Origin of the sequence: Actinoplanes awajinensis subsp. mycoplanecinus (assembly GCF_001509495.1) — a bacterium.
In the GTDB taxonomy this organism is placed as follows: Bacteria; Actinomycetota; Actinomycetes; order Mycobacteriales; family Micromonosporaceae; genus Actinoplanes; species Actinoplanes palleronii.
The window spans coordinates 1-49556 of record NZ_LLZH01000320.1 but is presented as its reverse complement, the minus strand read 5'-3'; the positions used below and the strand labels follow the sequence as shown (position 1 = coordinate 49556).

The 49556-nt window shown below is 69.6% G+C and carries 38 protein-coding genes and 2 tRNA genes; 18 read left to right on the top strand and 22 right to left on the bottom strand.

Annotation, left to right across the window (positions count from 1 at the left end; all coding sequences use genetic code 11):
- Positions 1 to 730: 730 nt before the first annotated feature.
- Genes ADL15_RS43470 through ADL15_RS43460 form a run of 3 tightly spaced genes read right to left on the bottom strand, consistent with a single transcriptional unit; the run spans position 731 to position 4277 of the window.
- Complete coding sequence (locus ADL15_RS43470) at positions 731 to 1675, bottom strand: carbohydrate ABC transporter permease (RefSeq protein ID WP_067705167.1); 945 nt, start codon at positions 1673 to 1675, stop codon at positions 731 to 733.
- On the bottom strand, positions 1672 to 2673 hold the full coding sequence (locus ADL15_RS43465) for an ABC transporter permease (protein ID WP_067705165.1): 1002 nt from the start codon (positions 2671 to 2673) through the stop codon (positions 1672 to 1674). Before ADL15_RS43465 ends, ADL15_RS43470 begins: the two co-directional genes overlap by 4 nt.
- A complete protein-coding gene (locus ADL15_RS43460; RefSeq protein WP_083972476.1) occupies positions 2670 to 4277 on the bottom strand; it encodes an extracellular solute-binding protein in 1608 nt (535 codons plus the stop codon). Before ADL15_RS43460 ends, ADL15_RS43465 begins: the two co-directional genes overlap by 4 nt.
- Before the next feature lie 222 nt (positions 4278 to 4499).
- Between ADL15_RS43460 and ADL15_RS43455 the strand changes: the two genes are divergently transcribed.
- The 3 genes from ADL15_RS43455 (at position 4500) to ADL15_RS43445 (ending at position 9053) form a co-directional block, all read left to right on the top strand.
- Entirely contained in the window at positions 4500 to 5591 is a 1092-nt protein-coding gene (locus ADL15_RS43455) for an ROK family transcriptional regulator (RefSeq protein WP_198171266.1), read from the top strand.
- A gap of 202 nt (positions 5592 to 5793) precedes the next feature.
- On the top strand, positions 5794 to 8574 hold the full coding sequence (locus ADL15_RS43450) for a glycoside hydrolase family 3 protein (protein ID WP_067705160.1): 2781 nt from the start codon (positions 5794 to 5796) through the stop codon (positions 8572 to 8574).
- An 83-nt stretch (positions 8575 to 8657) separates the two neighbouring features.
- The gene (locus ADL15_RS43445; RefSeq protein ID WP_067705158.1) at positions 8658 to 9053 is read left to right on the top strand and encodes a hypothetical protein; all 396 of its coding nucleotides are present in this window, start codon (positions 8658 to 8660) and stop codon (positions 9051 to 9053) included.
- A gap of 174 nt (positions 9054 to 9227) precedes the next feature.
- Here ADL15_RS43445 and ADL15_RS43440 read toward each other — a convergent pair whose 3' ends face one another.
- Positions 9228 to 10892, bottom strand: a complete 1665-nt coding sequence (locus tag ADL15_RS43440; protein WP_067705157.1) for a cellulase family glycosylhydrolase — start codon at positions 10890 to 10892, stop codon at positions 9228 to 9230.
- 497 nt (positions 10893 to 11389) lie between these two features.
- On the opposite strand from ADL15_RS43440, the gene ADL15_RS43435 reads away from it, so the two are divergent.
- Positions 11390 to 11947 carry a hypothetical protein gene (locus ADL15_RS43435; protein ID WP_067705155.1) on the top strand — a complete coding sequence of 186 codons (558 nt, stop codon included), beginning with the start codon at positions 11390 to 11392 and terminating at the stop codon, positions 11945 to 11947.
- Positions 11948 to 11951: 4 nt separating this feature from the next.
- Here the strand turns inward: ADL15_RS43435 and ADL15_RS43430 are convergent, their stop codons facing one another.
- The 3 genes from ADL15_RS43430 to ADL15_RS43420 are packed head-to-tail and all read right to left on the bottom strand — an operon-like array spanning position 11952 to position 14834.
- Positions 11952 to 12566, bottom strand: a complete 615-nt coding sequence (locus ADL15_RS43430) for a GNAT family N-acetyltransferase (RefSeq protein ID WP_067705154.1) — start codon at positions 12564 to 12566, stop codon at positions 11952 to 11954.
- 4 nt (positions 12567 to 12570) lie between these two features.
- Positions 12571 to 14196, bottom strand: a complete 1626-nt coding sequence (locus ADL15_RS43425; protein ID WP_307871961.1) for an APC family permease — start codon at positions 14194 to 14196, stop codon at positions 12571 to 12573.
- The gene (locus ADL15_RS43420; protein WP_067705180.1) at positions 14193 to 14834 is read right to left on the bottom strand and encodes a GOLPH3/VPS74 family protein; all 642 of its coding nucleotides are present in this window, start codon (positions 14832 to 14834) and stop codon (positions 14193 to 14195) included. The genes ADL15_RS43425 and ADL15_RS43420 overlap by 4 nt, the downstream gene beginning before the upstream one ends.
- A 250-nt stretch (positions 14835 to 15084) precedes the next feature.
- Between ADL15_RS43420 and ADL15_RS43415 the strand changes: the two genes are divergently transcribed.
- From ADL15_RS43415 to ADL15_RS43405, 3 genes are all read left to right on the top strand, one after another.
- On the top strand, positions 15085 to 15933 hold the full coding sequence (locus ADL15_RS43415; protein WP_067705178.1) for a helix-turn-helix domain-containing protein: 849 nt from the start codon (positions 15085 to 15087) through the stop codon (positions 15931 to 15933).
- Positions 15934 to 15975: 42 nt separating this feature from the next.
- A complete protein-coding gene (locus ADL15_RS43410; protein WP_067705176.1) occupies positions 15976 to 16191 on the top strand; it encodes a DUF397 domain-containing protein in 216 nt (71 codons plus the stop codon).
- Between the two features lie 254 nt (positions 16192 to 16445).
- Positions 16446 to 17264 carry a trypsin-like peptidase domain-containing protein gene (locus ADL15_RS43405; RefSeq protein ID WP_067705152.1) on the top strand — a complete coding sequence of 273 codons (819 nt, stop codon included), beginning with the start codon at positions 16446 to 16448 and terminating at the stop codon, positions 17262 to 17264.
- A gap of 809 nt (positions 17265 to 18073) precedes the next feature.
- On the opposite strand, the gene ADL15_RS43400 is transcribed toward ADL15_RS43405, so the two are convergent.
- Together ADL15_RS43400 and ADL15_RS43395 are read right to left on the bottom strand one after the other, a co-directional pair.
- The gene (locus tag ADL15_RS43400; protein ID WP_067705150.1) at positions 18074 to 19342 is read right to left on the bottom strand and encodes a hypothetical protein; all 1269 of its coding nucleotides are present in this window, start codon (positions 19340 to 19342) and stop codon (positions 18074 to 18076) included.
- 93 nt (positions 19343 to 19435) lie between these two features.
- A complete protein-coding gene (locus tag ADL15_RS43395) occupies positions 19436 to 19762 on the bottom strand; it encodes a hypothetical protein (RefSeq protein WP_067705148.1) in 327 nt (108 codons plus the stop codon).
- 401 nt (positions 19763 to 20163) lie between these two features.
- Between ADL15_RS43395 and ADL15_RS43390 the strand changes: the two genes are divergently transcribed.
- The gene (locus ADL15_RS43390) at positions 20164 to 21996 is read left to right on the top strand and encodes a sensor domain-containing diguanylate cyclase (RefSeq protein ID WP_083972472.1); all 1833 of its coding nucleotides are present in this window, start codon (positions 20164 to 20166) and stop codon (positions 21994 to 21996) included.
- 72 nt (positions 21997 to 22068) lie between these two features.
- Entirely contained in the window at positions 22069 to 23220 is a 1152-nt protein-coding gene (locus tag ADL15_RS43385; RefSeq protein WP_067705144.1) for a helix-turn-helix domain-containing protein, read from the top strand.
- Positions 23221 to 23250: 30 nt separating this feature from the next.
- Here the strand turns inward: ADL15_RS43385 and ADL15_RS43380 are convergent, their stop codons facing one another.
- Positions 23251 to 24660: an LVIVD repeat-containing protein gene (locus ADL15_RS43380; RefSeq protein WP_083972471.1), complete on the bottom strand. Its 1410-nt coding sequence runs from the start codon at positions 24658 to 24660 to the stop codon at positions 23251 to 23253.
- A gap of 106 nt (positions 24661 to 24766) precedes the next feature.
- Here ADL15_RS43380 and ADL15_RS43375 point away from each other — a divergent pair, with 106 nt between their 5' ends.
- Complete coding sequence (locus ADL15_RS43375) at positions 24767 to 25417, top strand: DUF305 domain-containing protein (protein WP_067705142.1); 651 nt, start codon at positions 24767 to 24769, stop codon at positions 25415 to 25417.
- Positions 25418 to 25420: 3 nt separating this feature from the next.
- On the opposite strand, the gene ADL15_RS43370 is transcribed toward ADL15_RS43375, so the two are convergent.
- Both ADL15_RS43370 and ADL15_RS43365 read right to left on the bottom strand, forming a co-directional pair.
- Positions 25421 to 26143, bottom strand: a complete 723-nt coding sequence (locus ADL15_RS43370; protein ID WP_067705140.1) for an SDR family NAD(P)-dependent oxidoreductase — start codon at positions 26141 to 26143, stop codon at positions 25421 to 25423.
- Between the two features lie 34 nt (positions 26144 to 26177).
- The gene (locus ADL15_RS43365) at positions 26178 to 26996 is read right to left on the bottom strand and encodes a helix-turn-helix transcriptional regulator (RefSeq protein WP_067705139.1); all 819 of its coding nucleotides are present in this window, start codon (positions 26994 to 26996) and stop codon (positions 26178 to 26180) included.
- 130 nt (positions 26997 to 27126) lie between these two features.
- Here ADL15_RS43365 and ADL15_RS43360 point away from each other — a divergent pair, with 130 nt between their 5' ends.
- The 3 genes from ADL15_RS43360 to ADL15_RS56715 are packed head-to-tail and all read left to right on the top strand — an operon-like array spanning position 27127 to position 34423.
- Complete coding sequence (locus tag ADL15_RS43360) at positions 27127 to 27690, top strand: OB-fold-containig protein (protein ID WP_067705137.1); 564 nt, start codon at positions 27127 to 27129, stop codon at positions 27688 to 27690.
- A complete protein-coding gene (locus ADL15_RS43355; RefSeq protein WP_067705135.1) occupies positions 27690 to 29612 on the top strand; it encodes an SPFH domain-containing protein in 1923 nt (640 codons plus the stop codon). The genes ADL15_RS43360 and ADL15_RS43355 overlap by 1 nt, the downstream gene beginning before the upstream one ends.
- Positions 29609 to 34423, top strand: coding sequence for a DNA repair ATPase (locus ADL15_RS56715; protein WP_067705134.1), 4815 nt, complete (start codon positions 29609 to 29611; stop codon positions 34421 to 34423). Before ADL15_RS43355 ends, ADL15_RS56715 begins: the two co-directional genes overlap by 4 nt.
- Here the strand turns inward: ADL15_RS56715 and ADL15_RS43345 are convergent.
- The 6 genes from ADL15_RS43345 to ADL15_RS43320 all read right to left on the bottom strand — a co-directional run bounded on the left by ADL15_RS43345 (position 34401) and on the right by ADL15_RS43320 (position 40208).
- A complete protein-coding gene (locus tag ADL15_RS43345) occupies positions 34401 to 35003 on the bottom strand; it encodes an FIMAH domain-containing protein (protein WP_394326990.1) in 603 nt (200 codons plus the stop codon). The two genes, ADL15_RS56715 and ADL15_RS43345, sit on opposite strands and share 23 nt — an antisense overlap.
- 47 nt (positions 35004 to 35050) lie before the next feature.
- Positions 35051 to 36280, bottom strand: a complete 1230-nt coding sequence (locus ADL15_RS43340) for a cytochrome P450 family protein (RefSeq protein WP_067705128.1) — start codon at positions 36278 to 36280, stop codon at positions 35051 to 35053.
- A 424-nt stretch (positions 36281 to 36704) separates the two neighbouring features.
- Positions 36705 to 37565 carry an ABC transporter permease gene (locus ADL15_RS43335; protein ID WP_083972477.1) on the bottom strand — a complete coding sequence of 287 codons (861 nt, stop codon included), beginning with the start codon at positions 37563 to 37565 and terminating at the stop codon, positions 36705 to 36707.
- Positions 37562 to 38320 carry an ABC transporter permease gene (locus tag ADL15_RS43330; RefSeq protein WP_067705125.1) on the bottom strand — a complete coding sequence of 253 codons (759 nt, stop codon included), beginning with the start codon at positions 38318 to 38320 and terminating at the stop codon, positions 37562 to 37564. Before ADL15_RS43330 ends, ADL15_RS43335 begins: the two co-directional genes overlap by 4 nt.
- Positions 38317 to 39111, bottom strand: a complete 795-nt coding sequence (locus ADL15_RS43325) for an ABC transporter ATP-binding protein (RefSeq protein WP_157441964.1) — start codon at positions 39109 to 39111, stop codon at positions 38317 to 38319. Before ADL15_RS43325 ends, ADL15_RS43330 begins: the two co-directional genes overlap by 4 nt.
- A 23-nt stretch (positions 39112 to 39134) precedes the next feature.
- Positions 39135 to 40208 (bottom strand): ABC transporter substrate-binding protein, encoded by a 1074-nt coding sequence (locus ADL15_RS43320; protein WP_232344912.1) that lies wholly within the window; start codon positions 40206 to 40208, stop codon positions 39135 to 39137.
- A 466-nt stretch (positions 40209 to 40674) separates the two neighbouring features.
- Here ADL15_RS43320 and ADL15_RS43315 point away from each other — a divergent pair, with 466 nt between their 5' ends.
- Positions 40675 to 42192 carry a sulfatase family protein gene (locus tag ADL15_RS43315; RefSeq protein ID WP_067705117.1) on the top strand — a complete coding sequence of 506 codons (1518 nt, stop codon included), beginning with the start codon at positions 40675 to 40677 and terminating at the stop codon, positions 42190 to 42192.
- Here ADL15_RS43315 and ADL15_RS43310 read toward each other — a convergent pair.
- Positions 42189 to 42818, bottom strand: coding sequence for an NADPH-dependent FMN reductase (locus tag ADL15_RS43310; protein WP_067705114.1), 630 nt, complete (start codon positions 42816 to 42818; stop codon positions 42189 to 42191). The genes ADL15_RS43315 and ADL15_RS43310 overlap by 4 nt on opposite strands.
- Positions 42819 to 42930: 112 nt before the next feature.
- Here ADL15_RS43310 and ADL15_RS43305 point away from each other — a divergent pair, with 112 nt between their 5' ends.
- Entirely contained in the window at positions 42931 to 44727 is a 1797-nt protein-coding gene (locus ADL15_RS43305; RefSeq protein WP_067705111.1) for a glycoside hydrolase family 9 protein, read from the top strand.
- Positions 44728 to 44983: 256 nt separating this feature from the next.
- The gene (locus ADL15_RS43300) at positions 44984 to 45193 is read left to right on the top strand and encodes a hypothetical protein (protein WP_067705109.1); all 210 of its coding nucleotides are present in this window, start codon (positions 44984 to 44986) and stop codon (positions 45191 to 45193) included.
- Positions 45194 to 45257: 64 nt separating this feature from the next.
- Here ADL15_RS43300 and ADL15_RS43295 read toward each other — a convergent pair.
- The 3 genes from ADL15_RS43295 to ADL15_RS43285 all read right to left on the bottom strand — a co-directional run bounded on the left by ADL15_RS43295 (position 45258) and on the right by ADL15_RS43285 (position 46486).
- Positions 45258 to 45333: transfer RNA gene (locus ADL15_RS43295), tRNA-Lys, on the bottom strand.
- A 36-nt stretch (positions 45334 to 45369) separates the two neighbouring features.
- Positions 45370 to 46341, bottom strand: coding sequence for an SEC-C metal-binding domain-containing protein (locus tag ADL15_RS43290; protein WP_083972469.1), 972 nt, complete (start codon positions 46339 to 46341; stop codon positions 45370 to 45372).
- 72 nt (positions 46342 to 46413) lie between these two features.
- Positions 46414 to 46486, bottom strand: a tRNA-Lys gene (locus ADL15_RS43285).
- A 132-nt stretch (positions 46487 to 46618) separates the two neighbouring features.
- Between ADL15_RS43285 and ADL15_RS43280 the strand changes: the two genes are divergently transcribed.
- Both ADL15_RS43280 and ADL15_RS43275 read left to right on the top strand, forming a co-directional pair.
- A complete protein-coding gene (locus ADL15_RS43280; protein WP_067705104.1) occupies positions 46619 to 47854 on the top strand; it encodes a L,D-transpeptidase in 1236 nt (411 codons plus the stop codon).
- A 153-nt stretch (positions 47855 to 48007) separates the two neighbouring features.
- Positions 48008 to 49276, top strand: coding sequence for a L,D-transpeptidase (locus ADL15_RS43275; protein ID WP_083972468.1), 1269 nt, complete (start codon positions 48008 to 48010; stop codon positions 49274 to 49276).
- Positions 49277 to 49556 lie beyond the last annotated feature (280 nt).

The window sequence follows — 49556 nt, the reverse complement described above, 5'->3', positions numbered from 1 at the left end:
GCCCCACACTGCCCACCGCCGCACCGCACCGCCGCCGCACCGCGGTCCGTTGCGCCACCCGTTGCCTGCGACTGGGCGCGGCCGTCCCGAGAGGTGGGCGGCCGCTCCCGGCAGGTGGTCCGATGCCGGTTGCCGGGGGCGGTGCGGGTGCGCGATGCGCCGTTGCGCATGCGAATTTCCGCGTTCCGGGGCGGTGGCAGCACGCGTTGCGGGTCCGGCTGGTGCTGACGGCTGCCTCAAGCCCGTTTTGACGACCGTCAGCGCCAGCCGAGCGGTACCGGCTGGTCCTGAGGGGTGCCTCAACCGCGTCGAGGGACCCCTGGACACCAGCTGACCGGGCCGGGCTGGCTGTCAGGGGTGCCTCGATGGCCTTGAGGCACCCCTGAGCACCAGCCGAGGTCGGGACGCGCCCCGGCGATCGTGGCGGGGTGGGCGGGCACGGCGCGAGACAGGAACGGGCGGGCACAGCGCGAGACACGGACGGCGGGGCGGGCGGGCACGGCGCGAGACACGGACGGCGGCGCGAGACGGGGACGACGCGAGACGGGGACGGCGGGTGGGCGCCGCGTCGCACGGGGGCGGGGGCGGTGTGGGCTCACGTCGTACCGGAAAGGTTTGCTGGATCTGGGCGGTCGGGAGCGGGCCGGGGCCGTGACCGGGGCGCGGACGTGAAACCGCCGGGTAGGACGGAGCTGGGATCCGGCCCACCCGGCGGTGGTCTGTGCGGGCGTCAGCCCTTGACCGCGCCGACGATCACGCCCTTGGTGAAGTGGCGCTGCACGAACGGGTAGACGATCAGCGCCGGGATCAGGGTGATCACCACGACCGCCATTTTGATCGCGAGGTTGGGCGGGGCGACGTAGCCGAGGCCCGGGATGTGCACGACAGCGCCGGAGCCGACGTTCGTCGGTGCCTGGCCGGCCAGGATGAACTGCTGGAGGATCCGCTGCACCGGCTGCAGGTCGTTGCGGTCGAGGTAGAGCACGGCGTTGAAGAACGAGTTCCAGTAGCCGACCGCGTAGAACAACCCGACGACGGCGGTCACCGCGCGGGACAGCGGCAGCACGATCCGGAACAGGATGCGCCACTCGCCGGCGCCGTCAATCCGGGCGCTGTCCAGCAGCTCGGACGGGATCGACATGAAGAACGCCCGCAGCACCACCAGGTTGAACGCGCTCACCGCGGTCGGCACGATCAGCGACAGCAGGTTGTCCTTCAGCCCCAGTCCGGTGACCACCAGGTACGTCGGGATCATGCCGGGATAGATCAGGAAGGTGAGCAGGAAGTAGAACAGGATCGGGCGGTGCAGCAGCGTCCCGGTACGGGACAGCCCGTACGCCGCGAGCACCGTCACGCTCAGGCTCAGTGCCGTGCCGACCACCGTCACGAACGTACTGACCAGGATCGCGTCGGTGACCTGGCCACCGGAGAAGATCGCCACGTACGCGGAGGGGTTGAACTCGCGCGGCAGGAAGACGTAACCACCCGCGTTGTTGATGGTGTCCGCGGAGGACAGGCTGGTGACCACCACGACCCAGAGCGGCACCACCACGACCAGGACGACGAGGGTGAGGATCGCGCCCTTGCCGATCTGACCGGCGAGGGTGGGCTTCTCCTCCCAGACCGGGCGCAGACTCGGGCGCCGGGGCTTGAGGGTTTCCGCAGCGGTAGTCATGACTTCGAGTAGATCCCTTGCTCGCCGAGCTTGTGGGCCACCTTGTTGGCGCCGAGGATGAGCAGCAGCCCGATCAATGCCTTGAACAGGCCCGCCGCGGCGCCGACACCCCATTGCTGGACACCGATGCCCTGGTAGTAGACGTACGTGTCGAGCACTTCGGCGGCGTCCCGCCCGACCGCCTCGCGTTGCAGGTAGAACTGCTCGAAGCCGACGTTGAGCGCGTCACCGAGGCGCAGGATCAGCAGCAGTACGATCACCGGCCGCAGCCCGGGCAGGGTGATGTGCCACATCCGCCGCCATCGTCCGGCGCCGTCGGCGGCGGCCGCCTCGTAGAGGCTCGGGTCGACAGCGGCCAGCGCGGCCAGGAAGACGATCATGCCCCAGCCGGCGTCCTTCCAGATCGCCTGGGACGTGATCAGCAGCATGAAGGTGTCCGGGTTGGTCATCACGTCCGGTGCGGTCATCCCGGCCTCGCGCAGGGTCTGCGCGATCAGGCCGGAGCCGCCGAGCATCATCTGGAACAGCGAGACGACGAGCACCCAGCTGAAGAAGTGCGGCAGGTAGACGACGCTCTGCACGAACGACCGGAGCCGCGGCGACAGGATGCTGTTCAGCAGCATGGCCAGCAGGATCGGGATCGGGAAGTAGAAGACCAGCTGGAACGCGGTGATCGCCAGGGTGTTGCGGACCGAGTCCCAGAACGCCGTGGTCTCGAACAGGTACTGGAAGTTGCCGAAGCCGATCCACTCGCTGGACAGGAACGCCTGCAGCGGCGAGTCACCGGCGAACGGGTTGTAGTCCTGGAACGCGATGACGTTGCCGAGCGCCGGCAGGTAGTGGAACACCGCCAGCAGCAGCATCGCCGGGACGCACATGAGCATCAGCGGCCAGTCCCGGCGCAGGCGCGCGCCGAAGGACATGGTTTTCACGGTGTGCACGGCGGGGGCCGGCGCCGTGACGGCGCCGGCCTCCTCCACGATCGGCGAGGAACTCATCGGCCGTTGTCAGCCAGAACCTTGGCGTAGAACTCGCGGGCCGCGTCGCCGCCGCCCTTGCGCCACTCGTCGACCACCTTGGGCAGGTCGCTGACCGGGCGCCGGCCGCGCTGGATGTCGGTGATCTTGTCGTCGGTGGGCTGCTGGATCGCCGCCTGCTGGGTCGGCACCTCGACCTTGATGCCTTCCCAGGGGTTCTTCTCCAGATACTGGGTGGCGTCGTTGCCCCAGGTCACCAGGTCCTTGGCGTAGTTCGGGATGTCCGGCCCGCCGAGCACGACGGGCGGCCGGCCGCCGAGGAAGATGAACTGGTTGGCGAACTCCTTGGAGTACAGGTCGTTGGTGACCGGCGCCCCGTTGGCGTCCCGCTTGAAGTGCACGCCCTCCTGGCCGAAGTTCTGCAGCTCGTACTCCTTGGTGCCGATCGGCGCCGCGGTGTAGTTGAGCACGCGCAGCAGCTCCTCGACCCGGGCCTGGCCGACGCCCTTCTTGATGAAGGTCCACATGATCGACGGGGTGCCGCCCCAGCGCACCGGCGGCTTGCCCGCGTCCGCGCCGAAGACCTTCACGGCCTGCATGTTGAAGGCCGGCACGGTCTTGACGATGTCCCGCTGGACCTCTTTCCAGCCGCCGACACCGTCCGCGAACATGAAGATCTTGCCGCCCTTGAACAGCGTCTTCACGTCACCGCCCTTGGTGCTGGCCAGCTCGGGGTGGATCAGCTTCTCCTTGTAGATCCGCGCCATGAACTCGACGGCCCGCGCGTACTCCGGGGTCTCGTACCGGTGGAAGACCTTGCCGTCGGCGCCCTTGGCCCAGCCGTTCTGCGATCCGGTGTTGCCGCAGATCTGCAGCACCTCCTGGAAGATGTCGCCGAAGGCCCACTCGCCCTTGGCCTCGTTCGTCATCTTCTTGCCGAACTCGTAGATCGCGTCGAGGCTGGTCGGTGCGGCGACGCCACGCTGGTCGAGGACGTCCTGACGGGCGAAGAGCGCTGTCGGGTACGGCGAGTCGGTCGGGAACGGGACGCCCATCAGCTTGCCGCCCCAGACCGAGTCCTTCCAGGCCGCGGTGTCCAGCCCGGCCAGCAGCGGGTACGCGTTCACCTTGTCACCGGCCAGGTACGGCGTCAGGTCCTCGAACAGCACGTGCACGCCGTCGTTGAACCGCGCCAGCTTGTTGATCTCCCAGCCCGGGATGCAGAGCAGCTCCGGCACGTCCCGGGCGCCCAGCATCGCGTTCAGCTTGTCGCCGTACGTCACGCCGTCCTGGATGCTGAACGTGATCGTCCCGCCCAGGTCGGCGGAGACCGCCTCGACGAACTTGTTCGAACTCGGCGGCACCGGGCCCCACCACGGCGTGGTCGCGGTGACCGGCTTGCCGCTGGTGATCGCCTTCTCAGTGATCCCGTCGACCAGGTTGGTCGGGTACTTCGTGTAGCCGTCGGCCATCGGGCGGATGCCCTTGATGTCCGGCTGCACGAGGGTGGATTCCTTGAACGTCGGCACGACGCCGGCGGCCTGCTCGGCGTTGGTGGCGGAGCCGGTCGAACCGGGCTTCTTGCTGCAGCCGAAAGCCAGGGACGTTGCGCCGAGGCCGGCCAAGCCCAGGAAATTACGCCTGCTCGTAGACGCGCCCACGGCGCACCTGCCTTCCTATCTGACTGGATTCCCTCTTGGGATTAGTTTGTCTAGGCTCTAAACTAAGTGCATCGAAGACAAGCTAACTGACGCGGCGCTACCCGACAAGACACAGTTGGGAGCGCACCCACGATGTGGTGCGGCAAGATGACCACCAGAGATGGCCGGGCGAGAGCGGAGCTTGACGTGACCACCACACGGGCCGAACCTCAGCCTGCCGACTTCGCCGACGTGCGCACCACGAACCTCGCGGTGGTGCTGCGACACCTTCGGACACACGGCCCCAGTTCCCGGGCCGCGATCGCGGCGACCACCGGGCTGACCAAGGCCACCGTCTCCAGCCTGGCCGGCGACCTGATCGGGCACCGGCTGCTGCGCGAGACCGGCCTGAGCGGCAACCGGATCGGCCGGCCGGCCACCGTGCTGGCACTGGACGGCACGGCGTACGCGTCGATCGGCATCCAGGTCGCCGACGGCCAGCTCAGCGCGCTGGCCCTGGACTACTCGGGCGAGCGCCTGCTGCTCTGGCACCGGGCTCTGGACGGCCGCCGGGAGACCAGCGAGATCGTCGCGCTGGCCCAGCGCGCCGCGTCCCGGGTGCGTCAGCAGGGCCGGCACCTGCTGGGCCTGACCATCGCCGCTTCGCCTCCCAGCGAGGAGTTGCGGTCCGCGGTGGCCGGGTCCTTGCGGCAGAAGGACCTGGTCATCACGGTCGCTCAGCACGCGGCCCTGGCTGCGGTCGCCGAGCACCGGCACGGCGGGCACCTGGCCGCCGACCTGGCTTACGTGTCAGGTGCGACCAGCTTGGAAGCCGGGCTGATCCTGGAGGGGCGGCTGCTGCGCGGCGGCCCGCTCGGCCGGTTCACCCTCGGCCCGCCCGGCACGCCCACCCTCCAGGACCACGCCGGGATCGAGCCGCTGATCCGGCGCGCTCTGCCCGATTTTGATCCCGAGGCGCTTGCCGATCCCGGTCCGGCCGTCGAGCAGGTGGCGATCCGGGCGCGGGCCGGCGACGCCGTCGCGACGAAGGCCCTCGAGCACACCGCCGGCTACCTGGGTCAGGGCCTGGCCGTGCTGACAAACCTGGTCAGCCCGGAAGTGATCGTGCTCGGCGACCACTACGCGACGCTGGCCGAGTGGCTGATCCCCGGCGCCGAGCGGTTCACCACCGCGCGCCTGACAGCGTCCACATTGGGCCTGCATGCGGCCGCTCTGGGCGGCGCGGTGTCCCATCTTGATCATGTCGACACCGGACGGATCCCCCGACCCGTCGACTAGTTCATCGATGTAACGATCGATGACCAAACATGCCTGCTGCACCTTGACCTAGCCGTGACAAGGGTGCAAGCCTCATGGAACTCCGTCCGAAACATTCGCGAAACCACTCGCGTGGATTTCTTCGCCCGACTGTCGAAGCGCTTCGACGAGTCCCCGCCAAGCGCTCCGGCAGCCGGGCACGGCCCCGAAGGAACACGTTGTGATGACCGAATCCCCCTCTCGCGTCGTCTTTCGCGACCCGCGGCAGAAACTCGCCACGCGCGTCTCCGACCTGCTCGACCGGCTCAGCCTGCCGGAGAAGATCGCCCTGCTGCACCAGCACCAGGCGCCCGTGCCGGCCCTCGACATGGCCGGCTTCCGGACCGGCACCGAGGCCCTGCACGGCGTCGCCTGGCTGGGCACCGCCACCACCTTCCCCCAGGTGGTCGGCCTGGCCAGCAGCTGGGACCCGGACCTGATCCGCCGGGTCGGCGCGGCGGTCGGCGACGAGGTCCGCGCCATGCACCACGCCGACCCGGCGAAGGTCGGGCTCAACGTGTGGGCGCCGGTGGTGAACCTGCTGCGCGACCCGCGCTGGGGGCGCAACGAGGAGGGCTGGTCCGAGGACCCGTCGCTGACCGGGGAGCTGAGCACGGCGTACGCGAACGGCCTGCGCGGCGACCACCCGCAGTGGCTGCGCACCGCGCCCACGCTGAAGCACTTCCTGGCCTACAACAACGAGACCGACCGCTGCCTGACCTCCAGCACCCTGCCGCCGCGGGTGCTGCACGAGTACGAGCTGCCGGCGTTCCGCCTGGCCATCGCGTCCGGCGCCGCGGTCGCCGTGATGGCCTCGTACAACCTGATCAACGGGCGGCCCACGCACGTCAGCCCGCTGATCAACGAGGTGCTGCGCGGCTGGGCGCCGGCCTCGTCGGGTGAGCTGATGGTCGTCGGCGACGCCATGGCCGTGCACAACATCGCCGGTGACCAGGGCTGGGAGGACGACCACGTGGCCGGGTTCGCGGCCGCGCTGCGGGCCGGCGTCGACTGCGTGACCGAGGACGGCGACGACCCCGCGCCGACCATCGCCCGGTTCACCTCGGCACTGGACCGCGGGCTGATCACCGAGTCCGACGTGGACGCCGCGGTGCGCCACATCCTGTCGGTGCGGATCCGGCTCGGCGAGTTCAACCCCGACGAGGACCCGTGGCGGGCGACCGGGCCCGAGGTGATCGACTGCGCGGCGCACCGGGACCTCGCCCGGGAGGCCGCCCGCTCCTCGATCGTGCTGCTCGGCAACGACGGCATCCTGCCCCTGGACCCGGCCACGACGAGCCGGATCGCGGTGATCGGGCCACTCGGCGACGCGGTCTTCGAGGACTGGTACAGCGGCACCCCGCCGTACCGGAAATCCCTGCGCACCGCCCTCGGGACCACCCTGTTCCACGAGGGGGTGGACCGGGTGCTGTTGCGCGGCGCCGGCGGCACGCTCACGACCGAGGGCGGCTTCCTGCAGATCAAAACCGTTTCCGGTACGCCCACGGCGGCGCTTTTCGACGTCCTCGACTGGGGACAGGAAACGATCTCGCTGCGTGCCGTGGACAACGGGCTGTGCGTCGGCTTCGACGGCGACCGGTTGCCGAACGACCAGCCCGGCCCGAACGGCTGGGAGGTCAAGGAGACGTTCACGTTCGTACCGGCCGGTGACGGGACCGCCCTGCGCCACGTGCAGACCGCGCGATTCCTGCTGGCCGGCCCGGACGGGGTGGTCCGCCCCACCGCCGAGCGGCTCGAGGACGCCACCGTGTTCACCGTCGACGTGCTGATCGACGGGGTGGCGGCGGCGGCCGAGCTGGCCGCGTCGGCCGATCTCGTGGTGCTGGCACTGGGCAACCACCCGATGGTCTGCGGGCGCGAGACGATCGACCGCCGGGATCTGGACCTGCCGGGCACCCAGGACGCGCTGCTGCGGGCCGTGCGGGCCGCCAATCCGCGCACGGTGCTCGTGTTGACCAGCAGTTATCCGTACGCCATCGGTTGGGCCAAGGACCACCTGCCGGCCGTGCTGTGGTCCGCGCACCTGGGCCAGGAACACGGCGCGGCCTTGGCCGACGTGCTCCTCGGCGCCGAGCCGGCGGGCCGGCTCACCCAGACCTGGTACACCGACGACAGCGAGCTGCCGGACCTGCTCGACTACGACATCATCGCCACCGACGCGACCTACCTCTACTACCGCGGCACCCCGCTCTTCCCGTTCGGCCACGGGCTGAGCTACACCCGGTTCCGCTACGACGACCTGCGGCTCAGCGCGGACACGGTCGACGCCGACGGCCTCGTCACGGTCAGCGTCGACGTGGTCAACACCGGCGACCGCTCCGGCGACGAGGTGGTCCAGCTCTACACCCGCCAGCAGCGCTCCCGGGTCAAGCAGCCCCTGCGCCGGCTGCGCGCCCACCAGCGGGTCCGGCTCGCCCCCGGCGAACGCACCCGCGTCTCGTTCTCGGTGAACGTGGCCGACCTGGCGTTCTGGGACGTCACCCGGTCCCGCTGGGTGATCGAGAAGGCCGCGCACACCATCGCCGTGGGCGGCTCCAGCACCGACCTGCGCCAGACCGCGACGCTCCGCGTCCGCGGCGAGGAGATCCCGCCCCGCACGGCCCGCTCCGGCTTGCGATCGATCGACAATGACGCGTACGCCGGAACGACCCACGTCGCGGTCGCCGACGAGCCGGGCGAGGCGCTGCGCAGCGTGGTCGCCGACGCCTGGGCCGCCTTCCACGACGTGGACCTGAACGGCGGCCTGCAGCAGGTGTCCGTGCTGGGCAGCGGCGGTGGCCCGCTCACCCTGCGCCTGTCCGACCCGCTCTCCGGGCCGGTCCTGGCCACTCTGCCCGCCACCGCCGGAGCCACCGCCACGATCGGCCCGGTCAGCGGTGTCCACGACCTCTTCCTCGTCTTCGAGGACCCGGACACCACCGTCACCACCCTCAGCTTCACCTGACCGCCCGCCACTGAAATCACCGGCTGGCGCTCGCGGGCCTCGAGGCAGCCCTCAGCGCCGGCCGCAGCCTCTATATTGCGGCCATGAACAGCTCCACCGGGAAGGCCCGCGCCCTGATCGGCACCGTCGTCGTCGCGGTGCTCTCCGCGGGCGCCTGGTTCGCCTGGCTGGGATGGGACACTGAGTACCAGACGGACCCGGCGACCGGGGTGGCCAGTGGTCCGTATGAGGCGTGGCAGGTGGCCGGCTGCGCGCTGACGTTGCTGGTGGTCTTCGTCGGCGCGCTGCTGGCCCGGGTGCCCGCCCTGCTCGCCTCGCTCGCTCTGACCTTGGCGTTCACCGCGGTCTGGACCGCGCAGGCCGCCGCCGAGGACAGCACCGGCATGTACGGCGTCGGCACCATCATGCTGCTTCTCGGCCTCGGCACCGCAACCCTCGTCGTCACCGCCCTGGCCAAAGCCATCCGCCACCGCCACTAACCCGCTGCGTGGGGAGTTGGGGCGCGCTCCGCACCGAAAGTCCCCACACAAGATGGGGTCAGGCGCTGCGTGGGGAGTTGGGGTGCGCTTCGCACCGGAAGTCCCCACGCGAGGCTGTGCGTGGGCCCAGCCGTGGCGTTCCGCCGGCCCCGGCGAAACGTCACGGCTGGGGGCTCAGGCGGTGCCGGTGACCGTGCTCCCGGCGCGGGTCACCTGGTAGGTCACGGTGGCGCCGCTCCAGAAGATGAACGTCAGGGTGACCGGGGCGGCGTCGGTGACCTCGGCGAAGAAGTCCGCGGTCAGGGCGATCGTGCCGGCGGTGTAGTCCGGCGCGAAGGTGCGGTCGTACTCCTTGTAGGCGGTCCAGTTCTGCGGGCCGGCGTACGACCCGTCCGCGTACGTGGCGGTCATCGTGGCCAGCCGGTCACCGTTGAAAGCGGTCGGCACGGTGAACCCGGTCGTCGTCCCGGTGCTGTCAGAAACGGTCGGGGTGTCGTAGCTGAGCACGTGGAGGCGCCACGGCACACCCCGGTCGAAACGGAGCGAAAGGGTGCTCTTCACCCCGTACGATCGATCTTTGAGCAGTCGCTTCAGCAACCCGGAGCGGAGCGTGAGTTGATCGCCGGACCTGGTGTAGTCGCTGCCGCGCCGCAGCGCGGTGCGGCCCTGGTAGAGGCCGGTGAAGCCGGTGCCGTTGAGGTTCAGCGTGATCGTCTTGTCGGCGATCGGCGCGGAGCGGGCGGTGAACAGCAGGTCGCTCTCGGCGGTGCCGGACCGCGTGCGCCAACTCGACCGAATCTGGTCATACAGTGCGGGGTCGCGCCAGGTCAGCGCGGAGCGGTCGAGGTGCTGGCCGTTGTCCCAGAGCATCGTGGTGACCTGGTTGACCCGGGCCTGCTGCCCGAACAGCTCGAAGAACTTGAGTTTCTCGCCCTGCTCGATGGTGCCGGTGCTGCGGTCGAAGCCGAGCAGGCCGTACTCTCCGATGATCACCGGGATGCCCCGGGCGACGAACGTGTCGCGCACCCGCTGGAACGTCCCGAGCATCTCCTGCTGCGCGGTGGCGTCGAAGCGGTAGCCGCCGGCGATGTTCACGCTGAACGGCCAGTAGCCGTAGTAGTGCACGGTGGCGATCAGAAACGGGTCGTGCAGCGCGGTGACGGTGCCGGCGAGCTGGTCCAGGTACACCTGGTCGGCCGAGGTGTGCAGGGTGGGCAGCACCAGCAGACGGGTGGCGTTGCGGCCGCCGGAATCGCGGACGATCCGATGGAAGGCCGTGGTGAGCTCGGCCAGCAGGGCCGCGTCGTCACCGCCGGCGGCGAACTGCGGCTCGTTGACGCTCTCCAGGATCAGCCGGGGTGAGGCGTCCCGGAAGGCGGCCGCGACCTGCGTCCAGATCGCGGTGTACTCGGCCAGCACGGCGTCGTGCGCGACCGGCATGGTGTTGATCCACTGCCACGAGTCGTGATGCACGTTGATCATCACGTAGAGACCCTCGTCCAGCGCCCAGCCCACCACCTCCTGGAGCCGGGCGAGCGCCGCCGGGTCGATGGTGAAGTCCGGTGCGGCGCCGAGGTGCTGGCTCCAGGTGACCGGGATCCGGATGCTGCGGAAGCCCTGGTCACGGACGCCGGCCAGCAGTTCCCGGGTGACCCGCGGGTTGCCCCAGGAGGTCTCGTCGGCGCCGGTGGCATCAAACGTGTTGCCCAGGTTCCAGCCGGGCTGCATCGCGGCCACCGCGGCCGTCGCGGTCTTCGGCGCGGCCTGCGCGCCGCTGGGCTGCAGCAGACCCAAACCCATGATGAGTACGGCGAGCAGGCTGCGAAATCTACCGGGCATGACGCTCCTCAAACGACGTGGCCTCGGCAGATTATGTTTTGGGCCTGAACTATGTCAATCGGCGGACATGGATGCGGACCATCCGGCGGGCGGGGGGACATACGCCGCACGGGATGGCCCGCGGTGTCCGGCCGCGTCGCTCCCGCCCCGTCCTCGAAGCGGTCCCGCCATATCGCAGATAGGCGAATCCTCCGCGTTCAGCGCACGGAGTCCAGTACTCGGTGCATTCCGCAAAAAGGCCGACTCGCGGAATACTGAACCTTTCCCGGAACCAATTCCTCGGGGCTCGAGCGGGTTCGATACGGCTTGTCACCTGCCACTTTGCAACTTGCACGCGATTTCCCTAAGGCACCCTCCTTTCTGGAAAGTGGCACACCAATTTCCTCGGCACGCATTGTCCCGAGACGATTGCTGTACGTACTCTGTTGGTCAACCATCATCGATCAACTTAAGTACGATGAAACGGGCGGCTACACGGGGCCCGTGGGGGAGCAGCCATGCTTGTCAAGATCGTCGACCAGATCCCTGATGAGATGCAGAAGGCCGCGTGGGATCTCTACCAAGGCGCCTTCGAGGACCTGCGGGCACTGGCCGTACAACGACACCTGATGTACCGGTCCGAGTTCGACGAGGTCATGAACGACTCGAGGATCGACAAGTACCTGTGTCTCGACGACGGTGGCCGGCTCTGCGGGCTGTCCACCTTCACCAATGATCTTCCTGCTGTGCCGCTGATCGCCCCGGAGTACTTCGAGCGCCGATGGCCGGATCTCTATCTCCAGAACAAGATCTGGTATGTCGGCTTCACCGCGGTCGGCACGGACGCCCGGGACACCCGGGCATTCGCGGAACTGGTCGAGGCCATGCACCGCACGGCCTACGACCGGAACGGGATGATCGCTATCGACTACTGCCGCTTCAACGACGACGAGCGCAATTTCGGCAAGGTCGTCAGGTTGATGCTGCGCCGGTTGTCCGGTGGCCCCATCCGTTCCGAGTGCATGGACCAGCAGTCGTTCTGGATCTACGAATTCCCGACGGCGGCCGCCGCTTAGGATTTCAGGCCATAGGCGCCCGCCACATCGCCCACAGCGGCGGGCCGTCGGGAAGCTGGATGACGGACCGGACCTGGTATCCGTGCCGGAGGTAGAGATCGCGATTACGCGGATCGTTCGCCTCCAGATAGGACGGGAGCCCGGCCCGGTCCAGCCGGGCGTGATGACGGCCGAGCAGTGCGCTGCCGATCCCCTCGTTCTGCCGGGTCGGCCGGACCGCCAGGAAGGCCAGATAGTGGTGTGGCTCCAGCGGATGCTCCGCCTCGAGCGCCGCGTCGAGCTGCTGCACCCGGTCGAACGCCGTGTCGGTGATCTCCTTGACCCGGCGCTCGTAGTCGATCGGCGGCGGGATCATCGCGGTCAGCGGGAACCACAGCGCCACTCCGCACATCCGGCCGTCGTCGGCGTCCGCCGTGCTGTACACCTCCCCGTACTGGAGGGCGTACTCCACGAAGATCTCGAAGTAGCGGGGCGACGTGCGCCGGCGCATCACCGGGTCCGGGTTCAGCCAGCGGGCGACCGGCCCGTCCCACATCGCCTCGGCCACGAGTTCAGTGATCTCCTCGGTGTCGAACGGCGACACGTGCCGGATCACGAGTTCCTGGATGGCGTACGTCATCGGGTCAGTCCCTACTACTTGTCGGCGCCGGATAGTGGCTCTGGAACGCCATCGCGTGCGAGTGCGGCAGGGGCGGCTCGAGATACTCCGGAACCGCCCGGTTGTCCACACCCCGCCCGATGGCCGCGTACACGTCCGGCCGGGAGTAGCGCACGATCGCCGCCCAGAGGATGCCGAGCAGGGCGAGCACGCCGTATCCCGCCGAGAACGCCCAGTTGAAGATGGAGTCGTCCGCCAGCCCGAGGATGTCCCCGAGACCCACCACCGTGGCGAACAGAATCACGCTGAGCAGGAAGAACGCGGTGATCGGGGCAACCTTGCTGCGCCACATGTTCTCCCGGTGCGGGTGCCGCAGGAAGAACGCGATCACCGCGGCCGAGGTGGCCCACATCAGGATGAGCACGCCCAGGCCACCGACCGAGGTGAGGTAGCCGAACAGCTGGACCAGCGGGTCCGCCCCGGCCGCCCAATAGCCCAGGATCACCGCGAGCGACAGCACGCTCTGGGTGATCGAGCCGACCACCGGAGCGCCGGTCCGCGGGTGGGTGTAACCCCAGCGGCTGGGCAGGATCCGTTCCCGGCCGAGCGCGAACTGGTAGCGGGAGACCGCCGCGTGGAAGGCCAGCAGGGCGGCGAAAATACTGGTCATGAAGAGCAGATAGCCCATCGTGATCATGATGTCCGGTACGTGCGGGCCGACCAGGCTGAAGACCAGGTTCGTCTCCTGGGTCCGGGCGTCGGCCACGATCCGTCCGGCACCCGCGCCGACCGACATGGCCCAGGCGGACAGCGCGCACATCAGGCCGGCCAGCAGCACCGCGAGGTGGGTGGCCCGGGTGATGGTCTTCTTCGGGTCCTTCGCCTCCTCGGAGAGCACCACCGTCGCCTCGAACCCGGTGAACCCGCCGATCGCCAGCACCATCATCGCGACGACTTCGGGGGTCAGCAGCTGGTTCGGGTTGAGCGTGGCGACGCTGATCGAGCCGTCGCCCGGGTTGGCCACCATCACCAGGTCGTAGACCAGGACCACGGCGATCTCGGCGACCAGCAGGACGCCGAGCACCTTGCCGCTCAGGTCCACCCAGAGCATGCCCATGATCGCGACGAACACCCAGGCCACCAGGGCACACGCCACCCAGGAGGCGTTCAGCCCGACCGCGCCGAGCACGTCCGAGGACACCACGCCGAACAGTCCGAAGAGCCCGGCCTGCATCGTCGAGTACGCGCCGAGAGCCACCAGCGCCCCGGCGATGCCCAGCTCCCGGCCCAGCCCATGACTGATGTAGGAGTAGAACGCGCCGGAGTTCACGATATGCCGGCTCATCGCCACGAACCCGACCGTGAAGATCGACAGGATCGCGGCGACCACTATGTACACCAGCGGCAGCGCGGTGTTGCCGACCACCGCGTAGATGGTCGAGATGGCACCGATGATCACGGTCAGCGGCGCCGCACCCGCCACCCCGAAGAACACCACCGACGAGACGCCGAGCCGGTTGCTGGCCAGGGTCTGGCTGATGATGTCGCCAGGTCCCCCGGACGACGACGGCCGGCTGTGCAGCTCGGTCAGCATCGTCCCGGCCCAGCGGTCGACGTTGTCGCGGCGGCGCTGATGGCGCCCGCGGCTCACCGGCGGCCGACCGTCAGCGCCGACCCGACCAGGGACTCGGTGGCCTCGACGAGCTCGCGGAGATCATTGGGGAGAGAGCTGATCATGCTCGGCAGCGCGTGGTAGATGTGCGGGTACATCTCGAAGCCGTACATGACGTGCCGGGTGAGCCCGGTGGCGACCACGACGCCGATCAGCATCCGGTCGGCGGCACTGAGGTCCATCCCGCGGACCAGCATGTTGGCGATCCGGGTGGAGGCCCAGGCCGCGGCGTTGCGCTGGCGGGCGGTGTTCGGCATGTAGAGCGTCTGCGCGCCGCCGAGCATCCGGCGCCGGGTGACCGCCTCGACGGCACCGACACGGATCAACCGCTCGGCGACCCGGAGGGCCGAGTCCTGCGCCAGGAATGACAGCCAGGTGCGGACGTCCCGGTGCTGCGACTGCGCACAAAGAAGATCAAGAATGTCGTGGGCGAGGGCGTCTCGTGGCGGGCGCTGATCGATGATGAATAGGTCGCCCTCGGCGATGCCGATGCGCCCTTCCAGCACTAACTCCGAGAGTAATGCGGCGGCCAACCCGAGGCCGGTCGCACGGGGATGTAGCCTGGACCGCCCGGTGCGGTCCTCGTGTGCGATCAGGTAGTACTGGTCAGCCAACACTTGCGCCACGCCCCTTAGACGCCAGTTCCAATGATCAATTCGCCTATGTAGCAAAGAAGACAGAACTCGATGTCCTCGGCATCATGTCCCCTACAGCAAGGTCAATGCAAGAAGTACTAGACTTCTTATTCAGGCCCCGCTGCCCACCACCGCCTCATTGATCATCAATTGTCGATCATGAATGGTGGGTACCCGGATCGTGAGGAACGCTCGTAATATCAACTTCCTAGGGACCGTTAGGGAGTCACAGGTGTCCGATATTGAGGGTCCGACACTGCGCCGCCGGCGACTCGGGGCGGAGCTCAAGCGGTGCCGTGAGACGGCACGTTTGACCCAGCAAGAGGTGTCCAAGCATTTCGAGTGGCACTCCGCGAAGGTCACTCGGATCGAGACCGCACGGGTCGCCGTCACTCCACGCGATGTCCGAGATCTACTAACCCTCTACCGGGTCGAGGACACCGAGTACCGGGACGCCCTCGTCGAGCTCGCCCGGATGTCCCGGGAGCGGACCTGGTGGACCGACTACCGCGACATCATGCGGCCGGGGAACTTCGTCGGGCTGGAGGCGGCCGCCACGTCGATGCGGTCCTGGGAGCCGATCATCATTCCCGGCCTGCTGCAGACCGAGGCGTACATGCGGGCACTGATCAGTACCGGTCGATCGAACGATCCGCCACAGCACATCGATCGGCGGATCTCACTGCGCCTCACCCGGCAGAGCCGGCTGAGCAGCGAGCGCCCGCTGGAGCTGGTCGCGGTCGTCGACGAGGCGACGGTCCGGCGCATGGTCGGCGGCACGGACGTGATGAAAGCCCAGCTCGAGCATTTGATTGAAATAGCTAAATTGCCAAATGTATCGCTGCAGATCATGCCGTTCGACGCCGGTGAACATCCGTTTCTCGGCGGCTCCGCTACCCTTTTGGAGTTTCGGGATACCACTCTTTTGGATGTTGTCTACCTCGAAGGACTTGCGGGAGACTACTACGAGGAGCAGCCACCTGAGGTTGCTCGCTACAAGCAGGAGTTCGAGCGATTGAGCACGAGGGCGCTCGACCATCGCACCACCATCAAGATGATCGAGGGTCTGCTCACCGCTTAGCGGCTCCCGAAGTATTTCTCATACTGGAGGGAGGTGCACGAGTTGCTCGCGCACCAGCTCAACGGTGCCGTCTGGAAAAAAGGCAGTCGCAGTAACGGCAACGGCGGTAACAACTGCGTCGAGGTCGCATTCCTCGATGATGGAATCGCCGTCCGTGACAGCAAGAACCAGACGGGCCCAGCTCTCATGTTCACGTCGGCGGAGTGGACCGCCTTCGTGGACTCTGCCAAGGACGGCGAGTTCGATATCGCTTCGTGAGCCTACCGAGGGGTTTGCACCGACGGAAGGGCTCTACTGAACTTCTTCGGTGCATGATCTGAGGAAAGCCTTCGAGGGAAGCCGCAGCACCCGTGGGGTGTTGCGGCTTTCTGTATGGTCACTTCCAGTCAAGATCAATGACCATTGACATAGAAGAATGCCGATGCGAGGGTACGTGCACCGTTGAACGATCGGTGACGATCCCCGCCCACTCGGCCGTGGGTCCGTCGCCTGACTGAAGGGACGACCCCCGCATGCGCCTTCGTCGCGCAGTCGCCGTCGTGGCCGCCGCCATCGCAGCCACCACCGCCGTTCTGGCCGGACCCACCCCCGCGCAGGCGGCCACCGGCCTGGCCTCCACCATCACTCTGAGCAACTGCTCCGCGTCACTGGTTCGCTACCCCACCTCGGTCAGCACCGACCAGGCCATGATGCTCACGAACGGACACTGTTACGAGGGCGGGCTGATCCCGGCCGGCACCGTCCTGCAGAACCGCACAAGTACCCGTTCGGGCACCCTGCTCAGCAGCAGCGGCAGCTCGCTCGGCACGGTCCGCGCCGACCGCATCCTGTACGCCACGATGACCGGCACCGACGTCACGCTGTACCGGCTGACGAGCACCTTCGCGACCCTGACCAGCCGCTACGGCGCGACCGCGCTGACCATCTCGGCCACCCGCCCGACGGCCGGCATCAGCATCAGCATCCCGTCCAGCTACTGGAAGCGGATCTGGTCCTGCAAGATCGACAGCTTCGTGCCGACGCTCCGCGAGGCCACCTGGACCTGGCGTGACTCGATCCGGTACGACACCGCCTGCGACACCATCCACGGCACCTCGGGCTCCCCGATCGTGAGCACCACCAGCGGCCAGATCGTCGGCATCAACAACACCGGCAACGACGACGGCGAGATGTGCACGCTCAACAACCCGTGTGAGGTCGCCGCGGACGGGACCACGAAGGTCTACCAGGGGCAGAGCTACGGCGAGCAGACGTACTGGTTCACCACCTGCCTGACCAGCACCCGCACCATCAACCTGGCCATCTCCGGCTGCCTGCTGACCAAGCCGTAGGCGCCGGGCCCGCGTCCGGCCGGAGGTCCCCCGGCCGGACGCGGGCCGCTCCACCCGAACCCCCGGCGGCTCGCCGGGGGTTCGTTGATTTACATGCGCAAATCGGCCAGCCGCCGATCCAATATGGACAGCGTCGACCGGCCCCAGATCCACCGGCCCACCCACACCGCACGCCGCGCTCCCGTCGCGCCCCACCCCGCACGCCTCGCACCGCCCACCCCGCACGCGCCGCACGCCCGCCTCGCACCCTCAGGCGCTGCCCCGCACGCGCCGCCGCCAGATCCGCCGCGATCTTGACGAATTGTGGTCGCCATATGAGCGCAAATCTCCAAGATCCAGAGAGGGCGTGCGGAGCGATAGGCATCGGGCAGAGCAGGCGCGGCGCGCGAGGAACGCGCGGTACACGCAGACAGGCACGGAGGACGACCCGCAAAGGGCACGCGCCATGCGCCGGGCACCATGCGCGAAGAACGCGCGGCACGCAGGCAGGAGGATGCGTAAAGGCGGCGCCACAGGACACAAGTGGCGGGAAACGCACGAAGGGCGTGCGGCACGGCATGCGGGGCGAGACGTGCAATAGAGCACGGCAGTCAGGCCGAGGGGACGACGCGCGTCAGGCCGAAGGCGCGACGCGCGAGAGACAGGCACGGCACGCGTCGCGGCGCGAAGCGCGCGACAGGCACGGCGGGAAGCGCGAGGGGACGCCCGACGAGACGCGCGAGGGGATGCGCGACAGGCCATGCCCGAGGAGACGCACAACGGGACGCACGGCAGGGCAAGGCCTGGTCGGAGCCGTGCGGGGCTGGGCGTCAGGCGACGCGGGCCACGGCGGCCGGGCGGGCGGGTGCTGCCGCCGTGGCCGGCTCGGCAGGCAACAGGTGGTGGACCGCGGTGGCGTGTGCGGTGGCGACGATCGACTCCTGGCACAGGCTCTGCCAGTCGCGGCGGGCGGTCTGCGCGTCCGCCCAGGCGGCGCTCTCCGCCTCGACGGCGCGCTTCCAGACCGCTTCCAGGTGGGTGGCGCTGGCTCGCTGGATGACGAGTTCCTGCTCGACCGGGTGCAGGCGGGCGTTCCAGCCGCCCCGGCCGGTCAGGGCGTCGGCGACGGCGCTGGTCGGCAACTCGCCGCGTTCCGCCGCAGCCCGGACCGCGAGGTGCAGGTGGCGCTCACGGTCCGCATACTCGGCCGGTGTCTGCCCGGTGAACGGCGTACCGAAGGCTGTTCCCTCCCGGCTGCGCCGCAGCCGCGAGTCGGCCGACTGCCAGGCCCGGAAGGATGCGTCGACCCGCTCGGACGCCGCTTCCCAGTTCTCCTGCCAGCGGTCCGCGGCGTACCCGGCCTGCTCCGCGGCCACCCGCACCTCGTCGGCGTAACGGACCGCCTTCAGCGCCTCGGTCGCCCGCCGCAAACGCTCCGCACGCCGCGCCGCCGCCCGCTGGAAGAAGCGGCGGAACAGGGAAGGCCGGACCGGCGCCAGATCCGCAAAAACCCCATTCTGGTACGCACGGTCAGCCGCATCACCGCCCCCATCCGCACCCGCCGCGGCCCCGGAAGGAGCCGCCACGCCAGCCAGCGGCACGGCTGCCGAGGGAACGGCCTCTCCACTGGCGGCCGAAGACGCGCCCACCACCCGCACGATCCCGACCGAAGCGGAGTCGGACGACGCCATTGCGGAAACGGCGGTGGCGAGGGAAACCGGCCCCGAGGAAATGGCGCCGCGCACCTCGGCCGAAACGGCAACGCCGGCCGCGACAGCCGGCCCCGCATACGTCACCGCGCCGGCCGGGACCGGCACCTCCGCGGCGAATGCCGGGTAGGAGAAGACCGTCTCCAGGGCATACCCCGCGGACACCGGGTCGGTCGCGAAGAAGTCGGACGGCGCGGGCTCCGGCGCGGCCGGCCGGCGGTTCGGGCGGCCGATCAAAAACGCACACGCGTCGAGCAGCGCGCGGCCCGGGTTGCGGACTCCGGCGGGGCTGGCGAGCACCACCATGGCCGGGACGGTGGCCAGCCACATGGCGCCCCAGATCGCGACCGGGGCCGGCTCGTGCAGCAGCATCTCGGCAACCATGTTCATGAGTTCTTCCGCTTCCGCTCGTCTGGGAGTTCCGCTGGCCGGGCACGTGCACGCGACCCCGGAGCGACCGACGTGACGGCCGGTGCCGGGGATTCAGGCGGCGGTGCGGGGCGGTGCGCGCGAACCCGCGGTACCGGTCGAGCGCTGCGCGAGAAGGACGCGCGTGCGGTCGGCGACCGGGTAGCCGGAGACCGGCTCGGCGGGCGGTGCGGTGGCCTCGGCCGGTACGGCGGAGGCGGGTGCGGAAGCGGCGGCGCTCGCGGTGTCGATGTGCTGGGCGAGCGAGGCGGAGATCGACGCGCGGTGGACGTCCGGTGCGGTGACGGCCGGGGTCGCGGTAGCCGCGAAGAAGGCCAGGACCAGCGCCAGCAGCGCGGGGAACGACCGGAACACCGAGGTACGGTGCGCGGTCGTCGTCATGACAGTCAAACTATCCGTCCACCCTGGCCGGCCGGGGGACGCGGCGCGCCGGGCAGTCGGTTTCACCCGCAGGTGGCAGCGGCCGAGAAGCCACAGGTGGAGGCGGACCGGAAACCGTGGGCTGTGGCAGACCGGATACCGCGGGTGGAGGCGGACCGGAAACCGTGGGCCGCGGCGAAATGTCCGGTGGGGACCCGGGCCGGCCGGTTCGCCCGCCGATCGACCAGCCCGGGCCGTCGGCACCGGACCGCACGGTTCGAGCCAGTATGGTGGCTTTCCCGGCGATCATGTTCGGAGATTAAAGCCGATTTAAAGTAACCACCGCCGAGCGCTCACATCTCGCAGGTCCGGGCCGATCGAACATTCCGGACCTAAAAAGAGCGTCCACGACGGGAGCGATCATGGGCAGACGAGTCGCCGCCCTCGATCCCGTGCTGCTCGTGCTGGTGCTGGTCGGCCTGCTCATGGTCCCGCTGTTCCTCACCGGGCTCAGCGGGAACAACGCGTCGTGGACCGTGCAGACCGCCGTCGACGTGCTGGACGTCTATATCGCCTGGCGGCTGGCGAGGCACCCGGACGTGACCGGGCCCGCCCGGAAGTTCTGGCGGGCGGTGATCATCGCCTGCTGCTTGTCCGCGGTCGGCGACACCTATCAGACGGTGCTGTCCTACGCCGGGCACGGTGACCGGATCAGCGTGGTGCAGACCGCGTTCGTGGTGTGCGGCATGGCGATCGTGGTCGGTGCCACGCTGCGGCACCCGCTCGGCGGGGAGGGCCGGCAGCGGCTGCGGCTCTGGCTGGACGCCGCCACCGTGCTCACCGGTGTCGCGGTCTTCCTCTGGTATTTCCTGCTCGCCGACGAGCTGAGCGGGCACGACGCGATCGACCGCCTGGGCGCCGCGGCCACCACGGTGGTGATGCTGCTCATCGCGTTCGGCGTACTCAAACTGATCTTCAGCGGGACGGCGCCGTTCAACCGGTTCGCCGGGGTGCTGGGCTGCGTCGGGCTGGCCGGGACCTCGCTCGGCGCCTCGGTGGCCGGCGTGCTGTTCGGCGACGAGGTCGACCCGCAGGTGATGTTCCTGGTCCAGCTGTTCCCGTGCCTGATCGTGTCGGCCACGCTGCGGTTGCAGCTGGTGCAGACCCGGCCGGTGGACCCGGACCGCGACCGGAAGGTCGGACAGCGGCCGAGCGTGCTGCCGTACCTCGCGGTGATCGCCACCCAGCTGCTGGTGGTGAACGCGCTCCGGGACGGCGAGCCGGACCTGCGGACCTGGGGTGTGGCGATCGGCGCGGTGGCCATCACGGCGCTCGTGCTGGGCCGCCAGCTGTCCGCGGTCCGCGACAACGAGCACCTGCTCACCGAGCTGGACCAGCAGCGGGAGTGGTTCCGCGCGCTGGTCCAGAACACCTCCGACCTGACCCTCGTGGTCACCGACGACAGCGTCGTGCAGTACGCCAGCCCGGCCGCCGAGCGGGTGCTCGGCCTCGCCCCGTCGGAGCTGGTGGGTCACACCCTGCACGAGCGGACGCACCCCGGCGACATGGCGACCGTGCAGCGGCACGTCGCCTGGCAGACCGCGAACCCGGGGCGCAGCCTGGCCGCCCAGGTGCGCTGGCGGCACGCCGACGGGACGTACCGATGGCTGGATCTGATCAGCACGGACCTGAGCGACAACCCGAACATCCAGGGCGTGGTGATCAACGCACGGGACGCCAGCGAGACCCGCGCGCTGCACGACGAGCTGGAGCGCCAGGCCACCCACGACTCGCTCACCGGGCTGGCCAACCGGATGCTGCTGCAGCGCCGGATCGACGAGTCGGCCGGCGCCGCGGACGGCACCCCGGTCAGCATGCTGCTGATCGACCTGGACGGCTTCAAAGCGATCAACGACCGGCACGGGCACCACGCCGGTGACCAGGTGCTGATGATGGTCGCCGAGCGGCTGACCGGGCTGCTCGGTGCCGGTGAGGTGGCCGCCCGGCTCGGTGGCGACGAGTTCGCCGTACTGCTGCCGGACATCGGCCCGGAGGCGGCCGCGACGCTTGCCGACCGGATCGCCACCGTGATCGCCGCGCCCATGATGATCAACGAGCTCTGGCTGACCGTGGGCGCGAGCGTCGGTACGGCCTCCGGGCGGCCGGGCGAGGGCGATCGGCTGCTGCGCGAGGCGGACGCCGCGATGTACCAGCGCAAGCACGACCGCAAGGCTCGGGCCACCTCGCTGGGCTGATTCACATCGATGACGGCAACTGTTACTTTGCGGTAACCACGGGAGAACAATCGTCTCGATAGGTGCCGCCGGATGACTGCGAACGTGCTCACCACCCTGGTCCACGCGCTGGCCACGGACACCCGGCTGGTCGACGACGTGGTCGCCTCGGCGCGGGCGCAGTCACCGGAGTCGGCCCGGCTGCCACCGGCCGCCAGCCGCCGGCACGTGGCCGCGCTGATCACCGCCGGGTGCGCGGCGTTCCTGGGCGCCGGCGAGGCGGGTGACGAGGACTTCGCCGACGCGGTGCGGTTCGGCGCCGAGGGCGCGGCGCTCGGTGTGCCGGTGGGCGCGCTGCTCTCCGGGGTGCACGGCGGGCGCAGCCGGATCCTGGAGATCGCCATCGCCCGGGGCCGGGCCGCCGGCCTGCCGGACGACGTACTGCTGCAGGGGCTGCTGCGACTCGACCGTTACGGCAACGCCCTGGAACGCCACGTGCTGGCCGGATACCGGACCGCCGAACGGCAGCTGGACCTCGATCGGCGGGCGGCCCGGATCAGGCTGCTGCGGCACCTGCTGCTCGGCGAGGGCACCGACGGCGCCGACGGCACGGACGCCGGTGGCGACCTGGGGCGGTTCGGGCTGACCGCCGAGGGGCGTTACCACTGCGTGGTGTCGGACGCCGCCGAACCGGCCCGGGTACGCGAGCTGGAGCAGGCGTTCGCACGCTGCGGCGGGGTGCTGGCGCCGGTCGGCGGGCGGCTCAGCGGGCTGACCCCGCGGCTGCCCGGCGTGATGCCGGGACTGGTCGTGAGCACTCCCCCCGTACCGTTGAAAAACGCCGCAGCCGCGCACCGCCTCGCCCTCGCCGCGCTGCAAGCGGCGCGCGTCCGCGGGGAGACCGGCACGCACGGGGTGACCTCGCTGGCCGGGGAGACCGCGCTGGCCGAGCAGCCGATGCTGGCCGGGTTCCTGCGCGACGAGTTGCTGGGCGCGCTGCAACCGGACGACGACTTCCATCGGGATCTCGCCGGGACCGCGCTCGCCTACCTGGACCGGGGTCAGCGGCTGGACCTGACCGCGGGCTCGTTGCATCTGCATCCGAACACGGTCCGCTACCGGCTGCGGCGGTTGCACGAGCTGACCGGATTCGGCGCGTCGGGTGAGCAGCTCACCGTGCTGGAGACGGTGCGCTGGTGGTGGGCCCTGTGGGCGTGGTCGAAGGCGGCCGTGCCGCACGGGTGAGACCGGCCCGCCAGCCGGTCCCCCCGAGCGTCACCAGGTGTAGAAGTTCGCCTGGGTCTGCGCGTTGAACTCCCGGGTGCGGAAGTGCTCCGCGCCACGGAGCCGGCGGTCGTCGACCTTCAGGACATCGAGACCCTTCTGGATGTCACTGGAGTAGATGTAGCCGTTGTACCAGTACGCCGACCAGGAACCGCCGACGATCAGGCGCTCGGTGCTCAGCGGCCCGCGCTCCCAGTAGGCGATCTCGACCGGCTTCGCGGAGTTGGTGAAGTCCCAGATCGAGATGCCGCCCTGGTACCAGGCCTGCACCATGATGTCCCGCCCGGGCACCGGGATCAGCGAGCCGTTGTGCGCCACGCAGTTCTCGGTCGCGGCGTTCTCCCGCGGGATCTTGAAGTAGCTGCGGAAGACCAGCTTGGCCCGCTTGCCCTTGCCGACGATGTCGTAGATCGCGTCGGCGCCTCGGTCCGGTCCGACCGTGGGGTTGCAGGTCGCACCGCCGCCACCACCCAGCTCGTCGGTGAAGACCACCTTGGTGCCGGCGTTGTTGAACGTCGCCGAGTGCCAGAACGCGAAGTTCGCGGTGTCCCGGACCGTGGTGATCACCTTGGGCGCCACCGGGTTCGAGATGTCGAACAGCGCACCGTCGCCCATGCAGGCGCCGGCCGCGATGTCCTTCTGCGGGTACGCCGTGATGTCGTGGCACCCGGTCGTCGGCGAGCCGTCCTCGTCACCGCCGAAACCACCGTCCGGGAACAGCACCGGCGTCGCCACCACGGCCGCGGCCGTCGGGTTCTTCAGCGGCACCTTGACGATGGAGATCTTGTCGTGCGGCAGCGCGCAGTTCGGCACGCTCGCGCCCGACAGGTTGTACGACGACACGTAGAGGTACACCGACCGGTCCCGGCCCTTGCCCGGGATCATGGTCTGGGTGTGCGAGCCGCAGTCGGTCTTCACCGCCGCGATGTACTGCGGGTTCAGCGGGTCCTTGACGTCGAAGACCTTGATGCCCTCCCACCGCGGGGTCTCGGCCGGTGACGAGGCCGGCACCGACACGCTGGCGCACGAGTCGTCCGAGCGCTGCGAGTCGGTCGCGACGAAGAGCAGGTCGCCGTAGATCGACAGGTCGTTCTGCGAGCCGGGGCAGACCACCTGGGTGGCGATCTTCGGGTCCCGCGGATTCTTGATGTCGTAGACGGTGAAGCCGTTGTAGTTGCCACCGAACGCGTACTTCCCGTGGAACGCCCAGTCGGTGTTCAACGAGTTCTCGGCGGCGAACGGCCCGGTCTTGTCCAGGTGGCCGACCTGGGAGATGTTCGGGCTGCTGACGATCTCGTCGACTGCGGGTATGGCGGTGGTACCGGCCCGGGCCGGCGTACCGATCGACAATCCGAGCAGGATCGTGATCGCGGCCAGCCCTCGTGAGGCCAGGTGCTTCATGGAGCTCCTTCCGGCTGCGAGTCACCGGCGGACACCACATGTGAGCGCGTGTGCACCACCAGCGACATCGATGACTTTGGCTACGATAACCGCCGGAGGGGGATAGATGAATCGGTGGAAATGGATAGCTGTCGCGGCCGTACTGCTCGGCGCGACCCTCGTCGTGGTGCTGACCAGGGCACCCGTCGATTCGCCGGCGGCGGTGCACGCATCCACCGAACCGGTGCGGGTGGTGCTGCCGGGACGGCCCGGTGAGTCCGCCCGGGTGACCGACTCCGATCAGGTGCAGGCGCCGGACGGGTCGGCGTACAACTCGGTCGACGTGACGTTCGTGCAGATGATGATCGCGCACCATGAGCAGGCGATCGAGATGGCCGGGCTGGCCGCGAGCCGGGCCGGGAACGCCGGGATCCGGGCCCTGGCCGGCCGGATCAGCGCGGCCCAGAAGCCCGAGATCGACGTGCTGCGCTCCTGGCTGCGCGACCGCGGAAAGCCGGACAGTGATCCCGGTCACGATCACGCCGGCATGCCCGGGATGCAGACCCCGGCCGCGATCAACGCACTGACCGCGGCCCGGGGCGCCGACTTCGACCGCCGCTTCGCGACCATGATGATCGCGCACCACCGCGGGGCGCAGCAGATGTCCGGCGACCTGCTGCGCAGCGGCGTGGACGAGCGACTGTCCGAAATGGCCAACGAGATGGCGGTCGAGCAGGGCAGCGAGATCAACCGGCTGAACGACCTCGGAGTCGCCTGATTTTTACAAATGCATGCCGCCGGACGCTTCGATCCGCTGGCCGGTGATCCAGCGGGTGTCGTGGCCGAGCATCGCGGTGATCACCCCGGCGATCTCCTCCGGCTCGCCGACCCGGCCCAGGGCGATCACCTTCGCCAGCCCGGCCCGGACCTGCTCGTTGTCGCGGAGCACGCCGCCGCCGAAGTCGGTGGCCGACGGGCCGGGCGCGACCACGTTCGCGGTGATCCCGCGCGGGGCCAGCTCCTTGGCCAGGTAGCGGGTGAAGACCTCGACGGCGCCCTTCATCGAGGCGTACGCGGCGTAGCCGTCGCCGGTGAACCGGGCCAGGCCGGTGGAGAGGTTGACGATCCGGCCGTGGTCGGCGATCAGCGGCAGGAGCTTCTGGGTCAGGAAGAACATCCCGCGCCAGTGCACGTTCAGCAGCTGGTCGAACGCCTCCACCGAGGTCTCCGCGACGGTGGCGTGCACGCCGACGCCGGCGTTGTTGACCAGGAAGTCGAAGTCCTCCCGGCCGAACCGGTCCCGCAGCACGCCGCGCAGCCGGTCGGCGAAGTCGTCGTACGTCTCGATGTCGCCGACGGTGAGCTCCAGCGGCACCGCGTCGATCTTCTCGCCGGGGTCACCGCGGTGCGTGTAGATCACCTCGTGGCCGGCGTCGATCAGGGCCAGGGCGGTGGCGCGGCCGAGTCCACGGTTGCCGCCGGTGATCAGTGCGATTGTGGACATGGTGGTGCCTTTCTGGGTCTTGAAAAGCCGGATGTCAGGCGACGGCGGCGAGCAGCTGGAGTTTCTCGTAGCTCGCCGAACCGGGCGCCGCGGTGAACACGAGCAGGACCTGTTCCTGCTCGGCGTCGTAGAGGTTCTGGCACCACAGCTCGAGCTCACCGAGCTGCGGGTGCACCAGGGTCTTGCGGTCGACCTGCACCAGGCCGACCTGGTGCTCGTCCCAGATCGCGGCGAACTCGTCACTGGCCGCCAGCAACGCCGTGACGATCTCACCGGCCCGGCCCCGCGGGTCGGCGGTGTACGCCCGGCGCAGGTTCGCCGTGAAGTACCGCGCGTGCCTGGGGTGGTCCACCTCGGGGTAGACCCGCCGGCTGGCCGGATCGGTGAACCAGCGGTAGACGGTCGCCCGGGCCAGTCCGGTGTACCGGGTCTCGTCGCCGAACAGCGCGAGGGCCATCGGGGTCTGCCGCAGCGTCTCGCCGAACCGGGACAGCACCATGGCCGGGGTGTCCATCAGCCGGTCGACGATCCGCATCATCCCGGGGCTGATGTGGTCGTCGCGCAGTGACCGCCGCGGCGCCGGGTGCCCGCCCAGCTGGAACAGGTGATCCCGCTCGGCGAGGCTCAGGTGCATGGCCCGGGCCAGCGCGGCCAGCATCTGGTCGGACGGCGCCGGCCCGCGCTGCTGCTCGATCCGCCCGTAGTAGTCGGCCGACATGCCGGCCAGCGACGCCACCTCCTCCCGGCGCAGTCCCCCGGTGCGACGGCGCGGGCCGCGGGGCAGCCCGACGTCCTCCGGCTGCAGCGCCTCACGCCTGGTTCGCAAGAAATGGGCCAGTTGTTCCCGATCCATGACCCAAGTCTGCCCTTCCCCCGGCGCCGGATGAAGGTCATGGTTATCCCCGGACAACAAGTCCCCGGACATCGCGAATTGACGCGGGCTGTCACTCTCAGGGGACACACAGCGAACGGGAACGGGGCTCATGGCGAACGGATTCATCGAGGCCGCACTGAGCTTCCCGACCGTTCTCCTGACACCACTGCTGATCCTCGTCATCGGGTACTGGATCGTGGTCATCGCCGGTGGCGCCGACCCGGAGGCCGGGCACGAGTACGGTGCGCTGCTCGGCGTACCCGTACCGATCTTCGTCTCGCTCCTGGTCGCGCTCGCCTGGTTCGGCACGCTGGCCGGCAGCGAGTGGCACCGGACGGTCCCGCTGTGGATCATCCCGGTCGCCGCCCTGGTCCTGGCCGGGATCATCACCCGGCTGGTGGCGATCCCGCTGCGCCGGCTGATGCCGACCGGGCCGGACGCCTCCCGCGCCGATTTCGTCGGTCTCACCTGCGTGATCCGGACCGGCCGGGTGACCCGGACCTTCGGTCAGGCCGAGGTGCACTCCCCGGACGGCTCCTCGGCGATCGTCCAGGTCCGGCAGACCGGTCAGGACTCCTTCGCGGCCGGCACGGTCGCCCTCATCTACGACGTCGACCTGGAAGGCGAGTTCTTCTGGGTCGTTCCTGCCGATATCGCCAAGAAAGGCCTTTGATGGACGTTGTCTCCACGGGTTTCGGTGTGCTGATCGCCGTAATCGTCCTCGTCGTGATCGGCGTGCTGTTCTTCTTGAGCCGGATGTTCCGCAAGGTGGAGCAGGGCAAGGCGTTGATCGTCTCCAAGGTGCGCCGGGTGGACGTCACGTTCACCGGCGCGGTGGTGCTGCCGGTGCTGCACAAGGCCGAGTTCATGGACATCTCGGTGAAGACGATCGAGATCGCGCGCACCGGCCGGGAAGGGCTGATCTGCCGGGACAACATCCGCGCCGACATCCGGATCACCTTCTTCGTCCGGGTCAACAAGACCACCGAAGACGTGATCAAGGTGGCTCAGGCGATCGGCACCGCCCGGGCCAGCAACGAGGCGACGCTGCAGGAGCTGTTCAGCGCGAAGTTCTCCGAGGCCCTGAAGACCGTCGGCAAGCAGCTCGACTTCGTCGACCTCTACACCAAGCGCAACGACTTCCGGGACCAGATCATCGAGGTGATCGGCACCGACCTCAACGGGTACAGCCTGGAGGACGCGGCGATCGACTTCCTCGAGCAGACCCCGGTCACCTCGCTCGACCCGAAGAACATCCTGGACGCGCAGGGCATCCGGAAGATCACTGAGCTGACCGCGATCGAGGCGATCCGCACCAACGACTTCCGGCGCAACGAGGAGAAGGAGATCACCCGCCAGGACGTGGACGCCCGCGAGGCGATCCTCGAGCTGGAACGCCGGAAGGCGGACGCGGAGATCAAGCAGCGCCGGGAGATCGAGACCGTACGGGCCCGCGAGGAGGCCGAGATCGCCCTGGCCCGGGCCGAGGAGACGCTGCGCAGCGAGTCCGCCCGGATCAAGACCGAGCAGCAGCTGGGCGTGCAGTCGGAGAACAAGAACCGGGAGATCGCGGTCGCCGAGAAGAACCGCGAGCGGGTCATCGCGATCGAGACCGAGCGCATCGAGAAGGACCGGATGCTCGAGGTGATCGGCCGCCAGCGGGAGACCGAGCTGTCCACCATCTCCAAGGACAAGGAAGTCGAGACCGAGAAGCGGACCATGGCCGAGGTGATCCGGGAGCGGATCGCGGTCGACAAGACGGTCGCCGAGCAGGAAGAGAACATCAAGCGCCTGCGCGTCGTCGAGGAGGCCGAGCGGACCCGCCAGGCCGTCATCATCAACGCCGAGGCCGAGGCGCAGGAACTCCTGGTCAAGGACATCAAGGCGGCCGAGGCGGCGGAGTCCGCGGCCAAGTTCAAGGCCCGCGAGATGCTGCTGCTCGCCGAGTCCCGGCAGCAGGCCGCCGAGCTCGACGCCCGCGCCAAGATCCGGCTGGCCGAGGGCACCCAGGCCGAGGCCGCCGCGGCCGGTCTGGCCGAGGTGCAGGTCCGGGACCGCGCCGCCGAGGTGTACGAGAAGACCGGCCGCGCCGAGGCCGTGGTGGAGCGGGAGAAGGCCCTGGTCGCCGCGGAGGCGATCAAGGAGAAGCTGCTCGGCGAGGCGATCGGCCTGGAGCAGAAGGCCAGCGCGATGGCCACACTCGACGACGTCACCCGCGCGCACGAGGAGTACCGCCTGCGGCTGGAGATGGAGAAGGAGATCCGGCTGGCCGGCATCCACGTGCACAAGGAGATCGCCGAGGCGCAGGCCATGGTGATCGCCGCGGGACTGGAGAAGGCGGACATCGACATCGTCGGTGGCGACTCGGTCTTCTTCGACAAGCTGATCGGGTCGATCACGATGGGCAAGAGCATCGACGGGTTCGTCGAGCACAGCTCGGTGGTGCAGGGCATGGGCGCCCGGTACCTCAACGGTGAGGGCAACCTCGCCGACGACCTGCACAAGCTCGCCAGCTCGGTCTCCACCGCGGACGTCGCCAACCTCAGCGTGGCGGCGGCCGTGGCGAACCAGCTCAAGAAGGACCAGTCTGAGTGACCGGAACCGACATCGACGCCGGCACCTACGAGGTGCTCCGGGCCCGGCTCGGCGCCAAGGCCCGTGAGCTGGCCACCCGGGCCGAGACGCTCAACGCCCGCCGGGTCGAGGTCTTCGGTGCTCAGCAGACCGCACTGCTGAGCACCGAGCGGATCCGCACCGGCAACAACTGCGTGCCGGTCGACGTGGCGCCGGCCGGGGACGCGCTGCTGTTCGGCGCGAACGCGTTCCTCGGGATGAAGGCCGAGACCGCGGTCGACGACGTGTTCGCCGTCGTCGACCGGCAGTTCCAGCCGGTCCACCACGCCGGGTTGCTGGACGACCCGGCGTTCCGGCGGGACTTCGCCGAGCTGTACCGCTACTACAAGGAGACCCGGCTGCGGCAGCTGCGCCGGGTCGAGGGGCTGCTGCTCGCGGTCTTCCAGACCGGTGCGCGCGCCGACGACCTGAAGGTGCTGCGCTGGCGGGTCGGGCTCGACGGGTCGGTGGCCTACCAGGACGCCCGCGGGGAACGGGACCACGTGCTCCCGCCGACGCACGACTTCACCTGGACGCCGACCACCCGCGAGCAGCACGTGCTGGGCCGGCACCCGCACGTGTCGATCGAGGACGAGGTGTTCGTCGAGGCGGTCGGTGGCACGCTGACCGTCAAGGTGGAGAACAACACCGAGGACGGCGAGGGGATCTTCTCCGAGCCGGTGGACGAGCCGTTGCAGAGCCTGGCCGACGCGGAGATCGCGTACGCCCGGGTCGGGCCGCTGATCCTGCTGCGGGTGCTGCCGTACCAGGAGACCACGCACCGGTACCTGGTGTTCAACACGCGCACCAACGACGTGCAGCGCCTCGACGGGATCGGGCAGGCCTGTCGCCGGCTGCCCGAGGACCAGGGCGTCATCTTCCCCGGCGGGTACTACCTGGCCACCGGGGTGGCGAAGACGTTCGACCAGGACACCGGCGGGCTGGAGTTCGAGCGGGTGATCCGCTCGGTCAACGGCGAGGACGTGCTGCACGTCTTCCACGACGCCGGGTCGGGGCGGTACCTGCTGCTGCCGTACAACGTGATCCGCAAGGAGGTGGCCACGCCGATCGCGGGCCACGGCTATGCGATCTTCGACGACGGCACGCTCGTGGTGCTGCGCAGCCCGGGTGACGAGCCGACGCGGGTGCACCCCGTACAGGTGTGGCAGACGTCGTACGTCTCGGATGCCCACGCCGCGGCCCAACCTGCCGGAACCGGACCGCTCGACCGGATCGGCAACGCCGATCTGGTCCGGGGCATCGCCGACGCGCTCTCGGTGACCCGGATGGTCGACGAGATGTCCGCGGCCGGGCCGGTCTTCGAGGCGATCATCGCGGCCTGCACCCGGGCCTTCGACACCTACCACTGGATCGGCGACGAGGAGCTGGAGAACCTCGCCGAGCCGCTCGCCGAGGTGCGCGCCGCGGCCACCCAGGTGCTCGACGAGTTCGCGTCGGTGCAGGCCCTGACCGCGCAGGCGGCCCAGGCGATGGCCGACGCCGAGGCGGCGGCCGGCACGCTGATCCGCCGCGCCGAGTCCGAGGCGCCGACCACCACCAGCGGCTGGGTGGCCCGGCTCGCCGAGCTGCGGCGCGAACGCGGCAAGCTGGCCGGCCTGCGCGAGATGCGGTACGCCGACCTCGACCGGCTGGACGGGATCGGCGCGACGCTGGTCACCGCGACCGACGAGACCGCCCGCCGCGCGGTCGAGTTCCTGCGCCGCCCGGACGCGTTCACCGACTACCAGACCGTGGTCGAGGAGCTGGCCGTGCAGGCCGCCGCGATCGGCACGGTCGCCGAGGCCGAGCCGGTCCGCGACCGGATCGGTGAGCAGTCCGACGGCCTGCAGGTGGTCACCGAGGTGGTCGGCGGGTTGGAGATCGCCGACGCCACCGTGCGGGTGTCCATCCTGGAGCAGATCGGCACGGTGCTCGGCGGCCTGAACCGGGCACGGGCCACGCTGGACGGTCGCAGCCGGGACCTGGCCGCGATCGAGGGCCGGGCCGCGTTCGCCGCCGAGTTCGCGCTCTTCGGCCAGTCGGTGGCCGCCGCGCTCGCCGCCGCCGACACCCCGGAACGCTGCGACGAGCACCTGGCCCGGCTGATGGCCCAGGTGGAGACGCTGGAGACCCGGTTCGGCGACGTCGACGACTTCGGTGAACGGCTGGCCGCCAAGCGCACCGAGGTCTACGAGGCGATCGCCGGGCGCCGGCAGTCGCTGCTCGACGAGCGGGCCCGGCGCGCCGACAAGCTGGCCGCGTCGGCCCGCCGGATCCTGGACGCGGTGCACCGCCGGATCACCACGCTCGGCGACCAGGACGAGGTGAACACGTATTTCGCCACCGACCCGATGGTGGCGAAGGTCCGCTCGGTCGCCGACGAGTTGCGCGCGGGCGGCGACACGGTCCGCGCCGAGGAGCTGGACGGGCAGATCAAGGCGGCCCGGCAGGAGGCGTCCCGGGCGCTGCGGGACCGGCTCGACCTGTTCGGCGACGGCGGGATCCGGCTGGGCCGGCACACGTTCGCGGTGAACGAGCAGGCCATCGACCTGACCCTGGTGCCGCACGACGGCGGGCTGGCGTACGCGATCACCGGAACCGACTACCGCGCGCCGGTCCGCGATCCCGGATTCGAGGCGACCCGGCCGTTCTGGGACCAGCCGCTGATCTCCGAGCACCGGCAGCTGTACCGTGCGGAACACCTGGCCGCGGCGATTCTCGCCGAGAATCCCACGGCCGCGGCCACCGCACTGACCGATGGCACGCTGCGGGACCTGGTGCGCCGGGCCGCCGAGCAGAGGTACGACGAGGGCTACGAACGCGGCGTGCACGACGCCGACGCCACGGTGATCCTGGACGCGCTGCTGCGACTGCACGCGGCGGCCGGGTTGCTGCGCTATGACGCGTCGACGCGCGCTGCGGCACAGTTGTTCTGGGCTTCCGGCACCACGCCGGAGCAGCGGAAGCTGTGGACCCTGCGCGCGTCGTCGCTGGTCCGGGCGCGGGAGCTGTTCGGCTCGGCCGGCTCCGCGCTGGACGAGCTGCGGTCCGAGTTGGACACCGCGGCCGGCGCCCCGGTCGGTGACTATCTGGTCGAGGAGCTGGCGGCCGGGCACGGTTTCGCCACCAGTGCGAGCGCGCGGACCCTGCTGGACCGGTTCCATCGCGAGCTGGGTGGTGCCCGGTTCGCCGACGACCTGCGGGCATTGGAGTCGGATCCCACCGCCCAGCGTCAGTTGGCACATGCGTGGCTGAGCGCATTTTTAATGGCTAAGCCTGATGCAGGGGATAAATCCGACTTGGACGAGGCGGTCGCTGTTGAGCTGACCGGAGCAAAGCTGTCACGTTATGACGTGTCCGCTGCCACCAGCGAGACGGTCACCGGGCTGCTCGGGGTGCATCCGCGCATTACCGACGGCGGGCTCAACATCCGCTTGGACGCCCTGCTCGCCCAAACCCGAGATTTCCGAAATATCAGGATGCCGGCCTTCCGCGCCTACCAGAAACAGCGCGCCACCCTCGCCGCCACCGAACGCGACCGGCTCCGCCTGGACGAGTTCAAGCCCCGGGTGATGACCACGTTCGTCCGCAACCAGCTGCTCGACGACGTCTACCTGCCGCTGATCGGCGACAACCTGGCCCGGCAGCTCGGCGCGGCCGGCGACGACAAACGCACCGACCGTTCCGGCCTGCTGCTGCTGATCTCCCCGCCCGGCTACGGCAAGACCACGCTGATGGAGTACGTCGCCGACCGGCTCGGCCTGGTCTTCGTCAAGGTCAACGGCCCGGCGCTGGGGCACGGCGTCACGTCGCTGGACCCGGCCGACGCGCCGGACGCCACCGCCCGGCAGGAGGTGGAGAAGATCTCGCTGGCCCTGGAGATGGGCAACAACGTGCTGCTCTACCTGGACGACATCCAGCACACCAACCCGGAGCTGTTGCAGAAGTTCATCTCGCTCTGCGACGCCCAGCGCCGGATGGAGGGTGTCTGGGACGGCCGGACCCGGACGTACGACCTGCGGGGCAAGCGGTTCGCGGTGTGCATGGCGGGCAACCCGTACACCGAGACCGGGCGGCGGTTCCGGATCCCGGACATGCTCGCCAACCGGGCCGACGTGTGGAACCTCGGCGACGTGCTGTCCGGCCGGGAGGACCTGTTCGAGCTGTCCTATCTGGAGAACGCGCTGACCGCGAACACCGTGCTGGCGCCGCTCGCCGGGCGGGACTCCGGTGACCTGCCGCTGCTGATCCGGCTGGCCGAAGGGGACGAGGCGGCCCGGGCGGATCGGTTGTCGTACCCGTACTCGGCGGCCGAGCTGGAGCAGATCCTGGCCGTGCTGCGCAAGATGAAACGGGTGCAGCGGGTGGTGCTGCGGGTCAACCAGACGTACATCGCCTCGGCCGCCCAGTCCGATACCAGCCGGACCGAGCCGCCGTTCAAGCTGCAGGGGTCGTACCGCAACATGAACAAGCTCGCCGAGCGGATCGTGCCGGCGATGAACGACGACGAGCTGGAGCAGATGCTCGACGACCACTACCTGGGCGAGGCGCAGACCCTCACCGGTGGCGCCGAGGCCAACCTGCTCAAGCTGGCCGAGATCCGTGGCCGGCTGGACCCGGCCCGGGAGCAGCGGTGGGCCGAGGTCAAGGCCGGGTACCTGCGCGAGCAGGCGCTCGGCGGCAGCGAGGCGGATCCGATGGTCCGGGCGGCCGGCGCGGTCGCCCTGGTGGCCGACCGGGTGGCCGGCGTCGAAGCGGCGATCGGCCGCCTCAGAGCGGCGGAAGCTGGGTAGCGAGCTGACCGGCGGCATTGGCCAGGGCGGTGAACCCGTCCTCGCTGATGTCGTCGTCCTCGTGCAGGTCGACGAGCTTCTTGGCGAAGTCCTTGAGCCGGCGGGCGGCCGCCTCCTGGTCGTTCTTGCGCAGCGACTCGGCGACCTTGCGCAGCCGCTGGCTCAGCGACCGGGCGTCGTCCCGCTCCAGCTCGTCCCGGCGGACCAGCAGGCCGAGCTCGCGCTGCATCTGCTGGAGCAGCAGACCCGGCCGGACCTGCTGCGTGGCGACCGGCTTGGTGGTGGGCTTGCTGGTCGGCGGCTTGCTGGTGGCCTTCGTGCTGGTCTCGACGAGCGGCTCGACGGTGGTCAGCGCGGGCGCCGGGACCGAGCTGGTCACCGGGGCCGCGACCGGGGCCGGAGTGTCGTCGTCCGAACCGGAGAACGCCCAGTACCCGATCGCGACGGCCAGGAACGCGCCGGCCGAGCCGAGCACGATCAGCCGGCGGCGACCGGCCGCGGCGTACTTGTCGTCGCGGCTAGCCACCGTCGGCATCACGGTGGTGGGCCAGTCCGGCGCGGACGGCCGCGGATCATGCATGTTCGACACGGCCGACATCATGCCAGCCCGGGCGGTCAGCGCAAGATTTACAGACTGACCGGCAGCTCCTCCAGGCCGCGCAGCAGCAGGCCGGGGCGCCAGCGCAGGTCCTCGGCCGGGATGTCCAGCCGCAGGTCCGGGTGCCGGTCGAGCAGCGCGGTGAAGGCGATCTGCGCCTCCAGCCGGGCCAGCGGAGCGCCGAGGCAGTAGTGGATGCCGTGCCCGAACGCCAGATGATGCGAGTTCGGGCGGTCCAGGCGCAGCTCGTCGGCGTCCGGGTACTGATCGGTGTCCCGGTTCGCCGACAGCAGCGAGACCACCACCGGATCGCCGGCCGGGATGGTCACCCCACCGATCTCCACGTCCTCGGTGGCTACCCGGAAGGTGGCCGTCTCGACCGGTCCCTCGTACCGGAGAAATTCCTCGATCGCACCCGGCAGCAATCCGCGGTCCGCACCCAGACGCTCCCACTCAGCCCGGTCGCGCAGCAGCAGGTAGGCGCCGTTTCCGATCAGGTTGACGGTGGTCTCGTGCCCGGCCACCAGCAGCAGGAAGACCATCGAGGAGAGCTCCTCCTCGGTCAGCCGGTCCTCGGCGTCCCGCACCTGGATCAGGCCGGACAGCAGGTCGTCACCGGGTTTCGCGCGGCGCTCGGCGAGCAGGGTGTGGATGTATCCGACCATCGCCTCGATCGCCGGACCCAGTTTCGGCCCGGCCTGCGACCCGGCGACGACCGCGTTCGACCACTCGCGGAAGTCGTCCCGGTCCTCGGCCGGCACCCCGAGCAGCTCGCAGATCACCTGGATCGGCAGCGGGAAGGCGAACGCGTCGATCAGATCGACCTTCTTCTCCTTCTCGATCCCGTCCAGCAGTTCCGCGGCGATCTGCTCGATCCGCGGCCGCAGCGCCTCGATCCGGCGGCCGGTGAACGCGGCCGAGACCAGGCGGCGCAGCCGGGTGTGATCCGGCGGGTCGACCGCGAGCATGTGCTTGGAGATCGCCGCGCCGATGCCCGGGCCCATCGCCGCGGGCGGAGCGGTCCCGGCCGTCCGGGAACCACCGCCGGCCTGCCCGGACCCCATCGGGAAGGATTTCTTCGACAGCCGCGGATCGGTGAGCGCGCGCCGGGCGTCGTCGTAACGGGTGATCAGCCAGGCCTCCAGGCCGCTGGGCAGCCGGGCGCGGCGGACCGGTCCGGTGCCGCGCCAGGACGCGTAGGACGGATGCGGATCGGCCTGGAATGCCGGGTCGCCAAGATCAACAAGCTCCCGTGTCATGGTTCCTCCCCCGATAGCCGGAATCGACTACCGACAATACCTTTCGATCCTCAACCTCAAGATCAAATTCACGATGTCGTGCGTCCGCCGGGGTACAGACCGCCGCTCCCGCCGGGACCCCTCCGGGCTCCGCTGGCCGCTACGCGTCCACAACGCGGCCCCCTCCGGGGCGACGTCCGCGTGTGGTCACGGTCAGACCCCTAACCCCGGTGCCGTCCAGCGCGGAGCAAACCGAAACTCCCCACGCAGGGCTGAAAACCGCCGAGCGTGGGGAGTTTGGGCGCGGAACGCACCGAAAGTCCCCACACAACGCGTGACAAGCACGAGCGTGGGGAGTTTGGGCGCGGAGCGAACCGAAAGTCCCCACACAACGCGTGACAAGCACGAGCGTGGGGAGTTTGGGTGACTGGGGCTGCGAGCTGCGTCAGCGGGCCTGTTCGGGGGCGTAGCGGGCCAGGGTCAGCTGCTCGATCACGCTGATCAGGGTGTAGAGCACGATCGAAGCGACCGTCACGATGGTCACCCCGGTCCACATGCGATCGAGTTCGAACGTGGTGACCGCGGCGAGCATCAGGTAGCCGAGCCCCTTGCCGGTGGCCAGCCACTCCGCGAGCAGGGCACCGACCAGAGCCAACGGCGCAGCCACCCGCAGCGCGGCGAACAGGGCCGGCAGCGCTCCGGGCAGCTGCACCCGGAACAGGGTGGCGAACGGCGACGCGCCGTAGGCCCGCATCAGGTCCACAGACGACCTCGGCACGGACCGGAGCGCGAGCGACACGTTCACCAGCACCGGGAAGAACGTCACGATCCCGGCGATGACCGTGACCGCGAGCAGCCCACGCCCGAAGATCAGGGCGATCAGCGGGGTCATCGCGACGAGCGGCACCGCCCGCAGCGCCATCGCGATCGGCAGCAGGGTCTGCTCGACGCTGCGCCACAGTGCGAAGGCGATCGCGGTGACCAGGGCGGCGACCGCCCCGCCGATCAGGCCGAGGAACGCGTCGACCGCGGTGACCTGGCTGGCCTCGCGGAGCAGGGCGCGTTCCGCGGTGTTCGCCGGGTCGGTCAGGTAGTTCCAGACGTCGAGCGGGCCGCGGGTCAGGAACGGGTCCAGGTCGAAGCCCTTGACCAGCAACTGCCAGACGCCGCAGATCACCGCCACCGAGAGCAGCGCGCCGCCGACCCCTTTGGCCAGCCGGAGCACGGCCCGCCGGGCGACGTGCCGTTCCAGCGACGCCGCGACCGGTGCGGCGGCGGCAACCGGAGCGGCAACCGGGGCGGTCATCGGACGGTCCTCGGCGCCCACGGCGTGAGCAGCCGGCCGACCAGCGCGGTCAGGCCGTAGGCGGCGCCGGAGAGGGCGGTCGCGACCAGCGCGATCCCCCACGTCCGTTCGACCGCGAGACTCTGCTGCGAATTGATCATCGCGACTCCCAGTCCGGATTCGGCGCCCAGGTACTCGCCGATGATCGCGCCGAGCATGGCGGCCGGCGCGGCGATCCGCAGACCGGCGAAGAGGCTGGGCAGGCTGGCCCGCAGGCGCACCCGCCACAGCTGGGTCCAGCTGCCCCCGCCGTACGCGCGGACCAGGTCGAGGCTGGTGCGGTCCGCGCTGCGCAGCCCGACCAGCGCGCCGACGAGCGTGGTGAAGATGACCGACAGCGCGGCCAGAATGACCTTGGGAGTGTCGTCGCTGAACAGCACCGCGAGCACCGGACCGATAGCGATCACCGGTAGGCAGTAGCTGGCCAGCGCGAGCTGCATCAGCGCCTTCTCCACGAGCGGCACCTGCACCATCACCACGGCCAGCACGATCGCGATCGCGTTGCCCCAGAGCCAGCCCATCCCGGCTTCGCGCAGCGTGGTCTCGACATTGGGCCAGTAGAAGCCGAACCCGTCGGCGAAGAGCTGCCCGAGGATCGCGGTCGGTGGCGGTACCGCACGGCTGTCGGCGAAGACGGTCCGCCCGACCACCTCCCAGATCACCAGGAGGGTGAACAGTCCGCCGGCGCCGAACACCCACTGCGGCGACTTCCTCATCCGACCGGCTCCTCAACCGCCGCCGAAGCAGCGGAAGCGGGAGCGGACGCGTTGTCGAAGAGCAACGCGCTCAGCTGATCCTCCAGCTCGTGGAATCGCGCCGTCCGCATCATCTCCGGCGTCCGCGGCCGGGGCAGGTCGATCTCCACCTGGGCGACGATCCGGCCCGGCCGGGCGCTCATCACCGCGACCGTGTCGGACAGGAAGACCGCCTCGGCGATCGAGTGGGTGACCAGCAGCGTCGTGGTGGCCCGCTCGGTCCAGATCCGCTGCAGCTCCAGGTTGAGCCGCTGCCGGGTCATCTCGTCGAGGGCGCCGAACGGCTCGTCCAGCAGCAGGATCTTCGGCTCGACGACCAGCGCGCGGGCGATCGCCACGCGCTGGCGCATACCGCCGGAGAGCTGCGCCGGGCGCGCCTGCTCGAAACCTTCCAGCCCGACCAGTTTGATCAGATCCGCGATCGTACGATCGTCGACCTTGACCCCGCTGACCTCCAGCGGCAGCCGGATGTTCGCCTCCACCGAACGCCACGGCAGCAGCGCGGCGTCCTGGAAGGCGATACCGAGGTGGTGGTTGCGCCGGGTCGCCGCCGGCGCCTCGCCGTGCACGAACGCCTCACCCGAGGTGGGCTGTTCCAGGTCGGCGAGGATGCGCAGAATCGTCGACTTGCCGCAGCCGGACGGCCCCAGCAGCGTGACGAACGCGCCCGCCGGGGTGTCCAGGTCCACGTTGTCCAGTGCGGTGACGGTCGACCGGCGGATCGCGAACTGCTTGGTCAGACCGCGCAGCACAATCCCCCGGTCGGCGGTCCCGGTCAGGACGCTGCCTTCAGCGACGGGTTCTCGGTGTACAGCTCCTTGATCAGGGAGAGGTCGAAGAGCTGGTCCTTGCTGATGGTCACGCCGCCGAGGGCGAGCGTCTTGATGGTCTCGTCGACCAGCTCGTCGGTGATCGTGAACAGGCCGTTGGCCTTGGTGTCCGCGGTCTGCACGACGGTGTTCTGGGCGGCCGACTCGAGGGCCTGCTCGGCCGCGTCCAGGCCGAGGTCCTTGCCGTACTTGGTGGCGGCCAGGTCGGCGCCCACCTTCGGGTCGGCGAGCGACTCGGTCCAGCCCTTGATGTCCGCGGTGAGCAGCGCCTTGAGCTTGTCCCGGTCCGAGGTGAGGCTGGACTTCTTGACCACGTAGACCTCGGAGACCATCGGGTAGCCGTGGTCGTTGAGGAGCATCACCGCGGTGTCGACGCCCTTCATCTTGAGCAGGTTCGGCTCGTTGGTGAAGAACGAGAACCAGCCGTCGACCTCCTTGGAGACCAGCGGGGACGGGTCGAACTGGGCCGGCACCTTGGTGATCTTGCTGGGGTCGAGGTTGTTCGCCTTGAGGAACGCGTTCCAGACCGGCTCGTTGGTGGCCTGCACGCCGATCTTCTTGCCGATCAGGTCCTGCGGGGTGGTGAGCGGGGTCGCGGCGAGACTGACGATCGCGAACGGGTTCTTCTGGTACTGCGCGCCGATCACGACGAGGTCGGCGCCCTTGAGGATGGCGGCCGCGGTGATGTCCGGCGAGGAGATGCCGACCAGCGCCTTGCCGGACGCGACCACCGCGTCCTGGCTGACGCTCGGGCCACCGGCCATCAGGTTGACCGAGCTGAACCCGGCCGCTGTGTAGTAGCCCTTGGAGTCGGCGATGTAGGCGCCGGCGAACTCCACGTTCTTCACCCAGGAGAGCTGGTAGTTCAGCGCGCCGAAGCTCTTCGCGCCGCCGGAGGCGGAGGTCGCGGGCGAGTCGCTGTCATCGCCACACGCGGCGAGCAGTGCCGCCGAGATGCCGAGACCGGCCAGTCCGGCGCCACCACGCAGCAGGGCCCGCCGGTTCATATATGCAGTCACGCGAAGCTCACTTTCCCTCAAGAGGGCCCGACGCTAACCACGGCTCGTTTCGCGGCAGTTTCGCGCATTGAGCCGGGATGTAGCGCTCTCCACCTGCTTGTTTCGCAAGGTGTCGAATCGGTCGAGTGAGCCGTGGGGCAACCGCCGCCGGCGCCGGTTCAGCCGCCGCTGCGGCGCGGCGAACGGGGTGGGCGAACCGGGAGACGGGGCCGGCGTGGTGCCGAACGAACCGGACGCTCCGGCCTGCAGCAGCTACATTCGGTGACCACAACGATACGGGGGTACAGCGGGTCTGCGCTGGCCACGGTGATGGTTCCCCTTCCGGGAGCGTCTCGGGTGTCCACTATGCGTCACCAACCCCGCGGCAGTCCCCGCACTTGAGGTTCTTTTAAAGATCATCTCACCGACGGCTAACCTCCAGTGACCACCCCGCCGGACGGAGCACGGACGGAGCAGCCGCAGCGCCATGATTCCCCGACTACGCCGTGCCCTCGCCGGTGTCCTCGCCGTCACCCTGCTGGCGGCGGCCGGCTGCACGGCCGACGACTGGCCCGCCGTGCCCGCCCCCAGCACCGCGACCGGTGGCGACCCGCGACCCAACATCGTCTTCGTGCTCACCGACGACCTGTCGACGAACCTGGTGCCGTACCTGCCGAGCGTCCTCGCCCTGCAGAAGGAGGGCACGACGTTCACCGACTACACGGTGACCGACTCGCTGTGCTGCCCGTCCCGGGCCTCGATCCTGCGGGGTCAGTACCCGCACCACACCGGGATCTTCAAGAATCACGGCGCGGACGGCGGCTTCCAGCTCTTCCACAGCCGCGGCGAGGAGAAGTCGACCTTCGCGACCGACCTGCAGGCGGCCGGGTACCGCACCGCCTTCCTGGGCAAGTACCTCAACGAGTACCTGCCCAGAAACACCCAGGGCACCGGCCGGCCGTACGTCCCGCCGGGCTGGGACGAGTGGTACGTGGGCGGCAACGCCTACCAGAACTACGACTACGCGCTGAACGAGAACGGCGTGGTGACCACGTACGGCCACCGGCCCCAGGACTACCTGACCGACGTGCTCTCCGCGAAGGCGTCGGCGTTCATCACCACCGCGGCGGCGAGCGGCCGGCCGTTCATGATGGAGGTGGCCACTTACACGCCGCACTCGCCGTACACCCCGGCGGCGGCGGACACGGCGAAGTTCCTGGACGTCAAGGCACCCCGGACGGCCGCCTACGACACGATCCCGGACCACGCGCCGCACTGGCTGTCCCGCCACGCGCCGCTGACCACGAAGCAGCGGCAGACCCTCGACCTGGAGTTCCGCCGCCGGGTGCAGGCCGTCCAGTCGGTCGACCGGATGATCACCTCACTGCGGGCGACCCTGGACCGGGCCGGCGTGGCCGGTGACACGATCGTGGTGTTCAACTCCGACAACGGCTACCACATGGGTGAGTACCGGCTGACCTCCGGCAAGCAGACCGCCTTCGACACCGACGTGAACGTGCCGCTGGTCGTGGCCGGTCCGGGCGTCCGGGCCGGGCAGACCGTGCCCGCCGTGGTGGAGAACATCGACCTGCGCCCCACCTTCGCCGAGCTGGCCGGTACGACAGCACCCGCCCCGGAGGTGGACGGGCGCAGCCTCGTGCCGCTGCTCTCCGGCGCCACCCCGCCGGACTGGCGGGACACCGCGCTGATCGAGCACCGGGACCCGGCCACCGACCCGCACGACCCGGACTACGAGCGGGACAGCGCGAACATCCCGCCGGCCTACAACGCGCTGCGCACCAGGACCTTCACCTACGTCGAGTACGTGGACAGGTCGAAGGAGTTCTACGACCGGACCACCGACCCGGCGATGCTCGACAACGTCATCGCCCAGCTCACCCCGCAGCGGCTGGCCCAGCTGCACCAGCAGGTGCTGACCCTGACCGCCTGCGAGGGCCAGAGCGCCTGCGCGACCGCCGGCCGATCCCAAAGGTCCGGAAGCTAGAACGGCGTACGGCGCCCGAACGACGGCATGTCGGTACGGCTGATCACCGGGTACATGCTGGAGTGCACCTGCCAGGACGGCTCACGACGAGGCTCCGGCGACGGCGTGTGTGACCGGACCATCGCCTGCAGCATGTCCCGCAGCGCGGTGTGCAGCCGCGGGTCGGCGACCAGGCCGTGCTCGTCCACGGTGCGGATGTCCAGCGGCAGCCGTACGCAGGCCGGGCGCAGCAGCCGCGCCCCGCCGTGCTCGAGCACCGACTCCAGCCCGGCCCGGGCGCCGTCGTCCCGGCCCGGCGCGACAACGGACAGCCAGGCCGCCGCCTTCCCGGTCAGCTCGCCGCCGTCGACCAGCCAGTCGAGCAGGTTCTTCAGGCTGCCGGGCAGCGAGCCGGCGTATTCCGGGGTGCTGAACAGCAGCACGTCCGCGGCGATCACCCGGCGGCGCAGGTCGGCCACCGATTCCGGCGGCGCCGGATCACCGGGCACGAACGCCGGCAGCCCGGCCAGCCCCGGATAGAAGACGGCGTCGACCTCGTACGGGGCGACCCGGACGGCGGTACGCAGGGCCGCGGAGTGCAGCGAGCCCTCCCGGGTGCTCCCCGAGATCAGCAGGACGCAGGTCATGGCGCCGACCTTACGTCCCCGTGCCGAACGCCCCGCTCACAGCGAACTGTCAGATGTTTGGCGCACACCCGGTGCGTCCGTCCGATCGTTCACTCGGTGAAGCTTGCGCCTCGTGAGGTTCCGCCTGCGGTGCGTACCGTTGATTTTGATCCTGCTCCTGACCACCTCTTGTGAGGCGCCGCGGCCGGCGCCCCGGCCGGTGCTGCCCGCCGCCGTGATCCGGGTCGATCAGGTCGGCTGGGCCGATCGGGAAACCAAGATCGCGATGCTGCTGGCCCCGGCCGACGCCGCCGGCGCGAAGGCCACAGTGGTCGACGAGCACGGACGCGAGGTGCTCGCCACCACGGCCGGACCCAGCCGGGGCGCCTGGAATCCGCGCTATCGCGCGATCAATCCTGTCGACCTCAGTGCGCTGCGCACGCCGGGCACCTATCGGGTACGCGTGAACGACCGAGTCACCGCGGAGTCCCCGGCGTTCCGGATCGACGCCGCCGGCAAGCTCTACCCCCCGCTCGTGGCCGATTCGGTCCGCTACTTCCAGGCGCACCGGGACGGCGCCGACCAGGTCGACGGCCCCTGGCAGCGGGCCGCCGCGCACCTGGACGACAAGTCCGCGAGGGTCTACCGGACGCCCGATGACGACGACACCTCGCTGACCGCCACCGGCACCACGATCGACGCCGAGGGCGGCTGGTACGACGCCGGCGACTACCTCAAGTTCACCCACACCACGGCCTACGCCCTGATCGCCATGCAACTCGTGCAACGGGACGGCCCGGCCCCCGCCACCCTGGCCGCCGAGATCGACCACGGGATGTCCTGGCTGACCAGGATGTACCGCGACGGCGTGCTCTACACCCAGGTCGGCGTGGCCGGGAACGACGAGTTCCTGGGTGACCACGACAGCTGGCGGCTGCCCCAGGCCGACGACGGTCTGGCCGTGGAGCCCGGCGACCAGCGCTACTACCAGCGCTACCGGCCGGTGTTCCGGGCCGCCGCCCCGGGCGACCCGATCAGCCCGAACCTGGCCGGCCGGGTGGCCGCCGCGTTCGCGCTCGCCGCCCAGCGGGAGGCGGGCACCGACCCCGCCGCGGCCCGGTCCCACCTGGCCACCGCCGCCAAGATCTTCGGGCAGGCGAACACCGGTACCGACGGCGACCTGGTCACCACCGTGCCGAACGCGTTCTACCCGGAGGAGACCTGGGCCGACGACCTGGCGCTGGGCGCCGCCGAGCTCGCCCTGGCCGCGAAGGCACTCGGCGACCAGCGGGTCGCCGAGTGGACCGCGCAGGCGACCCGCTGGGCCGACGAGGCCGGCGGGGGCGACGACGGCCTAACCGTTTACGACGTCGACCCGATCGCCGACGCCGAGCTGTACCGGCTGGCGCCGTCCACCGTGCTCGTCCAGGACATGCGCGGCCGCCTGGACAAGGCGGTGAAGGCGGCCGCCGCCGATCCGATGGGCGCGGCCACCGGCACCGGCGGCTCGGACTACGCGGCCCGGCAGCTGGGCTGGGCGGCCACCGCCACGCTCTACCGGCAGATGACCGGCGACGACCGGTACGCGGCGTTCGCCACCGCCCAGCGCGCCGTCGCCCTGGGTGCCAACGGCTGGGGGATGTCGCTGGTCATCGGCGCCGGGGACGTCTACCCGCAGTGCCCGCACGACCAGATCGGCACGCTGACCCGCTCGTCGATGACCGGTGGCGTGGTCAACGGGCCGAACACCGCCGACCGGGTCGAGTCGCTCGCCTCGGAGTCGCCCAGCACGCTCTGTTCCGCCGGGTCCTACGAGATCTTCGACCGGGCGGACGCGCAGTACGTGGACGACATGCGGATCTCCGCGACGAACGAGCCGTCGATCGACTTCACCGCCACCGGCATGCTGGCCTTCGCCCTGATCCACTGATCCACTGATCCACTGAGACCGGAGACCGGAGACCGGAGACAAAAGGATCCACAGAGACCGGAGGAAAGATCCACTGAGGCCGGGAGCGAAGATCCACCAAGGAAAACGTGCCACAGTCCCGGATCGGTGAACTGATTACGGACGGTAGGCGTATCCCGAGGCGAGTCGCGTCGGGCAGGGATGCCCGGAACGGTGGCGGCCGTACCGCCTGCCCGATGCGACCGGCAGTCGACAACGATCGGGAGTGTGATGTGCCATGGCGCAATCCGACCTCACGGTGGAGATCGACGGGCGGCCCGAGCCGGCCCGGACGGTCGAGTACACCGCGGCGATGTGCGGCGAGACCATGGCCGGTGCGGCCTGGCTGACCCGGCACGACGCCGGGAGTGAGGACTTCTGCAGCCGAGTGGCCCTGGTCTGCCTGAACCAGCTGGACCGCGCCTTGATCAACGGTCGAGCCGGTTGAGAGGAATCGACCTGGCCGAGAGAAAGAAGAACGGCCCCGGGAAACCCGGGGCCGTTCTTCTGCGTGGTGCGCCGCGTAGGACTTGAACCTACAACCCGCGGATTAAGAGTCCGCTGCTCTGCCAGTTGAGCTAGCGGCGCTGGCCAACGAGAGAGAACGCTAGCACACCCCCGGGGTCAGCCTCGCGAACGGGGCAGACAGCACTTCTTGTACTTGGCGCCGGAACCGCACCAACACGGAGCGTTGCGCTGCGGCGGCCACACGACGGCGCCGCCCTGGTCGCCGATCGTGTCGGCGTAGTCGGTGTGCACCCCCGGATCGTCCGGCTCGACACCATTCGCGGCGGCGAACGCGACGAGCCCGTCGACCGAGCCCCGGAACAGCCCCAGCCGCATCACCCCGGACGACGACCAGGTCGCCAGGGTCTGCTCCAGCAGCTCCCGGTGCCGGTCCCAGTCCGCGCCGTACGCCTCGGCCTGCTCCGGCCAGCGGGCCAGCAGCGTGGCCAGCTCCGGCTCCGGCCAGAAGAGCACCGCGCGGCCCTCGTCCGGCTCCGGCGCCTCCACCGCGGCCTCCATCTCGTGGTAGAGGTCGTCCAGGTCGTCGTGGGACAGCTCCAGGCCCTCGCGCACCCGGTGCCGCTCCTTGATCAGCGCGAACAGCAGCTCGACCTCGGCGTAGTCCTGCTCGTCCCGCGGGGCGCGCTCGATCACCGTGCGGACCGCCTCGGTCAGCCACTCCAGGGCCACCGTGGCCCGGTCACAGGCCTCCAGGGCGGCCGGGACGTACGACGCGGCCAGTGGATCGCGGAGCAGCTCGGGCCGCACCGCGGCGAACTGCTCGAGCCCCTCGTCCTCGCGTCCCGACTTCACCAGGAGCTCCGCCCAGCAGGACCGGGCGAACGGACCGCCACCCGGCGCCGTGGTGGCCCGCTCGGCATACCCGAGGGCCGCCGGAAGATCACCGGCCTGCTCGGCCAGCTCGGAGGCGAGCAGCAGCGCGTGCGAGGCGTCGGCCGGATCAGCCAGCCGGTTCTGCTCGACCGCGTCGACCAGGTCGGCGACGACCGGCATCGGGTCGTCCAGGTCGAAGGCCTGGTGGGCGAGGATGTCGAGGTCATCGAGGGTGACCGTGGCGTCGGAAGGCACGGGCAACCCTAACCCCACCCGGATACGACGAAGGCCGCGCCACCCGGAGGTGACGCGGCCTTGATCACGTTGTGCGCCGCGTAGGACTTGAACCTACAACCCGCGGATTAAGAGTCCGCTGCTCTGCCAGTTGAGCTAGCGGCGCTGGCAACGAGAAAACGGTAGCACGGCCCCCGGAGATCCTTGAAATCGACCGCTTCCCTCCTTAAGGGGGACCCGGAATTTGCGCGCGTGCGTCACGATGTCTGCGCCGAGAACTCCAGAACGGGGCACGACCATGCTTGACCTCCGCCGCTGTGTGGCGACGCTGCTCGCACTGGCCGTGACTGTGCCGCTCGCGGCCTGCGGCGATGACAAGTCGCCGGAGGCGGCCGTTGCGGCGAGCGCCGGGCCGGCCACCTCCACGGCACCGATCCCGGAGAGCGCCACCGTCGACGCCGGGCCCGCCACGGTGGCCGTCACTCCGGCCACCGGCAAGAAGAACGTGCCGGTCAGCGCGGAGATCGGGCTGAAGGTGAGCAACGGCGAGGTCACCTCGGTCCAGCTGACCGACAGCAAAGGCAAGGCCGTCGCCGGCGAGCTGCGCGCGGACGGTTCGGCGTGGGTGCCGGGCAAGACCCTGAAGACCAACCAGACGTACGCCGCGCAGGTCACCGCGACCGCCGCCGACGGCACCACCACCACGGCGAAGACCAGCTTCACCACGATGGGCGCGCCCGGCAAGCGCACCGGCACCGGCCTCTACCTGTTCGACGACTACACGTACGGCGTGGCCATGCCGGTGGTGGTCGAGTTCAACCCGGGCATCAAGAAGGCCGACCGGGCCGCCGTGCAGAAGCGGATGTTCGTCGAGACCACGCCGGCCCAGCCGGGCACCTGGTCCTGGACGTCCAGCGGCACTCAGGCGTATTACCGCGCCCCGGAGTTCTGGCAGTCCGGCACCACGCTGAAGGTGCGGATCGCGGTCGGTGGCCTGCCCACCGGCAAGGGCTTCTACGGCGACAAGGACCGGGCGGCGACCGCCAAGATCGGTCGCAAGTTCGTGATGAAGGTCGACAACGCCACCAAGAAGATGACCGTCCTCAAGGACGACAAGGTGGTCAAGACCATGCCGGTGAGCCTCGGCAAGTCGAGCACCCCGTCCTCCAGCGGCACCATGGTGATCATCGAGAAGATGTCGCACACCGTCTTCGACACCACCGACACCGACCCGGAGAACGGCTACAAGACCCCGATCGATTACGCGCAGCGGCTGACCTGGAGTGGCCAGTACATCCATTCCGCGCCGTGGTCGACGGGCGCACAGGGTCGCCGGAACGTGTCGCACGGATGTGTCAACGTTTCCCCCTCGAACGCGACCTGGCTGTTCGACAAGACGCTTGTCGGCGACCCGGTCACGGTGAAGGGCACCGGCGACAAACTGGACTACGGCAACGGCTGGACGCCATGGGACGTGAGCTGGGAGAAGTTCGCCGAGGGCAGTGCGCTCCCGGTGCCCGCGGGCCTCGGCTGACCGGCCTCGCGACCCGGTCCGATTCAGCGTTTGCCCGGTCACACCGATAGGGCAAGCAGTGAGTACCGGCACGAATCCGGGATTGGTCAACTGGCTTTTGTGGAGCAGTATTGGGCGCCGGGGGAGATACGACGCCGTGAGGGGACCATGGAAATGGATCAAGTTCAGTCGGCAGGGCTGAGGTCGGCGGGGCTGAGCCAGCCGGCCGGCAGCGGTCGGCGCCGGGTGCGCACGGCCATGGTCGCGCTGCTGGCCGGGAGTCTGCTCTTCACCGCCGCGTGCAGCGGCAGCAAGACACCGAGCTGGAACGGTGGCGGTTCCGGCAATACCACTGGCAACGCCGCCGGTGACCCGTCGCCCGAGCCCACGCTGAGCACCGTCGCGGTGACCTCGCCGGCCGCCGCCGCCACCGGCGTCGAGGCCTGGTCCGACGTGAAGTACACCAGCGAGGACCCGGACAACACCACCGTCAAGGTGACGGATTCCCAGGGCGAAGAGGTCAAGGGAACCGTCGACAAGGACGACAGCGTCTGGCACCCCGCCCAGTCGATGGACTGGGGCAGTGAATACACCGCCACGGTCAGCACCCCGGCCGCCGAGGGCAAGAACAACACGGTCACCAGCACGTTCACCACGATGAAGAAGCCGGCGAACCTGGTCCGGGTGACAAGCTTCCTCGGCGACGGCAACACCGTCGGCGTCGGCATGCCGCTGATCATCAAGTTCGGCCGGGCGATCCCGGAGAAGTACCGGGCGGACGTCGAGCGCAAGATGGTGGTCACCGCCACGCCCGCGCAGGAGGGCACCTGGCACTGGATCAGCCCCACCGAGGTGCACTTCCGGCCGAAGGTGTACTGGAAGGCGTACTCGAAGGTCTTCTACAAGGTCCAGCTCAAGGGCGTGAAGATGGGTGACGGGTGGTACGGCCGCTCCGACCTCACCGTCGACATGAAGATCGGCCGCTCGCTGGTCATGACCGTCTCGAACAAGACCAAGGCCATGACGGTCAAGCAGGACGGCAAGACGATCAAGACGATCCCGGTTAGCCTGGGCAAGAAGGCCACGCCGTCGTCGAGCGGGACCATGGTGGTGATCGAGAAGAAGGAGCACACCGTCTTCGACACCACCGACACCGACCCGGCCGGCGGTTACAAGACCAACATCGACTTCGCGCAGCGGATCACCTGGAGCGGCCAGTTCATCCACGCCGCCCCTTGGTCCGAGGGCGTGCAGGGCAAGTCCAACGTGTCGCACGGCTGTGTGAACGTCTCCGAGGCGATGGGCAAGTGGCTCTTCGGCCGCACCCTGATGGGCGACGTGATCACGGTGTCCGGCACCGAGGAGAAGCTCAAGAACGGCAACGGCTGGACCGACTGGAACATGAGCTGGGACGAGTACAAGAAGGGCAGCGCCCTGAGCTGATCGTCAACACCCCGCTCGGCGCGGGCCCGGTCTCTTTCGACCGGGTCCGCGTTCTTTTTTTCGGTACGACCGGAGCACCCCAGGGGCCGCCTCCCCCACCTCACCGACCGCGCCCGGGGCGGAAGCCGTAGCGTGGTTGGAATGTCAGCATGTGCACGACTTGTCGCCCTGGTCCTGGTTGCTGGCCTCACCGGCTGCGGCTCGGAGCAGGCGCCCGGGTCGACGGCGGCCGTGCCGACGACCGAACCGGGCACGATCGCCGACCCGCCCTCCCCCGCCC

Excerpts from the sequence above, each read along its gene's own strand:
- ADL15_RS43470 (WP_067705167.1), bottom strand. The coding sequence starts at position 1,675 with ATGACTACCGCTGCGGAAACCCTCAAGCCCCGGCGCCCGAGTCTGCGC.
- ADL15_RS43465 (WP_067705165.1), bottom strand. The coding sequence starts at position 2,673 with ATGAGTTCCTCGCCGATCGTGGAGGAGGCCGGCGCCGTCACGGCGCCG.
- ADL15_RS43450 (WP_067705160.1), top strand. The coding sequence starts at position 5,794 with ATGACCGAATCCCCCTCTCGCGTCGTCTTTCGCGACCCGCGGCAGAAA.
- ADL15_RS43445 (WP_067705158.1), top strand. The coding sequence starts at position 8,658 with ATGAACAGCTCCACCGGGAAGGCCCGCGCCCTGATCGGCACCGTCGTC.
- ADL15_RS43440 (WP_067705157.1), bottom strand. The coding sequence starts at position 10,892 with ATGCCCGGTAGATTTCGCAGCCTGCTCGCCGTACTCATCATGGGTTTG.
- ADL15_RS43435 (WP_067705155.1), top strand. The coding sequence starts at position 11,390 with ATGCTTGTCAAGATCGTCGACCAGATCCCTGATGAGATGCAGAAGGCC.
- ADL15_RS43430 (WP_067705154.1), bottom strand. The coding sequence starts at position 12,566 with ATGACGTACGCCATCCAGGAACTCGTGATCCGGCACGTGTCGCCGTTC.
- ADL15_RS43405 (WP_067705152.1), top strand. The coding sequence starts at position 16,446 with ATGCGCCTTCGTCGCGCAGTCGCCGTCGTGGCCGCCGCCATCGCAGCC.
- ADL15_RS43400 (WP_067705150.1), bottom strand. The coding sequence starts at position 19,342 with ATGAACATGGTTGCCGAGATGCTGCTGCACGAGCCGGCCCCGGTCGCG.
- ADL15_RS43395 (WP_067705148.1), bottom strand. The coding sequence starts at position 19,762 with ATGACGACGACCGCGCACCGTACCTCGGTGTTCCGGTCGTTCCCCGCG.
- ADL15_RS43390 (WP_083972472.1), top strand. The coding sequence starts at position 20,164 with ATGGGCAGACGAGTCGCCGCCCTCGATCCCGTGCTGCTCGTGCTGGTG.
- ADL15_RS43385 (WP_067705144.1), top strand. The coding sequence starts at position 22,069 with ATGACTGCGAACGTGCTCACCACCCTGGTCCACGCGCTGGCCACGGAC.
- ADL15_RS43380 (WP_083972471.1), bottom strand. The coding sequence starts at position 24,660 with ATGAAGCACCTGGCCTCACGAGGGCTGGCCGCGATCACGATCCTGCTC.
- ADL15_RS43375 (WP_067705142.1), top strand. The coding sequence starts at position 24,767 with ATGAATCGGTGGAAATGGATAGCTGTCGCGGCCGTACTGCTCGGCGCG.
- ADL15_RS43370 (WP_067705140.1), bottom strand. The coding sequence starts at position 26,143 with ATGTCCACAATCGCACTGATCACCGGCGGCAACCGTGGACTCGGCCGC.
- ADL15_RS43365 (WP_067705139.1), bottom strand. The coding sequence starts at position 26,996 with ATGGATCGGGAACAACTGGCCCATTTCTTGCGAACCAGGCGTGAGGCG.
- ADL15_RS43360 (WP_067705137.1), top strand. The coding sequence starts at position 27,127 with ATGGCGAACGGATTCATCGAGGCCGCACTGAGCTTCCCGACCGTTCTC.
- ADL15_RS43355 (WP_067705135.1), top strand. The coding sequence starts at position 27,690 with ATGGACGTTGTCTCCACGGGTTTCGGTGTGCTGATCGCCGTAATCGTC.
- ADL15_RS43345 (WP_394326990.1), bottom strand. The coding sequence starts at position 35,003 with ATGCATGATCCGCGGCCGTCCGCGCCGGACTGGCCCACCACCGTGATG.
- ADL15_RS43340 (WP_067705128.1), bottom strand. The coding sequence starts at position 36,280 with ATGACACGGGAGCTTGTTGATCTTGGCGACCCGGCATTCCAGGCCGAT.
- ADL15_RS43335 (WP_083972477.1), bottom strand. The coding sequence starts at position 37,565 with ATGACCGCCCCGGTTGCCGCTCCGGTTGCCGCCGCCGCACCGGTCGCG.
- ADL15_RS43330 (WP_067705125.1), bottom strand. The coding sequence starts at position 38,320 with ATGAGGAAGTCGCCGCAGTGGGTGTTCGGCGCCGGCGGACTGTTCACC.
- ADL15_RS43315 (WP_067705117.1), top strand. The coding sequence starts at position 40,675 with ATGATTCCCCGACTACGCCGTGCCCTCGCCGGTGTCCTCGCCGTCACC.
- ADL15_RS43310 (WP_067705114.1), bottom strand. The coding sequence starts at position 42,818 with ATGACCTGCGTCCTGCTGATCTCGGGGAGCACCCGGGAGGGCTCGCTG.
- ADL15_RS43300 (WP_067705109.1), top strand. The coding sequence starts at position 44,984 with ATGGCGCAATCCGACCTCACGGTGGAGATCGACGGGCGGCCCGAGCCG.
- ADL15_RS43280 (WP_067705104.1), top strand. The coding sequence starts at position 46,619 with ATGCTTGACCTCCGCCGCTGTGTGGCGACGCTGCTCGCACTGGCCGTG.
- ADL15_RS43275 (WP_083972468.1), top strand. The coding sequence starts at position 48,008 with ATGGATCAAGTTCAGTCGGCAGGGCTGAGGTCGGCGGGGCTGAGCCAG.